A 57,671-nucleotide genomic window follows, 5' to 3' on the forward strand; every position below is an offset into this window, starting at 1 on the left:
GCAACTATTGGAAAATGTGTTTTTTTTACAATTAATTCTAGTAAAGCTGATGCGGGTAGCATTACCCCTGTTTGGTCTAAATTTGGTGCAATTATATCAACTGCAATACTCACCTTTTTTTTGTTTTTAACAATTACAATAGGCGCTACTTTAGATAACAGGGTTTCTTCTTCAAAACTATTTATAAAAAAATCTCTTTTAATAGCTTTTATTGAAGAGTATAGTACTGCAAATGGCTTACGGGGTCTTTTTTTTCTTTTTCGTAACTCGTTTATAGTGTCTTTGTTGGTAGCGTTGCAACATAATAAATATCCGTTGGTATTTTTAATTGCTACAATATGCCCTTGTGAAAGAAGTGTTGTAATTTTTAAAACAGCACTTTCTTGATTTTCGGTTATTATTTTTCCTGAATTATCAACGAGTTGTAATTGCACTCCGCAAGTTGGGCAAGAATTGGTTTGTGAATGAAACCGTTTATTTTTAGGGTTTGTATATTCGGTATTACATGCTTTACACATCGTAAATTTTGATAGCGAAGTATGCATTCGTTCAAAAGGATATTGTTTTGTAATCGCATATCTTGGTCCGCAATGTGTACAAGTAGTAAAACCATAATTAAATCGTCTGTTTTTAGAATCTGACAACTCTGTTTTACAGATTTTACAAATAGCAAAATCAGGCGTTAAAGGGGTATTTATTTGTGCCTTTGTTTTAGAAGCGATAATACTAAAATTAGAAAAAGTATTAAAATCAACCTCTTGTATATCATGCTCAGTAATTACAGCTACCTCAGGCTTGTTTTTAAGAATATCGTTTAAAAATAATAAGGCTTTTTTTTCGGATGAATTAATATAAATAAGCACACCCTGTTCATTGTTTGTTACAACTCCGTTTAAGCTATGTTGCGTTGCTAAGTTAAAAATAAAAGGGCGAAATCCTACTCCTTGAACTAGCCCTTTAATTTGTATTTTAAACGTTTGCTTCATCAATTAGTTACCCAATACTTTGTTGCTTTTTTTGAGCCACTTTTTTCAACAACCAATCACACCAAGTATCTATTCCTTCATCTGTTAATGACGATATTTGAATTACTTCAATTTCATGGTTTACCTCACGGGCATCTTTAGTAACCGCTTCAACAGAAAAAGGTAAGTAAGGCAATAAATCGGCTTTAGATACTAACATTAAATCGCTTGTTAAAAACATACGAGGATATTTTTTAGGTTTGTCATCACCTTCGGTAGTAGCCATTAGGGTTACCCTGTAATCTTCACCCAAATCAAAAGAAGCAGGGCAGACTAAGTTGCCTACATTTTCTATAAATAATAAATCAATATTTGGCAAATCAAATTGATCTAAAACTTGATGAATCATTTGCGCTTCTAAGTGACAAATACCACCAGTTACAATTTGTAGCGCCTGAATACCCGTTTGTCTAATGCGATCGGCATCGCGTTCGGTTTCTAAATCGCCAACCATAACCGCCATTTTAATTTTGCCTTTTAATTTTTCGGCTGTTTTTTGCAGTAATGTTGTTTTACCGCTTCCTGCAGACGAAGTAATATTAACTAAAAGCGTATGGGTTTTAGCCATTTCTTTTTTTATGCTGTCGGCAACAAAATCATTTGCCTTTAATAGGTTAAGGTTTGTGTTTTCACATTGCACCGTTCCACGAGCAGCTTTAGTTGATTTTTCTATACTCATGAGTATTTATAAATTTTAAAGTTTTTATTTCTATTTTTTGTGTTATTATTTAATCGTCAAATGCTACTTTATGAATTAACATTTCTTCGCCCTGAATAATATTTTTACTAGGTTTTTGACAGTTTTCGCATAAAAAACGATATTGTTTCACATCGGTTATATGATTACAGTTTGTGCATTTTATTTTAATTTCGGTAGATTCGATATGTAAATCTATTTTTTGATATTGTAAATAACTAGAACAATAAGCGCTAAAAGCATTGTGTAACAATCTAGGTTCGATATTTGATAAAATTCCCACCTTTAAGTAAATTTCCTTTATTTTAGAAAATTTTTCTTGTTCAAACTCCATTTCTAAAGTTTTAAATACACTATTTATAATAGAGGTTTCGTGCATAGTTAATTAAGTATTGTTTTTAATTTTTTTAAGGCGTTTAAGTGTTCGTTTGCTTTTTCTATTAAAGCGGCATCGGTTACTAATTGTTTTATTTCATTGGCTTTATTTAGCATAATAGCATATTTTTTTTCTTCTTCTATGTTGTTTTGATTATGCATAAGCCAATATAGCTCTAATTGATTAAGTAAGCTCATTGATCGTTCAAAAGGGTATTGCTCGGGAGTTCTAATAGCCAAAGCTTCTTCAAACATATCATGAGATTTATTTAAATTATTATGCAATTTTGCCTCTGGAAAATGAATTAATGCAGTAGCATAATTATGGTTTATCATTGCATATTGATATGGATATTTTTCTTTAGTATAAAACTGCAAGGCTTCATTAAATGATGAGGCACAAAAAGCAGCCCAAATAGCTTTTTCTTTTTCAGATACAGGAATTTCTGAATAAATAATAGCTAAAGTATGATGAATATCGGCAAATTTTTGTGGATGTGTGTCGCGTTTAACTATTTTTAAGGTGTCTTGAAAAGCATTAATAGCGGGTTTATAATATTGCGGATTACCGTTTTTAGACCAAGTGTATAATAACGTAGCTTTTCGCAAACTAGCTTCAGCTAAAAATGCTGGAATTTCTGCATCTTTAAAATAGGCTATAGCTTTATTTATTAGGTCTTTAGAGGAAATGTAATTGTTTTGATAATTAGCAATTTCTGAGGCATCTATTAATAATAAGCCTGCTTGTATCGTTAATTTTTTTTCTTCGAAAAATTGAATACCTTGTGCAAATAAAGCGGCAATTTTTTCTAGCTTTTTAATATCATATGGCAATTCTAACTCTGCCATAAGTGCATAGGCTAATTGAATTAATAAAGCATTTTTAGCCTCTAATGATATGGGTTGGTTTTCAAGTAAATGCACCTCATCTTTTACCTGTTTGAACAAATTGTTATCTAAAAGAAAATCGTTATAACACTTTACCGTATAAGCTTTTAACTCATCGTTTTTTAATTGGTTAATTGTCGTTTTATAACGTTTTTTTAATTCTTCAACAGATGTATTGCCTATGTAATTTCCGTAATGTTGAATAATACATTGATTATGCGGTCGTTTTTCGTTAACAAAGTCTGCTTCTGAAATCGGATACGCTAATTGTAAATTAATAGCAATTTGTAATTGATGATGTAAATAATTTTGTTTTTCTACATACGTAAGTGCTTTATCATAGTTGCCTAATTTATAAAAAACAATTGCTAATAAGTTTTTTTGATTTAGAGGTATTTCAGAAAAAATATACGGAGGTGCTGTGTCAAACCAATCTAAAGAAAGTAAAATACTATTGTTTTCAATTTTAATTAATTCAGTATTGGGGTCTATTTGGTTTAAATTGGAAGTAACCGTAACCAGTTCTGAAAGGCGATAAACAGTTTCAATATCTTTTTTTACTTCAGGTATTTGATTAGTTTGGGTTAAAATGGTAAGCATATGTATTTAGTCTTTTCGAGCCTGTATAGTTTTTTGCTGCTGTTTTTTGCATGTATAAAGCAGCTATTTCTGCTAATTTCTTTGTTCGATACGAATTAATTTGATGCACTAATATACGATTAGGATCTTTAATATCAATAAATATTAAAAAAACAATCCAACGACTATTTTGTTCTTCAATTTTATATTGAACATCTGCATTTAATAGCCAATTGTCGTCATCCTTTTCAGTGTTTTTTATATTCATTCTATCGATATCTTAATTAGTCTTGTTTTTTCTATTATTTCATATTCTAATATTCTATCAGTTCCGTCTAAGTCATTATCAATTAAAATTTCTCTAATTGCCAATGTTTTATCGCCTTTTATATTTTTAGTTTTTAGTAAAAACTGAGTAGGTTTATATAATTTTACAAACCACTGACTACTAACAGGGGTAATTAATATTTTTTTTTGTTCTTTTAAATACGTTACATATGCATAATGGATATTTTTAAAAATAATATCAGCTATTGTATTATCAATATAAATGTGAGAGGCTTGTAACGCAATCATATTTACGCCGTAATTTGTAATTCGTTTACAATAAGTTCAATTACCTTATCACCACTTTGTTGCACTTCTAAACTTAGTTCTACTTCTAATTTTGTGTTTTCGATTGCAATTAAATAAACAGCTATATCTTTAGGATATGCATCGCCAAGAATTTTTTTAGCATACGATAGTGCTTGATTCCATTTTAAACTATGTAAAAACACCAAGGGGTTATCTTGAGGGGCTTGTAATACTTCTTCTGCAGGAACTTTAAATAATGTACCTACGGGCTCGTTAGTGTTTACCACCGCATCAACTAAAATTAACTTATCATGTCCTTTTAAGCCAAATAATACCTCAAAGGCTGATGTACCCATATCAAAAATACTAATTTTAGGGTTTGTTCCTATTTTTTCTTTTAATTTTTCAATGACATATATACCTATTGCATCGTCACTTCTAACGGGGTTACCAAACCCCATAATGGCTGTTTTCATAAATAAAAATAAAGAGTAAAAAAAGAAGCTTTCTAATCAGTGTTTTATTTTATCTATACAAGATACCAACTCTAAAAAGTCTCTATAAACGTATAAATAAAAACATTTAATGGTAATAAAGAGATATTCTACTTTTTAGAGTAACACTTTTTAGTAAGCTTCTTTAATGTGTTATTTATTTAGCGAATTTAAAGTTTAAATTTCGATAATTCCGTTCCGTCAACTTCATCAAGAGCATGTACTGTACAAACCAAACACGAATCAAAAGAACGAGCAACAATACCTACTTCTACAGGATCTGATGGGTCTTCAATATCAATACCTGTTAACGCACTTTCAATAGGTCCTGGATTACCCTCAGCATCATTAGGCCCCACGTTCCATGTTGTTGGCGCCATTACTTGATAGTTTTTAATAATACCATCTTTTATTTCTATCCAATGTGCTAAAGCACCTCTAGCAGCTTCGGTTGCCCCAAATCCTTTACCGTCTTTTTCAACAGGTTTTATATAAAATTCACCATCTAAATCAATTTCAGAAAGCCATTGTTCTATTAAGGTGTATAGTCTTGGAGCTTCGTGTACACGCGCCAATACACGAGTAAACACACTTGCTCCACCTAACTTTTTATAGGCATCAATAAAAAACGGATCTCGAATTTGATGTTCTTTATTTTTAGGGTTTCCGTTCATTATACAACGAGCCATTGGCCCTGCTTCTACTACATGACCATCATAACGAGGGGCTTTTGCCCAACTGTATTGTTTGTCAAAATCAGTTTCTTCAAGTGTGTGTGATTTAGCAGGAGTTGGCAACGGTTCGTTCCAAGGGTGTAAACCACTTTCTTGATTATCGTACCAAGAATGTTTTACGTGTTCACTAACTTTTAAATGGTCAAATTCGTGCCAGTTTTCGCCATCAAAAAATCCGCTTGAACTAATTAAAGCATCATTTCTACCTTCAATGGTTGGGTTGTTATACTTATCTTTATGTAAATAGGTTCCGTAGGCTAAAAACTTACCGACTCCTTTACCAAAGGTATCTAATCCAAATTCTAATCCTGCTCTAATAAGAAGTCCTAAATCACTATTTTTATGTGATTCGTTCTCATCTAACCAAGCAAGCATATCGTCCCACGATTTAATTTTTAAATAGCGTTCTATTGAGCAACCTAACCAAACAGGTTCTAACCAATCATCTTTAAATTGGGTCATAATCGAGTAAGCTCGGGTAATATCTTTTAAAGTAGGCGCACACATTACTCCTCCTGGCACCATATAGCTAGAATGTGGCCATTGCCCACCAAATAGCGCATAAACTTGAACGGGTAATGCACTTGCTGTTAATCCTATTTGAAAGGTTTCACCTACATAAGCCGACCAACGTTTTACGACTTCTTTATATAGTGGTTTTTCTGCAAATTTTTTATTGGCTAAATCGGTTGCAAAAATTGCATAAAACCACCTTGGAATACTTTGTATGGTTTCAGTAGCTTGCCCAATGGCTCGTAATAAAAGAGCATTGGGAGATAATTTTGTGCCCCAAGCAGTATCTAATGCTGATGAAGCACAATATAAATGAGAGCCACCACAAATACCACAAATACGAGGAGTGACAATTAAACCCGACTGTGGGTCTTTACCTGCCATAATTTTTTCAAATCCTCGAAACATAGCCGCTTGGGTATGAGCTCGTGTAACTTTACCATTATCAATGTATACTTTTACATCTAAATCGCCTTCTACTCGACCTACGGGTGATATATTTAATTCTTTTACTGACATTTTTAAAAAGTTTTGATTAGGTTTTACTTAGAGGTTTCCATTCTTTTTTTATTCTTAGGTATTATTTTATGAAAACCAGCTTCAAAATAGTATCCAAGTTTTGTTTTACCTGTAGGAACTTCTTTAGGAAACACCCCCATATATTTCATGGTTTTAAACATACTCCCTTTTTGTAAATCATGGTGTGGAAAACCAGGTTCTGTACATCCTAAACAAGGATGATTAGTTCGTGTTTTACTCGACTGTCTATTCCATAAAATATTATTACAACTAGCGCGTGTTAAAGGACCTCTACAACCAACTTCATAAAACAAACATCCGCCTCGTTTACCAAAATGCCCAGCTACTTTTTGATTAAAATTGGTTACGTTAGTACAACCATCTTGTGCAAAACTGGTGAAAAATGTTTTAGGTCTATGATATTCATCTACTAGAACATCACCTATTCTACCTACAGATATAGCTACAAGTATTTGTGTAATCCAATCTGGGTGTGCGGGGCATCCCGGAATATTAATAACGGGTAAGCCTCCTTTAGATACATAGTCTGCTCCTAAAAATCCCCCTTTTTGCTTTTTTAAAAATTGCAGTCCAGTAGATTCACTGGGGTTTGGTGGTACTGCAGGAATACCTCCCCATGTGGCACAATCACCAATAGCAACAACATACCCTGCTACTTCTGATAGTTCTTTAACCCAATCTTTCATCGGTCGATCTGCAAAATAGTTCATTGAACCTGTTCCATTTGGTCCTTGAATAAGTGAACCTTCGTACACTAAAATATCCATTTGCACTTTGCCTGCAATAATATCTTTCAATAAATCTTGTACTTGATCACCAATTTGTAGCCCTGTTGTTGGATGCCAAAGAATGTTTAGTCCAAAATCAGTAATAAGCTCCACTACGGTTGGTTCTTCTGCATTTAGAAACGACATAGTGTTACCACTACATGCACCTCCCTGCAGCCATAAAACGTTTGCCATAACAGTAAGTATTTAAATTAACTTTAATATTTCCTAAATATATTGATATTATTTTATTTTTACCACTCTATAATTGTTAAATTGATAAAATAAAAGGTTATTTTTTTTTATTCTAAATAAAAAAAATAGATTATACCAACTAAAATGCTACTTTTGCCGCATGCAAAAACAGCAACAATCGCAATTAGAATTTATAGCATTAATGGCATCGTTAATGTCGTTGGTAGCTTTATCAATAGATGCTTTATTACCTGCTTTAGAACAAATAGGATTAAGTGTAGGCATACAAAACTCTAACGATAATCAATTACTGGTTACGATGATATTTTTAGGTCTTGGTTTTGGGCAATTAATTTCAGGTTCTTTATCGGATAGTCTTGGTCGAAAACCTGTAATATACTACGGTTTTGCTCTTTTTGTTATTGCTAGTTTTATTTGTGTTACAACCCAAAGTTTAGAACTTATGATTGTTGGTCGAATACTTCAAGGTATTGGTCTTTCGGCTCCAAGAACCATAAGTGTTGCTATAATTAGAGATAGTTTTAGCGGTGATTATATGGCAAAAATAATGTCGTTTATTGTAGTGGTATTTATTTTGGTGCCTATTGTTGCTCCAGCAATTGGTAAAATAATTTTAGATGCTTACGGTTGGCGGTTTATTTTTTATAGTCAACTAATTTATGGTGCAGTAATAATTACTTGGTTTTGGAAACGTCAAAAAGAAACGTTAAAAGCTGAAGATAAAAAGAAATTATCCACTAGGCTATTTATAGATGGAACAAAAGAGTTTATAAAGCATAAGCAGGCTGTTATTTTTACCTTAATAGGAGGTTTTATTATGGGAGCGTTTATGGTGTATTTATCGGCTTCACAAAAAATATTTGAAGAGCAGTATCTTTTAAAAGAAGAGTTTCCGTACATCTTTGCTGGTTTAGCCATTTCAGTTGGGTTGGCTACTTTTTTAAACGGAACTTTAGTAATGAAATACGGAATGTTAAAATTGGTACAGGTTTTTACAGTTTTATTTACACTAGTACCTCTGGTATACATTGTTTTTTTTTCAGGCAAAGAAAATCCGTCTATTTATATACTATTAGTTTTTTGTGCTTTGCAATTTTTTTCGATAGGTTTTTTGTTTGGTAATCTACGAGCCCTAGCTATGGAACCTATTGGGCATATTGCGGGTATTGGTTCGGCAATTAATGGCTTTATATCTACCATTATGGCTGTACCAATAGCTATTTTTATAGGTCGCTATATCACAACTACCGCTCTTCCACTTTTTATTGGTTTTTTTATATGTGGATTGGTATCCTTATTTTTGCTTTTTATTTTGAAACGTAAATGAAAAATTATTACATCGTAAAACAAGCATTCTTTTTTAGCTTGTTGTTCGTATTTGTAGCTTGTAACTTAACCGAAACAAACAAGCAAAATACCATTGACACCCATCAAGGGTATACTATAAAAGGCTATACTAATCAATCCTATGATAGTATCTTTTTATTAGATAAAGATTCTTTAGTTATAAACAAGTCAAAAATTACCAATGGTGCGTTTTTATTAAAAGGAACAACTAGCCCTCAAGCGTCATTTGCCTTTGTTACTTTTGATGCTAAAATGCCACTACATTCTTTCATTATTGAAAACGAAGCATATAACGCACTATTTTCTAAGAATAATTGGATGATTTTAGGAGGCGACTTAAATTCAAAGCTGGCTTATTTTGAAGCAAATAAAACTAATTTACTTGCTCAAAAAGCAAAATATTATGCGCAATATAAAGCTGACCATATACTTGCTCCAAAATATTATAAACTTCGAGATAGTATTGATAATATTGCCACCAATAACCTTTTTAAGTTTATAGAAGATAACAACACAAATATATTATCGCTATACGCTGTTAAGCAAACGACTTGGCCTATTGGCAATTTAAATACTTTACAAACAGCATTAAACGACTCACCTAATAATGAGTTAAAACAGTATATTTCGAGTTTAAAAAAGAAAATCAAAAAAATTGAAAAGAAAGAAAAAATTAATAGACGAGAGGTAGCTCCTGATTTTTCTGGAACTAATTTAAACGGAAGAATTACCTCTTTAGATGATGTAAAAAAGAATAAAAAAGCGGTATTAATTGATTTTTGGGCGAGTTGGTGTGGCCCTTGTAGAAGACTTACGCCTACTGTGCGAAGTCTTTATAATCAATACAAAGACAAAGGGTTTGATATTTTAACCGTTTCAGAAGATCGTTCTATTGACGCATGGCAAAATGGTGTTCGTGAAGACAAAATGGATAGCTGGAATCATATTTACGACGAAAATGGCTATGTAGCAGCCTCATATGGTGTTCGAGGAATACCTCACATGGTTTTACTTGATGATAAAGGGCGTATTATAAAAAATAAAATATCGATTACCGAACTAAAAGCGCAATTAAAAGATATTTTTAAGTAATTTTTATTACTTAAAAATATCTTTTTCGGTGATATTAAATTAACTAATCCTGTTTTAAATTATTTCTTCTACGTCTACCTGATTCTTTCATCTTTAAGTGCTTTATTCCAAATTTTTATTTCATCGTCTGCGGTAACACCAGAAACAACTTCAATGTTTACCCCATCTGAAGTACCTAATTTTAATTCTCTTTTTTCAAATTTATCATCCCCTGTTTTAACTTCTACGTAGGGTTTTTCAGTTTTTTTATCAAATCGTAAAAGGGCTTCTTTTATAGCTAAAACACTATCCTTTTTTTCTAAAATAATATCAGCATTGGCACTATATCCTGCTCTAACAAAATAGTTTTTATCTAAACGAACATCGGCTTTAATTTTAAATTGTACAGCGCCTCCCTCTTCGGTTCCTTTTGGAGCAATAAAATTTAATACGGCAGGAAATTTTTTGTTTTCAATTGCGCCAAGAGATACTTCTATGGTAGCTCCTTTAACTAATTTACCTACTTCTGATTCATCTACTTTTCCTTCAAAAATCATTTTGTTCATATCGGCAATTGTTGCAATGGTTGTACCTGAATTAAAACTATTACTTTGAATAACTTGGTAGCCTTTTTTGATTGGAATTTCTACAATCATACCTGATGATGTAGCACGTATATTGGTGTTAGCTACATTACCTAAACCTGATGTTGTTCCCTTTTTTACAATGTCTCTGTTAGAACGCGCGTTACTTAAACGTTGTTCGGCATTATTGTAAGACAATTCAATATTTTCAAAATCTTGACGAGAAATAACACCTTGCTCGTATAATTTTTGGTTGCGTTCAAATTGTTTTTTGGCATTAGCATACGATATCTGGGCGTTTTTAATTTCGTTATCGGCTGAATTTAATGCTTCTACACTTGGTACTACTCGTATTGTTGCTATTAGGTCACCTGCTTTTACAATTTGCCCTTCTTCGGCTACCACTTTATCTACAATTCCTGAAATTTGTGGTTTAAGCTCTACTTCTTCTAACGGAACAACTTTACCCGTGGCTACTGTTTTTTTTATAATCGTTGTTTTAAATGGTTTTTCAGTATCGAATGACACGGTACTTTTTTTATTTTTCTTTCCAAACCAGATTAACACGGCAATAAATAATATTGCAACAATTCCTAAAATTATTTTGGCTCTTTTACTCATTTTGATTGTTTAATTCGTTTGATTATTCTTCTCGTAATGCTTCTATAGGTTTTATTTTTGTTGCCATATAGGCAGGTATCATTCCTATTAAGGTTCCTAGGGTAATTAATATTAAAAACGCTATTAAAATAATAGGTATATTTACTGTAGGATTAAGTAGTTTGGCATCGGGGCCTTGTCCAAAAAAAGTATCAATTAGATACAAAACAACACCGCCGAAAATAATTCCTAACATACCAGCAATTGTAGTTAAAAATACCGATTCTAATACTACTTGTTGCTTAATTTCAATTGGGGTAGCTCCTAATGCTCTACGAATCCCTATTTCTTTTGTTCGTTCTTTTACTGTAATTAACAAAATATTACCAATAGCAAAAACGCCCGCTATTAAAGTAGCAACACCTACAAACCAAGTTAAAAATTGCATACCTGTTAAAAAGCCTGTAAACTTATCAATGCGTTCAGCCATATTAAAACTACCGAAGGCTCTAATATCTTCTGGGTCAACTTTATGTAAGTTTTTAAGGGTTAATTTAACGTCTGCTTCTAGTTGCTTTATATCTACTTCATTTTTGCCAGTTACCATCATCCAATCAATACTGTTTCCTCGATTATACACCTGTTGAAAGGTGGTAAAAGGTATATAAGCCGCATCGCCATCAAAATTTATATTTCCAGGTTTATAAACCCCTATTATTTTGTAATTTATATTATTAATAATAACATATTGCCCAATAGGATACTCATTTTTTTCGAAAAGCTGTTTATAAACATTTTCAGAAATTACGGCAACTTTACTTAGATTTTTAATGTCATTTTCATTTAAAAATCGACCGTATAGAAGTTCTTTTTTTTGAACTAAATTTAATACCGGATAATCGCCACAGATATTAAAACTACCCGATTTTAATCCTTTAATAATAGTACTATTTGTTTGACATCTTGGTGCCAAGTATTTTATGTTTTTATATTCGTTTTTTAGTATAGTAATATCGTTAATTGTTAGCTGAACTTTTCTTCCTTTTTGAAAGCCTTTAAAGGGTTTTTCGGTTTGCTGTGCCCACATAAAAAAACTATTAGTGGCAAAATCGCCAAAAATATTTTTAAAGCTATTTTCCATTCCTCTCGCCGAACCTAACAATACAACTAAAATAAAGATACCCCACAACACACCTATAATGGTAATTATTGTTCGTGTTTTATTTTTACGAACACCCCCATAAATTTCTTGCCAAGTATCAGAATCAAATAAAAATTTAAACATAATTAATCTGCTCTAAGTGCTTCTATAGGTTTAATTTGTGATGCTTTTTTTGCTGGAAAATAACCTGCCAATAACCCCGATAAAATTAATACTACAGTGGCAGACAATAACAAACCAGTGCCTACACTGGGGTCTTTAATAAAATATTTTTCTAACCGACTACCGATTTGACTAAGAATAAATATACCAACAAATAATCCTGTTACACCTGCAATAGAGGTTATAAGTAACGATTCGTACATAACCATGCCAACAATTACACTTGGTTTGGCTCCTAGGGCTTTTCTAATTCCAAATTCTTTAGTTCGTTCTTTTATAGAAAATATCATAATATTACTAATACCAATTATTCCCGCTATTAAAGTCCCAGATCCTACTAATAGTACAATAAAATAGAGTACCAAAACAAAAGTATTAATGCCTTTATTGGCTTCTGCCATGTTTTGAATAAATAAAGCCCCTTGATCATCAGGGTGAATATCTAATCGTTTTTTTAAATCGCGCTCTAAACGATTACCAAAAGCAATAGCTTGTTCTAAGGTTAAGTTAGGGTTATAGCCAATAACAATTTGATCTATATAATCATTATTACCATATATTTTTTGTGTGGTTGTAATGGGTATATAGGCTTTTCGTTCTTCTCTATCACCCCCATCATCAGAAAAAATACCAATAATTTTATACGAAAGCCCACCTACGTTTATAAATTTACCCAAGGCAGGTTTTTCACCAAATAAATCTTTTTTAATTAAACGCCCAATAACAATAGACTTCGCTCGTTTTTTTAAATCTAAATCGTTTATATATCTACCTTCATCTATAATTGTTTTTTCTAAAAATTGGTGGTCAGGGTGTACACCAACTACACTATAATTGTCTTGCTTTTTTTTATACGATAAATTTAAAGTTTTATATATTCTGGCGGTTAAATATTCGATGTCGTTTTTATAGGTTTGAGCAATGTAGTTAAAATCTTTGTTTTTTAATTGAATTTCTCTACCCGATTGCAATCCTTTATAAGGTTTTGTGGTTTTATAAACACGAACAAACATAGCGTTGGTTGCATCGTCAACAAAAAAGGAATTAAATTGATTTTGTAAACCCGTAACAATACCAAAAAGTAACGTAAATAACAAAATAGCAAAAGCAACCGTAAAACCAGATAACAGAGAGCGTAATTTGTTTTTACTAATACTTTGAAATATTTCTCGCCAACGATCGATATCAAACATACTTATACGGGCTGAGTGTTTTTTGTTAATTCATCACTTGTTATAATACCATCTTTTAGCCGAACAATTCTTTTTGTTTGAGCGGCTACTTCTTCTTCATGGGTAATTACAAAAACGGTCATACCTTCGTCGTTAATTTCTTTTAACAGGCTCATTACAGAGTCGGTAGTTGTAGAGTCTAACGCCCCAGTAGGTTCGTCTGCTAATACTACTTTTGGTTGCGTTACTAAGGCTCGGGCAATAGCTACCCGTTGTTTTTGCCCTCCAGAAAGTTCGTTAGGCAGGTGATTGGCCCAAGGTTTTAGCCCTACTTTATCAAGATACTCCATAGCAATTTCTAACCGTTTTTTTCTGTTTAAGCCTTTGTAATAAAGTGGTAATGCCACATTTTCTAAAGCGGTTTTATACGAAATTAAATTAAACGATTGAAATACGAAGCCTAAAAATTTATTACGTAAAACAGCCGCTTTTTTTTCGTTTAAATTTTCTATTAGTTGTCCATTTAAATAATATTCGCCTTCATCATAACTATCTAGCAAACCAACAATATTAAGTAAGGTAGACTTACCAGATCCCGAAGACCCCATAATAGAAACAAACTCTCCTTCTTTAATATGCAGATTTAAACCTTTTAAAACATGTAGTGATTCTTTTCCTATAGGGTATGATTTGTGTAAGTTTTTTATCAGAATCATTTAGCTAGTTAATTTTTTACTAAGGTAATCAATGTTAAAAATGTAATTATTAATTTTTTGTTAAAAGCTTTTAACAATAAGATTACTAAGATAAGACGGTGGTATTTATTTTTTGTTACATAAATTTGGTAAAAATATTTTCAATGTTTTCTTTACCAAAAAATAAAAAAATTATTTTGTTTGATGGAGGATGTGCTTTGTGTAATAAAAGTGTTTTAAAAATAATTAAAAACGACCGAAAAGAGCATTTTATTTTTACCGCTATACAATCGAATGCTGGGAAAAAAATAGTTGCTTATTTAGGAGTAAATGATTCTAAAATAGACACCATTATTTTATATGAACCTGGCGTTGCTTATTATGTTAAGTCTACAGCAGTTTTAAAAATTATGGCTGATTTTGGCGGTATATGGCAACTGACTCAAATATGCTTTATTTTTCCTAAAGGCATTAGAGATTTACTATATACCATTATTGCTAAAAACCGCTATAAATGGTTTGGTAAAAACGAAAGTTGTATGTTGTTGTCAACTAAAATTAAAAATAGGTTTTTTAGTTAAAACTAAGATAACACAAATAAAACCTATAAATTTTAGTAAATAATATCGGTGTTATTTTTTTTCGATTTTTTACTGCCTTCATACAATTCATATTTTACAAAGCGACAGTCTAAATCACCGTTTTTTAAAGGTATTCTTTTAGAAGTGCGTAACCCTACATACTTTAACGCGTCCATGTCTGAAGTGATTATCCAAGCAGTAGAATTGGGGTAATTATGTTTTAAAGTATCCCCTATTTTTGTATAAAACTCTTTAACATCAATAGATAATCGTTCACCATATGGTGGATTAAATAAAATAGTGGTATCACCAAAAACTTCTTTTTTTGAATTGAAAAAGTTTACATGATGTATACCGATAAACTCATCTAAATTAGCATTAATTACATTTTGTTGTGCTTTACGAACAGCAGACGGAGCTTTATCGAACCCCATAATTTTAAAATGCGAATTTTTAATTTTTTTTAATAACGAATCTTGAATAGTAAAGTATAAATCTTCATCGTAATCTTTCCAATTTTCAAAGCCAAAATGCTTGCGGTTAATATTAGCAGGAATACGATTGGCAATCATGGCAGCTTCAATTAAAATAGTACCCGAACCACACATAGGGTCAATAAAATTTTGATCACCAGTATATCCAGAAAGCAATACCAATCCAGCAGCTAAAACCTCATTTATGGGTGCTATATTAGTGGCGCTTCTATACCCTCTTTTATGAAGTGAATTTCCTGAAGAATCTAACGAAATAGTTAGCCAATCTTTTTGTATGTGAATATGTATTTTAACGTCAGGATATTGAAGGTCTACATTAGGACGCTTATCGTATTTATATCTAAAATAATCGGCAATAGCATCTTTTGATTTTAGGGTAATATAATGCGAATTAGAGGTGAAGTTTTTCGAATTAACTACCGCACTAACGGCAAAGGTTTCTTCTGTATTGAAATATTTTTCCCATTTTATTTTTTGAATCGACTCGTACAAATCTTCTTCATCATATATTTTGCAGGTTTTAATTGGTTTTAAAATTCGTATCGCTGTACGCAAAGCAATATTAGCCTTGTACATAAACCCTTTGTCGCCTCTAAAAGAAACGCTACGAACACTTTCTTTTACACCCTTAGCTCCCAATTGTTTTAATTCGTCAGCCAATACACTTTCTAAACCAAAAATTGTAGTAGCAACCATTTTAAAATCCTTGTCCATACAGAATAAATTAGAGCGCAAAAATACAGTTAAAAATGCCTACATTTTAAAATTTATTTATTTCATTTTTAGAAAACTAATAAATAGTTACTTTTGTTTGCTTATTATTTATAGCTTAATTACGCAAATTAAGGTAATCGATTTCTACAAAAGTATATGAAAACAAATTGGTTTACATCGTGGTTTAACACCCCTTACTATCATATTTTATATAAAGATAGAAATGATGCAGATGCTCAATTGTTTATGCAAAATTTAACCCGTTTTTTAAATTTAGATAAACAAGCTCATATTTTAGATATGCCTTGTGGTAAAGGGCGGCATTCCATTTTTTTAAACTCATTAGGGTTTAAAGTAACGGGAGGTGATTTAAGTGAAAATAGTATTGCTTATGCTAAGCAATTTGAAAATAATCGATTGCATTTTGAGGTGTACGATATGCGCAAACCCTTTGTAAATAGCTATGATGTTATTTTTAATTTATTTACTAGTTTTGGCTATTTTGATGATGATAATGATGATATTTTGGTGTTACAAAATTTTAAAAATAGTCTAGCTAAAAACGGAACAATTGTTTTAGATTTTTTAAATGTTGAAAAACTTAAAAAGTCGCTTGTTACTAAAGAAACCAAAACAATTGATAATATTGATTTTTATATTGAACGAGAAATAACAAACGGATTTATTGTAAAACATATTTCTTTTTTTGCCGACAATCAACAACATTTTTATACAGAGCGCGTAAAATATTTAACATTGGAAAAGTTTGAAAGTTATTTTAAAAAAGTTGGGTTACAACTACAACATGTTTTTGGTGATTACACATTATCTAATTTTGATTCTGCTTCTTCAAATCGTTTGATTTTAGTATTAAAATGAGTTTCTTTTTGTTAATATTATCGGTTTTATTAGGGGCTTCCATTGTTTTTTTTCTGAAGCCTAAAGATGCTACGGTTCGTTTATTTTTAGCTTTTAGTGGGGCTTATTTGCTAGCCATAACTATTTTACATTTGTTACCCGAGACCTACCAAAATACAAGTAGTTATACTAAAACAGGAATCTTAATTTTGGTCGGGGTTTTAGTACAATCAATATTAGAATCGTTTTCTGGAGGTGCTGAACACGGGCATATACATACACATACGTCACAAAACAATTTTCCATGGCTTTTATATATAAGCCTCTGTTTACATGCGTTTACTGAAGGGTTGCCGATACACCATGACACAAATAATTTATTATGGGCAATTGTAGTACACAAAGTTCCAATAGCTATTGTATTAACCACATTTTTAATACAGGCAAACTATAGTAAAAAAAATATTTTTAGTGCATTAATTGTATTTTCATTAATGAGCCCAATAGGAATTTTAGTTTCAAATAAACTGCCCTTTTTTATTAAATATAAAACCGAAATTACTGCATTAATTATAGGTGCTTTTTTACATATTTCGACAATAATACTTTTTGAAAGCTCTAAAAATCACGCATTCAATCACAAAAAATTTATTGCGATTTTATTAGGTATGCTACTTTCTATTTTAACGGTATTATAATTTTTAAAAAGTATGTTCGCTAAATAAAAATTAGCGTTCTCTACTTTGTAATACTTTTACTACATCATTAAGCGTATAGCCTTTTGCTTGTAGTAGAACTAAATAATGAAAAAGTAAATCAGCACTTTCATTTAAAAATAAATTATCATCACTATCTTTAGCTTCAATAACTACCTCTACAGCTTCTTCACCTACTTTTTGAGCAATTTTGTTGATGCCTTTTTTAAATAAAAAAGACACATACGACGCTTCTAAAAAATTATTTTTTCTATCTAAAATGGTTTCTTCTAGTTTCGATAAAAAACCATAGGTTTGCTTATTTTCTTCGTTCCAACAAGTATCAGAACCTTTGTGACAAGTAGGGCCTTGAGGATTTGCATAAATTAACAAGGTATCATTATCACAATCAACTTTTATAGAAACAAGATTTAAAAAGTTACCACTCTCCTCTCCTTTGGTCCATAGACGTTGTTTACTTCGGCTATAAAAAGTTACTTTTTTTGTTTGTTGTGTTTTTTCTAACGCCTCCTTATTCATATAGCCTAACATTAACACATTTTTAGTTACTGCATCTTGAATAATGGCTGGAACCAAACCATCGCTATTTTTTATAAAATTTATATTCATAATCTAACAGGAATATCTTGTTTTTGTAATGTTTGTTTTAAATCATTAATTGTTATTTCACCAAAGTGAAAAACACTTGCTGCTAAAGCAGCATCGGCTTTTCCTTGTATAAAAGTATCTGTAAAGTGTTGTTTGGTACCCGCTCCTCCAGATGCAATAATGGGTATATTTACTAATTCTGACAGTTTTGCTAAAGCTTTATTAGCAAAACCATTTTTAGTACCATCGTTATTCATAGAGGTAAATAAAATTTCACCTGCTCCCAATTTTTCAACTTCTACAGCCCAATCGTATAGTTTTATTTCGGTAGGTATTTTACCTCCCGACAAATGCACAAACCATTCGTTGTCAATTTTTTTAGCATCAATTGCTACAACGACACATTGACTACCAAATTGTTGTGAAACTTGGTATATTAAATCAGGATTTTTAACGGCTGATGAATTTATAGAAACTTTATCAGCTCCTGATTTTAATAATATTTCTACATCATTAATCGAAGTAATTCCACCTCCTACCGTAAACGGAATATTAACTTGTTCGGCAACCTTTAATACTAAATCTATTAGGGTTTTTCTACGTTCTTCAGTAGCAGAAATATCTAAAAAAACCAACTCATCGGCACCGTTTTTAGCGTAGGCCTTTGCTAATTCTACAGGATCACCAGCATCGCGTAAATTTACAAAATTTACCCCTTTTACCGTGCGTCCGTTTTTAATATCTAAACAAGGTATTATTCTTTTAGTTAGCATATTCGTTTTTGTTGTTTAGTATATAATTTGCTAGCTGTTTTAAACTTATTTTATTTTCATAAATGGCTTTGCCAATAATAACTCCTTCGCAACCTATTTTTGCTAGTTTTGGTAATTCTTCAAAGGTTGAAATACCGCCAGAGGCTATTAATTGTAAATCTTTAGTATTTTCTATGATGTCTTTGTACAAATCAAATGAAGGCCCTTGTAACATACCATCTTTTGCAATATCAGTTGAAATTACGTAGTTAATTCCTTTTTTTTGATAGCTCTGAATAAAGGGGATAATGGTTTGGTTACTTTCTTCTAACCAACCAGAAATAGCTATTTTACCGTTATTAGCATCGGCACCTAAAATAATTTTATTACTGCCATAAGTCTCAATCCATTGTGTAAATAATTCAGGGTTTTTAACAGCAATACTACCTCCTGTAATTTGATTTGCACCTGAATTAAAAGCTATTTTTACATCGTTGTCAGATTTTAATCCTCCCCCAAAATCAATCTTTAAATTTGTTTTGTTTGCTAATAATTCTAATACTTTATAGTTAATAATTTGGCTAGCTTTAGCGCCATCTAAATCAACCAAATGCAAATATGATATTCCGTTATCTTCAAAAGCTTTAGCTACTTCTAACGGATTTTGATTGTATATTTTTTTAGTATTGTAATCGCCTTTTGATAAACGCACACATTTACCGTCAATAATATCTATAGCTGGAATAATTCTCATAATTCGATAAAGTTTTTTAAAATTTTTTCACCTTCTACTCCACTTTTTTCTGGATGAAATTGTACACCAAAAAAATTATCTTTTTGAAGAGCCGAAGCATAATTTAATTCGTAATTGGTAGTGGCTATTTCTTCAGCACATTGTTCAGCATAATAGCTATGCACTAAATATACATACTCATTTTCTTGAATACCTTTAAACAAATTTGACTGCAAGTTAGTAATGGTATTCCACCCCATTTGAGGTACCTTTACGTTGTTTGAAAATCGTTTAACATGGGTATTAAAAATTCCGAGCCCTTTTGTTGAATTTTCTTCGGTTGCCACACACATCAATTGCATACCCAAACAAATACCCAAAACAGGTTGTTTTAAGGTAGGTATAAGTTTATCTAAGCCACTATTTATCAAGTTTTTCATAGCAAAACTAGCTTCACCAACACCTGGAAATATAACTTTATCGGCACTTACAATGTCTTCTATTTTATTTGATAGTGTAGCCGTAAAACCTAGTCTGTTAATAGCAAACTGAATGCTTTTTATGTTTCCTGCCCCGTAATCAATAATTACAATTTTCATAATTTATGTATAACCTTTAATACTAAAATACGTTTAAAGAACTCCTTTTGTCGAAGGTAAAATCATTTTTTCAACATCTCTTTTTACGGCTGCTTTTATAGCTTTAGCAAAAGCCTTAAAAATGGCTTCAATTTTATGGTGCTCGTTAATACCTTCAGCTTTAATATTTAAGTTACATTTTGCACCATCGGTGAATGATTTAAAAAAGTGATAAAACATTTCAGTAGGCATTTTACCAATGGTTTCACGTTTAAATTCAGCTTCCCAAACAAGCCAATTTCGCCCACCAAAATCAATAGCTACTTGAGCTAAGCAATCATCCATAGGTAACAAAAAGCCGTAGCGTTCGATACCTAATTTATTACCAAGAGCTTTTGTAAATACTTCGCCTAAGGCAATAGCCGTATCTTCAATAGTATGGTGTTCATCAACCTCTAAATCGCCTTTTACATCAATGGTTAAATCTATTTGACCATGACGCGCTATTTGATCGAGCATATGGTCAAAAAAAGCAATACCTGTATCAATACTACTTTTACCTGTTCCGTCTAAATTTATAGAAATATTAATGTTTGTTTCATGAGTATTTCTAATTATAGATGCGGTTCTGTCTTGTAATTTTAAAAACTGATAAATAGCATTCCAATCGTTAGTTTCTAAAGCAATGTATGGCGCTAATTCTTCTTTTTGTACCGTAATTTCGTTTGCACCTAAATAAGTTTGATCATTTATATAAATGCCTTTTGCGCCTAAATTTTTAGCCAATTCAACATCGGTTAACCGATCGCCAATGACATATGAATTTGCCAGGTCGTATTGGTCAGAAAAATAATGCGTTAATAAACCCGTATTTGGTTTTCGAGTAGGTTGATTATCTTTAGCAAAGGTTTTGTCTATAATTTCTTCAGTAAAGGTAATTCCTTCTTGAGCCAGTGTTTTAATTACAAAATTGTGTACGGGCCAAAAGGTTTCTTCTGGATATATATCGGTACCCAAGCCATCTTGATTTGTAACCATAACCAATTCAAAATCAAGCTCTTTGGCTATTTTACTTAACCCTTGAAAAACTTTAGGGTAAAATTCTAATTTTTCAAAGCTATCTATTTGCTCGTCAGCTGGTTCTTTAATTAATGTACCGTCTCTATCTATAAATAATACTTTTTTCATCTATTGTATGGCTTTTAATGACCGTATTAATTTTAAATTTTCTTCTAAAATTCCTACACTTATTCTTAAGCAATTTTCGCATTTAGGCTGATTGGTTCGGTTTCTAACCACAACCCCTAATTCGATGAGTTGATTGTAGCGTTTAGTGGCATCATCAACTTTAATAAGTAAAAAATTTCCATCAGAAGGATATACTTTTTCAATATAATTTACACAGCATTCTAACTCTTTTTTTAATCGTTTGCGTTCACTAACTAACTGTGCAATTTCGTTGTTTACTTCGTCTAATTTTTTTAATCTATTAATGGCTTTTTGTTGCGAGAGCTCATTTACATTATAAGGGGGTTTTATTTTGTTTAAAAGATTAATTATTTCTTTAGAGGCATAACAACTACCCATTCTAATACCAGCTACACCATAAGCTTTAGATAGTGTTTGTGCAATAATTAAGTTAGGAAACTCTGACAAGTGTTTTAACCAACTTTCTTGTTCAGAAAAATCAATATATGCTTCATCGATTACAACTAAACCTTTAAATTTTTTAAGCAGCTCTTTAATGCTTTTTTGCGAAAAACTATTACCCGTAGGGTTATTAGGCGAACACAAAAACAATAGTTTTGTATGTTGGTCTGCCGTTTTTAAAATTGCTTTTACATCGGGTTGAAAATCGTCAGTTAATAGCACTTTTCTGTTTTCAACGGCATTAATATTAGCTAACACCCCATACATTCCGTAAGTGGGAGGCAAAGTGATAATATTATCTTTATTAGGCTCGCAAAATACTCTAAAAATTAAATCTAAAACTTCATCACTACCATTACCTAATAAGATGTTTTTTTTAGGAATATTTTTAATTTCTGACAACATATCTTTTACGGTATTTTGATACGGATCAGGATAACGATTAACCCCATTTTCAAAAGGGTTTTCGTTAGCGTCTAAAAAAATCATTTCATCGGTAGTAGCATCTTTATATTCGTCTCTTGCCGAAGAATATGGCTCTAATTGTTTAATATTTTCTCTAATTAAACTTGTAATGTCAAAATTTGTTTTCATAGTAAAAATGACTTTTTAAAGTTTATAGGTCTTTTAAACGAAGTGATACTGCATTTTTATGTGCTTGTAAACCTTCGGCATCAGCCATTAACTCAATAGTCTTTCCAATATTTTTAATTCCTTCTTTTGATATTTTTTGAAACGTAATACTTTTTGTAAAACTAGCTAAATTAACCCCTGAGTACGCTTTTGCAAACCCATTTGTAGGTAAGGTGTGATTTGTTCCAGAAGCATAATCACCAGCACTTTCGGGGGTGTAGCTACCAATAAATACAGAGCCCGCATTAATAATGGCATCTATGTAAAAATCGTTATTTTCAGTGGTAATAATTAAGTGTTCGGGGGCATAATCGTTTACAAAATCAATTGTTTTTTGTTTGTCGTCAATCAAAATTAGTTTGGCATTTTTCAACGATTTTTTTACAATTTCTTTTCGAGACAATACGCTACTTTGTTTTTCTATTTCTTCACAAACTTTACTTATTACAGCTGCTGAGTCTGAAACTAAAATTACTTGGCTATCTACCCCATGTTCTGCTTGACTTAATAAATCTGAAGCCACGTAAGCTGGATTTGCAGAATCATCAGCTATTACTAATAACTCACTAGGCCCAGCAGGCATATCAATAGCAATTCCATATTTAGTAGCCAATTGCTTTGCTACGGTTACAAATTGGTTTCCAGGACCAAAAATTTTAGAAATTTTAGGTATACTTTCTGTACCAAAAGTTAAACCCGCAATGGCTTGAATACCACCAACTTTATATATTTTAGTTACACCGCAAAGGTTAGCGGTGTATAAAATAGCAGGGTTAATTTTACCCTCTTTATTAGGTGGTGAACACAAAACTATTTCTTTACAACCTGCAATTTTTGCAGGAACAGCCAACATTAAAACCGTAGAAAACAATGGTGCAGTACCTCCTGGAATGTATAATCCTACTTTTTCTATTGGGCGTTTTTCTTGCCAACACAAAACCCCTTGACTAGTTTCTAACTCAACCTTAGCTGTTTTTTGGGCAGCATGAAAAACTTCTATATTTTTTTTTGCTTGTTGTATTGCTTCCTTTAAATTATCAGCAACCAAATTATCGGCTTCACTAATTTCTGTTTGATTAACTTCAAGGCTTTCGAGTGCTACACCATCAAAAAAAGAAGTGTATTTTTTTAAGGTTACATCTCCTTTTTCAGCTACTTCATTAAAAATTTGAATAACCGTATTTTCAATATCTTCAACTGATTTTGTAGGGCGTTGTAATAGCGATTGCCAGTTTTTAGATGTTAGTTCTATTGTTTTCATTTTACATTACCATTTTTTCTATGGGGCACACTAGTATTCCTTCGGCACCATTCTTTTTTAATTCATTTATTACTTCCCAAAATTGATTTTTGTGTAATACCGAATGTACAGAGCTCCAACCTTTTTCGGCTAATGGTAATACTGTTGGGCTACGCATCCCAGGTAAAATACTAATAATTTTTTCTAGTTTATCGTTTGGGGCATTTAATAGCACATATCTTGAATTTCTACCCTTTAAAACCGATTGAATTCTAAATTGTAATTCATCAAGAATAGCTTGTAAAGTACCAGATATTTTAGGCGATACAGCTAAAACGGCTTCTGATTTTAATAACACTTCAACTTCTTTTAAATTGTTTTTAAATAAAGTTGAACCGCTAGAAACAATATCACAAATACCATCTGCTAAACCGATATTGGGTGCAATTTCAACAGAGCCATTAATAATATGGATTTGCGAATTAATATTTTTACTTTTTAAAAAATTAGTAACGGTATTCGGATATGAAGTCGCTATTTTTTTATTTTGAAAGTAGTCTAACCCCGTATATTTGTCGGTATTGGGTATAGCTAGTGAAACGCTACATTTAGAAAATCCTAATTTTTCTATAATAGCAATTCCTTCACCCTTTTCAATTAAAACATTTTCGCCTATAATAGCAATGTCAACCACGCCATCTTTTAAATATTGAGGAATATCACCATTGCGTAAATAAAAAATTTCTAACGGAAAATTGCTAGCCGATGCTTTTAATTGGTCTTTACCATTATCAATCGAAATACCACAATCTTTTAAAATTTGTAAAGAATCTTGATTAAGTCGCCCTGATTTTTGAATGGCTATTTTTAGTTTACTCATTTTGTTTGTGTTTTGTTTAAGTAAATCTTTAGAGCCTTTTTCATAAAATAAAAAACCCATTCGATTTACTCAAACGGGTTTTTACTATATTTTTAAATTAGTCAATACAATTCCACCACGCTTAAGCGAACATATAGAAATGGTGATGATGTAATTGTATAAAATTCATTTTCTTATTTTGATGATGCAAATATCATAATTTAATTTTTAATTACCCAAATAAAAAATATTTTTTTATTGATCACTTAATCGATTTATGAAATTTTTAATATTGAAGTGTTATTTTAGTAATGTTTCTAAATAATGTTCTTCAATAAGATAGGTATTTTTTAATTCGGTAATTTTTGAATCTATTGTTGTTTCATCTACTTTTTTAGAAGATTTGTTGGCGACTAACATTATATTTTTACGGGTGTGTTCATTACTAATAAACTCAAAAATTTTAGTATTATAATGGTATTTCTCTAAAATTAACGCTCGTATAGCATCGGTAACCATTTCAAATTGGCGTTCTTTAAAAATTCCATATTTTAATAACGGACTTTTTTGTGTTTTCCCTTTTACTTGTTTACGTATTTGTTTATGGCAACAAGGGGCACAAATAATTAGTGTGGCTTTTGCCGACAACCCTTTAAAAATAGCATCGTCTGTAGCGGTATCGCATGCATGTAATGCAATTAAAATATCTATTTTTTTATCATCAAAACTTTGAATAGGCTGGGCTACAAAATGTAATTTTTTGAATTCACATTTTGTGACAATAGCATTACAGTAATTTACCAGATTTTCTCGTAATTCAATTCCGGTAACTACTACTTCATATTTTTTTTGGTTTACCAAATAATCATATAGTGCAAAGGTTAAATAACCTTTGCCTGAACCCATATCAACAATATTTATTTCTTTGGGTAGGTTGGCTGATTGTAGCTGACTTTCTATAATTTCTAAATACCGACTTATTTGGCGGTATTTATCTGCCATCTTAGGTATAATATTTCCTTCTTTATCGGTAATTCCTAAGTGTTGTAGGTATGCACTTTTTTGAGCTTTTTTTTGTTTGGGTTTGTCGTGTAGCTCAGGTAGTTTATTTTTAAAACTTGGTGCAGTGGTTTTGTAGGTTACTTTTTTCTTTTTAGATACAAACACTAATAAATCATCAGCTAATGTAAATAAAGTAGCTGTTTTAAATTGATTTGTTAGTAATTCTTCTAATTCAGCAATCGCTTTATCAAGCGAATAATTCTTTACAAAATCATTTGTTTTATTTCGATATAAAAACTGGTATTGTTTTTCGTTTTTTAAATCAATTTGCCGAACGTATACATTTTGTAAAGCCTCCCTTTTTTTTAAGGGTTTACTCAATGTTAATTTTACAAAATTATGTTGCTGAATACTTTTTTGAAAAGCGTTAAAAAGTTGTTGTAGCTCACTATTCAAAATTGTAGAATAATTTAAATTGTCTTATTGTTTATACTCAGTAATTGTTTTTTTAATAATAGAAATACAATCCATTAATTGCGCTTTAGTCATTATTAAAGGAGGTGCAAAACGAATAATATTGCCATGAGTTGGTTTTGCTAATAAACCATTGTCGCGCAAACTTAAACAAATATTCCAAGCGGTATCGCTATCTTCGGTATCGTTAATAACAATAGCGTTTAACAAACCTTTACCGCGTACAAGTTTTACTAAATCATTGTTTTTGGCAAATTCAGTTAATTCATTTCTAAACAATTCACCTAAATATGCTGCGTTTTCAGCTAATTTTTCATCTTTAACCACTTCTAAAGCTGCAATAGCTACTGCAGCAGCAATAGGGTTACCACCAAATGTAGAACCGTGATTTCCAGGTTTAATTACATTCATAATAGTGTTATCTGCTAATACTGCCGAAACAGGATATGCTCCACCGCTTAGCGCTTTACCAAGAATTAAAATATCAGGACGCACATTTTCATGGTTTACAGCCAACAATTTACCCGTTCTCGCAATTCCAGTTTGCACTTCATCGGCTATAAATAACACATTATATTGTTCACATAAAGCTTTTGCTGCCGACAAATAACCTTCAGAAGGCACATATACCCCTGCCTCTCCCTGAATAGGCTCTACTAAAAAACCAGCTATATTTCTATTGCTTTCTAATGTTTTTTCTAATGCCTGTATATTATCGTATTCAATTTTTATAAATCCGTCAGTATAAGGACCAAAATTTTTACGAGCAACAGGGTCGTTTGAAAAAGAAATAATTGTAGTTGTTCTTCCGTGAAAATTATTTTTGCACACAACAATTTGCGCCTCATTTTCGTCAATGTTTTTAACCTCGTATGCCCATTTTCGACAAATTTTTAATGCCGTTTCTACTGCTTCTGCTCCTGTATTCATGGGTAACAATTTGTCAAATCCAAAATATTGAGCTGCATACGCTTCATATTTACCTAATACATCATTATAAAAAGCTCGAGAAGTAAGAGTTAAGGTTTTTGCTTGCTCTATTAAAGCCGCTATAATTTTTGGATGACAATGCCCTTGATTTACTGCTGAATAAGCCGATAAAAAATCGTAATATCTTTTGCCTTCAACGTCCCACACATATACTCCTTCCCCTCTGTTTAAAACTACAGGAAGCGGATGGTAGTTATGGGCTCCGTACGTGTTTTCTAAATCAATTGCTTGCTGTGAGGTTATTGGGTTTAAAACAGCCATTTTATTTAATACTTATTGTTAGATTGTGTAAATAACTATTCCTTATCTACCTTTATCCTTTCGAAGAACTCGAAAATTCAGCGTGGGAAAGAAATCATCCCTAAACCGACAAACATAATAAATTAAATTGACAAACAAAAGTAAAAAACACTACTACATCTACCCATCCAAAGAATTCAAAAACTTCTCAGTATAAACAAATTGAGTTTAACTGACAAACGTAATAAATTAATTTGATTATTTAAAGTAAAAAATACTACTACATATAAATTGTTAATTTTTCTTAAAATTTATGTAATATATTTTGTTTATTATGCCTTTTTTTTAGACTATTGCCTCTTAATTAAAACTTTATACTCAATGAAAAAAAATGGCAATTTTTTAAGACTTTTACTACTACAACTATTTTTAGTTTTAGTTGTGCAAGTTTCTTTTGCACAGCAAAAAGCAATTTCTGGTATTATATCAGATAAAGAAGGTCCCCTTCCAGGGGTAAGTGTCGTTATTAAAGGCACTTCAACTGGTGTTGCAACAGATTTTGACGGAAAGTATTCTATAAAAGCTAAACCAGGCGATGTTTTGCAATTTAGTTATGTAGGATATACTACAAAAGAAAAAAAAGTGGGTAACTCAAACACAATTAACGTAACAATGTCTGAAGATGACACCGTTCTTAATGAAATTGTTGTAACCGCTTTAGGTATTAAAAGAGAAAAACAAAGTATTGGTTTTGCTCAACAAACCGTAAATGCTGAAAACTTGGTTAGAAGTAGAGAAACCGATATTAGTAATGCACTTGCAGGTAAAGTTGCAGGGGTACAGTTTCAAGGAGCTCCAAGTTCTGGTTTTGGCGACTCTTCTATTCGTTTAAGAGGTGATGACAATGTTCTTTACATCGTAGATAATGTAAAAGTAACATCTACTTCTGATATTAATACAGATAACATTCAAGATATTTCTGTTCTTAAAGGAGCCGCTGCAACAGCACTTTATGGACCAGAAGGTATTAATGGTGTTGTAATTATTACTTCTAAAGGAGCTAAAAAAGGAGAAGCGGTAATAACTTTAAACCATAGTACTTCTATTGAAAAACTTGGTTTATTACCAGAGTATCAAAACGAATATGGTGGGGGTGGTAGTCAAGAATTTGATATTTTTAAATACGATTCTTCTAAAGACCCTGCTTCTTGGGCGGCTTTTGATGGTCAAAAAATGATACATTATGCTACTGATGAGTCTTGGGGGCCAAAAATGGATGGTCAAATGGTACGTCATTGGGACTCTTGGATTCCTGGTGGACCAGAATTTGGAAAATTAAGAGCTTTTGTGCCTCACCCAGAAAATATTCGTAGTTTTTATGATGTAGGAACAAAAAACAACACCTCAGTATCTTTTACTAAAGGAGGAGATGATTATTCTGTAAGAGCTACCATTGGAAATATTGATAGAACCTTAATTTCTCCAAACTCTCACAGAAAAACGATTAATATGAGTATTAATACTAGTATTAATCTTAACGATAAATTAAGAGCGTATACAATTGTTAACTATCAAAATAGAAAAACAAAAAATGCTCCAGATACAGGTTCTAAAAACCTTTCAGGAAACTTTAACCAATGGTTTCAACGTCAATTAGATTTTGATCGTTTAAGAAACTATAAATTTAACGGTAAAAAATACTCTTGGAATCTTGCTAGTGCTAGAGACCTTTCTGCTAAATATTGGGATTCTCCATTTTTTGAGCCATACGAAAACTTAAAGTTTGGAACAAAAGATGCTATGTACGGAAAAGTTGGTTTAGAATATACTTTAAACGATGCTATCAGCGCCTCTTTAGAGGTTAGAAAAAACTTTAGTGCTAAAGAAACAAATGACAGACAAGGTTTTGGAGGAGAGAAAAAAGCTGAATATTCAGAAAAGAACAGCTATAAAACAACTAATGAATTGTTTGGTATTGTAAATTACGATAAAAATCTTAGTGAAGATTTAGATTTAAAAGCAAATGCTGGTTTTGAATTAAGTTCATACCATTCTCAATCACTTAAAGCGTCTACCGAAGGAGGGCTATCTACAGAAAATTTCTTTAGCTTAAACACCTCTATTGACAGACCATCGGTTAGTAATGATGAAACCAATAGTAAAACAAAATCGGTATTTGCAAAAGCATCATTAGGCTATAAGAAAATGTTATATTTAGATGGTACAGCTCGCTTAGACTGGTCTTCCACAGCAGACCCCACAGCTAATAGAGTAGGAACCTATGGTGGATCTGCTTCATTTATTTTTAGCCGATTACTTTCTAATAACGATATTTTATCTTTTGGTAAATTGAGAGTTTCACTAGCGCAAGCTCCAAAATTTCCAAGCACCTATGCTTTATTAGAAACTTACGACATTGGTACTCCATATGGGGCTTATGGTACCCTATCTGTTAATTCAACATATGCTAACCCACATTTAAAAGGTGGTGTTCGAGAAGAATTTGAAGTGGGGACCGAACTAAAATTATACGGTAACAGACTTGGTTTAGATGTAACTTATTTTAACAAAAAAGATAAAGAGTTACCATCTAAAATTTCATTAGCTCCAGCAACTGGGTATGATGAAACCTATAGTAACGAGGGTAGACAAACCTATAAAGGTATAGAAGTAGGCCTTAGTGCTACACCTATTAAAACAAATAAATTTTCTTGGGATACTTATTTAAACTATGCAACCTTAAACAGAACGGTAGACTTTATTGCCGATGGTGTTGCTAGAAATATAATTTCTAGCAACAAGGGCATACACAGAGAAGAAAGACCTGGTGAAGAATGGGGTGCTCTTTATGGTGCGGCATATAAAAGAAATGCTGATGGTAAATTGGTGTTATCAAGTAAGGGGCTTCCTAAGTATGAATCCGATCAATATTTAGGAAGTTCATTACCCGATTTTACAGGTGGTTTTATCAATAACTTTAAGTATAAAAACTTTAGTTTAGGCTTTGATATTGATTTTCAATTTGGAGGAAAAATATTCTCAAGATCTAATCGCTATAACAATTCTTCAGGTATCGGAATTGAAACCGTAGGAAACAATAATTTAGGTAATCCTGTAAGAAACGCTATTAGCGGAGGTAGTTCATCAAAATATGTAAACGCATCGGATGCAAATTCTGATACAGGAGGTGTTTACGTAGAAGGAGTAGACGATAGTGGAAATGATGTAGCCTATTATGTAGATGCTAAAACCTATTGGAAAGGTGTAGCAAAAATTACTGAACAATGGTTATATGGTGCTGATTATGTAAAACTAAGAACTATTCGTTTTGATTATACTTTTGATAAAGATATTATTAAACACACCCCTTTTTCTGATATTAACATCGGGTTAATTGCTAACAATGTTTGGTTAATTCATTCTGAAATCCCAGGGTTCGACCCATCTGAATTAGAATCTACTTGGGCAGAATCTGGGCAAACACCTAATGTAAGAACATTTGGAATCAACCTCAAATTAACATTCTAATAAATTCGGCATAAAATGAAAAAATATAAAAACAAATTAATTTTATTACTAGCTGTTGCCTTATCATTTTCAGCTTGTAATACCGTAGATTTTGGCGATACAAACGTAGACCCAAGTGAACCAGGTACTGGTAATGCTTCAACCGCATTAATACTAACAGATGTTCAAAGATCAGTAAGTAATATACTTGCTGACCCAAATCCCGTTTTGTATGTGCAATACCTTTCAAAGTCAGATTATCCAGAAGCAACTCAATATTCAGTTTTTAACTTTTCACCTAAATTTGATTATATTACAAATCTTGATAGAATTATTAAGTTGAATCAAGATGCAGCTACCAAAGTAGCTGCACAAGCAAATGGTTCTAATGCCAATCAAATTGCTGTTGCAAAATTATTAAAAGGTTATTTTTACTTTATTATGACAGATAGATGGGGAATGTTACCTTTTTCTGAAGCAAATAAAGGTTTAGAAATTCCTTTTCCTAAATATGATACACAACAAGAAATTTACAATGGTGTTTTTGAGCTTATTGATCAAGCACTTGGTTCAATGACCGCTACTGATGGCCCTACTGGAGATATTCTTTTTGGTGGTGATATGGCTACTTGGGCTAAATTTGGAAATACGCTTAAAATGATTATGGGATTAAGATTAGCAAAAGCAGATCCAGCTACGGGTAAAGAAAAGTTTTTAGAAGCCTATACCAAAGGGATTTCTTCTGTTTCTGAAAACTTAAAATATACCTATTTGTTAGACGACAGTAATGATAACCCTTGGCAAGATCGTTTTGAAACTAGAGCTGATTATTTAATGAGTAACACATTTGTTAATAAGTTAATCGGTTCAGGCACAAGTACCCTTCCACAAGACCCTAGACTTCCTAAAATGGCACAATTGTCTTCTAGCGGCTCAGAATATGCTGGAGCGATTTATGGAAAAGCCAATCCTCACATAGAAAACTATTCTTTTATAACCAGTGATATTATTGATAAAGGAGATGCTCCTTTAATGATTTTTACCTATGCCGAAGTATGCTTTGCAAGAGCAGAAGCTGGTAATGGAGGGTTAAAATGGACAACCGAAGACACCGCTACATGGTACAATAATGGTATACAAGCCTCTATGGATCAATGGGGAGTAGATGCTACGGATGCTGCTGCGTACATTGCCTTAAAACCTTATGCTGATATTTCAGATATTGCTTATGAAAGATGGGTGTCACAATTTTTACAAGGCTACAATAGCTGGGCAGAATGGAGAAGAGCTAAAGCAATGAATACTGAGAGTAAAATTGCATTAGCACCACCATCATTTATGTATGATGATACAACAGATATTCCTCAAAGACAGGCATACTCTACTGACGCACGACCTTTAAACCAGGCAAATTATGATGCCGCTATTGCTGAGCAAGGCAAAGATAATTTAAATACTATTCTTTGGATTAACAAATAATTGTAGTATTTTTTTTGTGTTAAAATACTAAGCCTGCTTAAATTAAGCAGGCTTTTTTATTTATATACTATTCTTGTAAATTTTTTAAATTAATTCATACTCATAATAGTGACTTTCATTAAATTAGAGGGTCAAAAAAATATATAATTTTAACAAAAAAAATCAACAATGGATCAAATTTTACAAACGTACAATCAAATTACAGGTTCTTTTGGAAAACCAATTAGTGCATTAATTATTATCATTTTAGGATGGTTTGTTGCAGGGATACTAAAAAGACTAACTAAAAATATGTTAAAAAGGGTTGGCTTAGGCAAATCTTTAAAAAACAACAAAGTAAATATTGGCGATTTAATTTCTAAGCTTGTTTACTTTTTAGTTACGATTTTTGTGTTTATGGTAGCCCTAGAAAAATTAGAACTAACCAGTGTTTTAGACCCTGTTAAAAATTTACTTAACGGATTTACGGGATACATACCCAAATTAGTTGGCGCAGGATTAGTAGGCTATATTGGCTATATGTTAGCTAACATTGTGGCTGAATTAGTTGAGCTATCGGGTGATACCATTCAAAAAATTGCTCCTAAATTACGATTGCCTGAAAACATTAATTTGGTAACTGTTTTAAAGAAGGTTGTATTTATTTTTATATTTATTCCTTTTTTAATTGCAGCTTTAAACATTTCAGGTATCAATTCAATATCTGAACCAGCTACCGATATGTTGCAAAGCTTCTTTGATGCAATTCCTCGTATACTTGTAGCTTCGTTAATTTTATTAATTTTTGTAGTAGGTGGTAAATTTTTAAGTGGTCTTATTAAAGATTTATTAGACAGTATAAACTTAAATGAAATTATGCAACACGCAGGTTTAAACGCTATAGCTGGTAAAGCAAATTTTGAAAAGTTAATTGCTAATATTGTTTTTGCTTTTATTATTCTATTTGGTTTAATGACCGCTATAGATAAATTAGAGTTTAGTAAACTTTCTGAAATTATGAATACCATAGTTAATTTGGGCGGTAATATTTTATTAGGATTAGTAATTTTAGCTGTTGGTAATTGGGTAGCAAATATTGCTTCTAATAATTTCTTAAAAAGTGATAATAATCCCTTTGTAGCTAGCATTATTAAAGTTGCTATTTTAGCCATATTTTTAGCTATTGGTTTACGTAGAATGGGCATTGCCGATGATATTATAAACTTAGCTTTCGGTATTACACTTGGTGCTGTTGCCTTAACAGTAGTATTGTCATTTGGTTTAGGTGGTCGTGAAGCGGCAGGTAAACAAATGCAAAAAATATTAGATAAGTTTAATAAAAAATAAACTTAAAACAAACTTATAAAAAAAGCGGCTTATTAACTAAGTCGCTTTTTTTTATTGTAAAAACAGAAAATGGTGTTTATGTTAACCAAAGTTACAAAACTTACACTCCTATTTCATCGTAAATTTTTTAATATAAAATCAATTGTTTTATTATTGTTGTTATTTTGATGATATGAATCGGTATAATATTTAGGTGGCACAGCGTAATTTTTATCAATCAAGTAACCAATATCGTCTACAAAATCTAACGATACTTTACCAACTAATAATAATCCTAAATCTTGTTTAGCATGGTAATAATCGTATACTTTTTTAAGCCCTGTTAAATACAGGTAATCTTTTGTAAAGCCCCCTCCCCGATGAGCTCTAAGGGTAATGCCAAAAGCTTGATGTTTTTCTAAATCATAGGCGTTATGTAAAAGTCTAAAGGTTTTTGAAAAAGAATACCCTTTAGATAAGCTATTTACCGCTAGTACTCTATATGCTAACTCTTTTAATCTTTTAACGGTTAAGTTTCCTGACATATATTCGCTAAAAACAGCCAACCCCTCTTGAGTTTCAATATTATTAGGAAAACCATGCGAAAATATTTTTAGTGGTTGTAATAAACCATTCATAGTTGTAACCATATGTACCCCAATTTCGTGATTGGTTAAAATAGCCATTTCATTTTCTGAAAATATGTGATGGCTATTAATTGCTAAAGTTTGAATATTGTTTAAAACCATAGCAATGGCACTCATTGTTTTAGAATGTTTAATTTGATAAGTAAAATTGTATTTTTTAGAGTATGTTCTAAAAATTTCTTCGGCTTGTTGCGGGGTATATTTGGGTTTAAAAATAGCCGAATTTTCATTTTCATCATTGAAATGTAAAATAAACTTAGCATTTTCTACATCTGTTTCGGTTGGTGTACCGAACGAACGAAGGTTGTTGTAGTAAAATTTTTTAGTTTCGCCAACAGTTTCAATACACTGTATAATACCCGAATAAAAATAAATAACCTCTTCGTACAAATTTCGTAGGTGCTGATCTTGTATTAATTCAATGGGTTGTGTAAAAAATTCGCGATGTAGTTTAAACTTGTCAAAATTGCGTGTTGGGTATATAAATTTAGGCTCTATTAAATATTTTGAAGCAAAAAATCGCTGTTTTTCCTCTTCTATATTTAAAGGATTTACGTAGTTTAACAGCTCAATTTTTTTAACTAAGCTATCTAAGTAGTTATCTATTTTAAAAAGGGTTTGACAAGCTACCGAAGTATTTTTCACACAAATAAATTTAAGTTATTGTTTAATTTTTACAGGTTAATATACTAAAAACAATCAAATAATGTTTGTTTTAGCAAACAACTCAATAAAATTGAGCTAAAAAAAGGCAAAGCTAAGACTTATGCTTTTGATAAAAAATAGCTGCATGGTTTTTTAATTCGGTATGCAAATATTTTTCTATTGCAACAACTACTTCAGGATACATTATTTGTGTTGATTCATTGCAATATATCTTAGCAATTTCTGTTGCTAAAACTAAGGTGTTTTTAAATTTTTGAGTAATAAACTTTAAAAAGTACCCGTTTCCTTTAAAGGTGTCGTTAATTTTTGAAGTTGATTTTATACTGTTAGATAGTGGCGTTTTTTCTAGTATGCTTCTCCATAGTTCAATATCATTTTTAAACCGATTGGTGTCTACATTAGCTGTTCCTATATTCCATGTAGGCACTTCTCTATCCCAGCGTTTCCAGTTATACGAATGCATATCGTATACTACACATACTCCAAATAGCGTTTCTAATTTGGTTAATAAGGCTTCTACTACTTTATAAAAATTTGAATGTTTATGTAAGCTTTTTTCACGCATGGTTTGGGGTAACGTATTATACCATAATTTTTTGCCCCAAGCATCATTATAAATAGCCGTTTCAGGTGCTCTGTTTAAGTCGTATTCAAAACGAGAATCACAGCCTGCAATAACAATAGAATGATTTTTTATCATTTCTTTTGTAGCAGGGTCTTCCTCGTACCATCGTTCGTATTCGGTATGAGTACAATTTTTCCAAAGTTCTTTTCTAAATTGATGCCCATCGTGTACCGCACCACAAACATAAGGCACATACTTTTCTATTTTAATAGTAAACGAATAGTCGTTACTTACGGCCTCAAAAACTTCTTCGTTTTTAATTTTTGCTATTATTTCATCGACAGCTAATTTTTTCATAACTATAGATTTACGGCACAAGTTAATTCAAAATTTTTTTTAGGTATAAAAAAAGATTTTTCTCTAAAATATCTACAGAGCCATCAGCAAAAAAAACTTCTTTAATTTCGGTAATTAAATTCTCTTTATCTGCCTGAGAATAGCTGTTTTCTAGCAAATATTGTTGTATTTTTTCTGCTGATTGAAAATCATTATCTCGGGCTATTTCTTCATGCATTTTTTCAACAGCTTTTTCATTTACTTTTGATAAAATATAAGCACTTTCTTCTTCGGTTTCTACATAATTACTTTGAGCCGCATATATTAAAACATAGGCGGTAAATTCATCTTTTGTCCAATTATTATTTATCATCATTATTATTTTTCAATTGGTAATTCTTTTCTACTTCCCCATTCGGTCCATGAACCGTCGTAAACCGCATAATTAGTATATCCGGCAAGCGATGTGCCTAAGGCTAAAATACATGCTGTAATACCTGAACCACATGAAAATATCATTTCTTTTTTATCGGGATTTATTTTTTTTACGATTTCTTTTAATTCTTTTATCGATTTCATTTGCCCGTTTATTTGTAAATTTTGATAAGGTAGATTTATCGAGTTAGGGATATGCCCACTTCTAATGTCTTTTCTAGGTTCGGGTTCACTCGCATTAAATCGACCTGCTGAACGGGCATCTACAATTACTATTTGCTCGTCATTAATAGCTGATAGAACTTGTTGGGTTGTTTTTATCTTATTTTGATGGTAAGTAACTTTAAAATTTCCTTTTTTAATAGTTTTTTTTGTTGGTAACATTTCTTCTAAAGGAAATCCATTTTTTTTCCACTCGGGTAATCCCCCATCTAAAACAGCAATGTTAGTAAACCCCATAAGCGTAAACATCCACCAAACTCTGGGAGAAGAATATACTCCTAAATTATCATACACTACAATACAGCTATTGGTGTTTATACCAATAGCTTGTGCCGCTTTTTCAAAAGCTGCTGCAGACAAAATGGTATTTGGGTAAGGGGCATTTTGTTGTGAAAAAACAGTTTTTAAATCGAAAAAAATAGCTTTTTCTATTTTTAAAGTATTTGTGTTTTCTGTTGCGTTTTTTGAAGTTACTTTAGAAATGGTTGCGTCGAGAATAATTAGGTTTTCGGCATCAATATTTTGATGCAACCATTTAGCTGATACTATAGGACTGGTAATTTTTAGCATTTTTTAATTAAGCTTTGTTTACTAATCGTTTTAAGTCTGACTTTCGTATAAAAGCCGCATTTCTTTCTAAGTGTTTACTTTCTATAAAATCAATTACTTTTTCTTGAACGCGAGTTTTATAAACTTTATTCATGTAAGTAATACCTCCAGGGCTCATAACATTTACCTCTACTAATTTACCGCCAATAACATCGATACCAACAAAGTATAATCCATCTTTTACCAATTTTGGTCCAATTTTTTTACACAGTGTTTTTTCTTGAGTTGTAAGTTTATGTTTTGCTACAGACCCTCCTGCCGAAACATTTGATCGGTGATCTTTTTCACTCGGAATTCTTCGCATTGCACCAATGGGGATACCATTTAAAAGAAGAATTCGAACGTCTCCTTTTTCGGCACCTTCAATATATTCTTGTAAAATAACATAATCTGAACCACCTTCTCCTTTATTAATATAAAAATCTAAAAGCGAATTAATATTACCCATCGCCGATTTTTCTATCAAAATAACTCCTGAGCCACCAAACCCATTTAGGGGTTTTAAAATCATTTTATCGGATGGCGATTCTTCAATCATTTGCACTAAATAATCTTTATTTTTAGATACGTGTGTAACGGGAATTATTTCGTTATTAGGGTCTTCAAAAACGGCGGTATATAATTTATTATTTGCTTCTCGCATGCCACGAACAGAATTAATAATAAATACATCGTCTTTAACAGAATCTAAAAAATTGAGCATTAATGGATCTAAAGGAGGTTCGGCTCGCATAAAAACCACATCAAAACCAGCTAAAGGAAGCATTTCTTCTCGAGTAGAGGCTTTTTTATAAAACGATTTTATATTCGAGGGTACTTTTTCCATTCTATTAATAATAGTACAAAAGACATTTGTTATACTATTTCTAATCGTTAAATTCGAAGGAGAACAAATAGCTACCCCATGCCCTCTTTTTACACACTCATGAATGAGCGTTAAAGAGGTGTCATTTTCTGGTTGTTTAATACTATCCCACGGATACATTAAAAAACAAACATTCATATTCATAACTAAATTTTTACAAGGTTTATTTTACACTATCGTAATTATCATCCCAATTTTTAGGTTTGGGTTTTCGCAATTTTCCTATCGATTTTGCTACCAATGTAGAAACCGTTGCATCACCCGTTACATTAACTACAGTTCTACACATATCTAACGGCCTATCTACTGCAAAAATTAATGCCAACCCAATGGCTAATTTATCTGCAGGAAAACTTATTGATTCTAAAACAATTACCAACATAACCATACCTGCTCCTGGTACAGCTGCAGAGCCTATTGAAGCTAATAAAGCGGTTAAAATTATAAATAATTGATTGGTAAAAGTTAAATCGAAACCTAAGGCTTGTGCAATAAAAACAGCTGCAACAGCTTGGTATAAACTTGTTCCGTCCATATTAATAGTAGCGCCAACAGGTAATACAAAACTCGAAACTTCTTTATCAACCCCAATGTGTTCTTCTACACGTTCCATTGTTACGGGCAAAGTGGCAGCACTAGAACTGGTAGAAAAAGCTAATAACTGAGCAGGACTTAATTGTTTTAAAAACCATAGTGGATTTTTTTTGGTGAAAATACTTATTAAAACCATGTAAAAAACAATCATTAATAAAAGTCCAAAAACAACCGTTAGGCTATATTTTAAAAGTGCTACAAGTAAATCAGGGTCATTAGAAGATACAACCACATTAGCCAATAAAGCAAAAACTGCATACGGAGCAAATAACATTATTAAATCAACCATTTTAAGTACGACTTCGTTTAAAGAGTCAAAAAACTTTTTCAAAGGTTTTGCTCTTTTTTCGCCAATTAATAACATAGAAATACCAAAAAAAATGGTAAAGAAAATTACCTGAAGCATTGATGCATTATTACCCATCGCTTTTATGGCATTATCAGGTACCATATCTACCAAAAATTGTAGTGGACCACTGCTTTTTTGTTTACTCGCTTCAATAATTTTACCTTGTACACTACTACTATTTGCATAGGTATTTGTTAGTTTAGAAATGGTTTCTTCTGAAATTCCTTTTCCAGGTTGTACAATATTTACCAGTAGTAAGCCTATTGTAATAGCAACTATAGTTGTAGCTATGTATAAAAAAATGGTTCGCACACCAATATTTCTAAATTTAGAAATATCTTTTAAATCGGAAATACCTTTAATAAGTGAGGCAATAATTAATGGTACAGCAATTAACTTTAAAAGCTTAACAAAAATAGTTCCGAAAGGATTAATCCAATTGCTAACAAAGTTTTTCCAACCAAATTGAATGGCAATGAAACCAAAAATAATTCCAACCACCATACCTAATAATATTTGCCAATGTAGTGCGAGTTTTTTCATTCGTTTTTAATCGTGTTTTTTTGTTAATGGGTAAATATAAAAAATACTATTAGGATATGTTTTCTTTATTTAGAAAATAATTTTAACTATGTGACTTTAATTTTGTACATTGGGTCATATATATAGTATGTAACAAATACAAAATAATTAATAAAATAAATAACAAAAAAATGGCAGGAATTTTAGACTTATTAAACAGCGACATAGGTAAATCGATTATCTCAGGCATAGCTGGTTCTACAGGGCAAGACGCTCAAAAAACAGGAAGCGTTTTAACAATGGCTTTACCTGTTTTAATGAAAGCAATGGAGCGCAATGCTTCAACTCAAGAAGGAGCAGAAGGATTAATGGGAGCATTAAAAAAGCATGATGGAGGAATTTTAGATAATCTTGGAGATTTATTTAATGGAGGTGTTGGTGAAGACGTAATGAATGATGGAAGTAAAATATTAGGACATATTTTAGGTGAAAAGGAAACGGGTGTTGAACAAGTAATTAGCCAAAAAACAAATCTAGACTCTGGCGCTGTAGGTAGTATTTTAAAAACTGCTGCACCTATTTTAATGGGGGTTTTAGGTAAACAATCTCAACAACAAAACGTACAACAACCTAGCGATTTAATGGGGGTTTTAGGAGGTTTGCTAGGTGGTTCTAAAACCAAAACCGAACAAGGGTTTTTAGAAAAAATATTAGATGCTGATGGTGATGGTAGCATAATTGATGATGTTGCAGGCATGGTATTAGGCGGAAGTAGTAGCGGGCAAAAAAGCGGTGGCTTATTAGGCGGTTTATTAGGCGGCCTTTTTGGTAAGAAATAATAAAACTCAAATAAATAATTTAAAGGTTACTTATATAAGTAACCTTTTTTTATTGTACTATTTTAAATCGCACTAATTATATCATATTTAGTAATAATATAATATTCTCCGTTTTCTAAATCAACTAAAACAGCTTCATTATTTTTAGTTATCAGTTTAGATACTTTTTCAATAGGCATATATTTTTTAATTATTGGGTAGGGTTTTTCCATTACTTCTTTAATGGGTTTTTCAGTAATATTTTTATCATTTAAAAAACTATGCAGCAACGTTGTTTCATCCACCGACCCCACAAACCCATCGACATCTTTTACCGGAATTTGCGATATTTTATATTTTCGCATTCGTTCTATAGCATGCGAAACTAACTCTTCTGTTTGAACTGTTATTAGGGGTTTATCGAGGTGATTTTTAATTAAATCTGCTGCTGTCGTAATTTTTTCGTCTAAAAATCCTCGATCTCGCATCCAATCATCATTAAACATTTTTGCTACATATCTGCTGCCATGATCATGAAAAAGTACCACTACCACATCGTTTTTAGTAAAATGTTTTTTTAATTGTAATACTCCTTTTACTGCAGCACCAGCAGAATTACCTACAAATATACCTTCTTCTTTAACCAATTTACGCGTAAAAACAGCAGCATCTTTATCCGTTACTTTGGTAAACCCATCTATTAATGAAAAATCAACATTTTTAGGCAGTATATCTTCTCCAATACCTTCAGTTATATAGGGATAAATTTCATTTTGATCAAAAATACCCGTTTCGTGGTATTTTTTAAATACTGAGCCATAAGTGTCAATACCCCACACCTTAATATTTGGATTTTTTTCTTTTAAGTATTTTGCTACTCCAGAAATAGTTCCACCAGTACCTACACCTACAATAAAATGGGTTATTTTACCTTCTGTTTGTTGCCATATTTCAGGACCTGTTTGTTCGTAATGTGCTATAGTATTTGACGGATTATCGTATTGGTTTACATACCAAGAATTAGGGGTTTGTTCTGCTAAACGTTTAGAAACAGAGTAATACGATTTTGGATCATTTGGTTCTACATTTGTTGGGCAAACAACGACTTCTGCCCCAACAGCCCGTAAAATGTCTATTTTTTCTTTTGATTGTTTGTCGGATATTACAAAAACACACTTATACCCTTTTATAATTGCAGCTAAGGCTAATCCCATTCCTGTATTACCCGAAGTTCCTTCAATAATTGTTCCTCCTTGTTTTAATCTTCCGTCCGCCTCGGCATCTTCAATCATTTTTAATGCCATTCTATCTTTTGCTGAGTTTCCAGGATTAAAGGTTTCTACTTTAGCAAGTACTAAAGCATCTATTTCTTTGGTTACCGAGTTTAATTTTACCAAAGGTGTATTTCCTATAGTTTCTAATATGTTTTTTGCGTATTTCATTTTTTGAACTGTAAACAAAGCGCTAAACGTAGTTCTGTTTTGAGAAAGTAAATATAATAAATTTGAATAATCAATGCTAGTGATATATACTAGGGTGTTGATAGTTAATCACTAGTATTGATTCGGCAACAGGTTGCCTTTGGCAACCGTTATTTGTCAAATTTATTATATTGGGAGTTTGAAAAGCAGTGCCAAATTACGTTCAGCATACGTTGTGAATAGTTTAGGCTCGATGCCCGCCAAAGGGGGATGTTTTTTTATATAAAAGGATGTCGTAATTTGGTTTAGCCCTTATTAGCTATGTTTTATATACTTTGTTATGGGATTTTTTAATTAATATCTCTATATCTATCATTTTCGTCCAAGATGAAATAACCTGTGTAATCAGTTTCTATAATTGCATTATTAAAGTTTGATTGGTCAATTTCAAATCCATATTTAATTATTTGTCGAAATTCCTTTTCTGTTGTAAAAAAATTAGGATTTATAATTAACTCATTCCTTTCGGGTCTAATATAACCTAAGATATATTGAGGTAACAAACCTCCTTTTATTGAAATTTCGTTTTGTTTAGGGAAAAATGATTTAGAATAACTTGGTAAACCGATATCATCGAGATTTTTTTTAAAGTTGTTCAAATAGTTCAAGTTTACACCAATTCGATTGATAGGATAATTAACCCAACTAATAAATATTATTTTTTCAGAGTTATTGTTGTTAGATGCAAATTTTTCAGCAATCTTTATATCCTTAGATGTTGATAAAAAGAATGAATTGTTATAAAATCCTATTCCACCTATTTGATGTAATAAACTCAAATAATAATCTCTTATTTTGATTTTATCATCTTTCGTTTTTAGTATTGAAATTTTATTCGTAAAATCTTTAACATTTTCTTTATTCGAAAAGTACTGATTAAGTTTTTTGTTAGTTTGTATAAAATGGGATATTTCTTTTCTATCCTTATTCTTGATTAGAATAGAATTTGTTTTTTTGAAAATATATTTAAAAAGAGCAATTTCGACACTATCAATGGAATGTATTTTTTTCTTGTTTAGAATTTTATTTTTATATTCTTTTCTATAGACTCTTCCTTTTTCACCTATTAAGAATATTAAACTATTTAGTTTGTTAAAATCATTGTCTCCGGATAGAGATAGTTTTTCTTTAAGGCTTTGATAATTTTCGCCTCTAAATATCATTCTCGTTCTTATTCCACTTTTTTTCAATGCCAAGCAAAATGAAGTGAATTTTTTCAATTCCTCCATAGTAAGGTCATATCCGTTTTTTTTATATTCTAAATTTTCAAACATTCTGATTAATTGCCCATAACTATACAAATATAAATTCTTTTTAAGCCATACCCAATTTTTAGGTGGCTTGTAGTTTTTTAATTTGTAAATAAAGACTTACTGCAAAATAAGCTAAGCAAATTTTATTGATGTTGACGGGCATATTTTTGTAATAATATACGACGGAATTATCAGCATTAAAAAGCATAACACCAAAGTACCAACATTTAAAAACAAAATGTAATCAAAACTTATATAAATGGGTACCGTACTTACATAATAAGTCTGAGGATTTAAACTGATTATTTTAAAGTATTTTTGAGTAAAAAGTAACGAAAGTCCTATTAAATTACCCCAGAAAAGCCCCCATAAAACAAGGTATAACGCATTGTATAAAAATATTTTTCTAATACTCCAATTCGAACACCCTAATGCTTTAAGAACTCCAACCATTTGTACTCGTTCAATAACCAATACCAATAAAGCTGTTATAATATTTATACCTGCAACAAATATCATAATAACAATAATAATATATACATTGTTATAAAATACCTTTATCCATTCAAATATAGCTGGATAACTATCTTTAATCGTTGTAGAATTTAAAGTAGAACCAATATGTTTATAAATAGCATCGCCTTTTTCTTTAAGTTGATTAAAGTCGTTTAATAGTACTTCAAATCCTCCTACTTGATTTTCATTCCAACCATTTAAACGCTGTACCTCTCTAATATCGCCAATTACTATGTTTTTATCAAACTCTTCAAAGCCGCTTTTATATACCCCAACGATAACTGATTTTCGTGTTTTAGGCAACTTGCTTTCTGCATTTTTTATATAAAAAACAGTAATTGTATCGTTAAGTTTTAGTTGTAATCTATCAAAAATATACTGAGATAAAAGTACTTCTCTATTTCGAGTTTGATTAAAATTTGGCAACCTGCCCTTTACTAAGTATTCTTTAAAAAACGACCAGTCATAATCGGTAGAAACCCCTTTAAAAACAATGCCTTCAAAGCTTTTTCCCGTACGTATTAAACCTGTTTTATTGGCAAAAACTTGTACATTTTTTATGCCGTCAATGGTTTTAAATTTAGGATAAAAATCTTGCTTTTTATCAATAGGTATTAAAGAAACATCAGAGTTATTATTATCGTAATTTGTAATTTGAATATGCCCTTTAAACCCAGAAAGTTTATCTTGAATTTTATATTGTAACCCCGCACCCGTTGCTATTGAAATAAGCATAATAATAATACTCAAAGCAATTGCTATAATGGCTATTTTTATGATGGGCGACGAAATCGTATTTTTATACTCTTTGCCAGCAATAATTCGTTTTGCAATAAATAATTCGTAATTCAATTTTTATGGTGATAGATATAACTTCGTTGTTGGTTTCTAAATATTCTAGAAACTAATAATTTAAACCTTTTTATTTATGTTATTATACATAGCTTTACTAGACTTTCAAAAGTACATATTTATTCTTGTTTATTGAATAGCTCTTTTAATGTATCTCTCTTTTTTTGAAATGATTTAAAAATTGCTTGATAAAATTGGATATGTTGTATATAAACACAAACCAAAAATTACTAAAAATAATTTTTGGTTTGTGTTTGGGGGTTTTAAACTGTTTAAAAAATCTATTTTTTTTTTATCGTAATTATTCTAGAACAGAGAATTCTGCTCCTGAAGCAAAGTCTCGTCCATTTTGCTCACTTAACCCCGTAAAACGGATATATCTAGCTTTAACAGGTTTATCAAACAGTACTTTTTTTATTGTAGTTCCTCTTTTAAAGCTGGCTTTTTCTATTACATATTTCCAGTCTTTACCATTATCGCTAACCTGAATACTATAGTCTTTTATCATACCTTTTGAATTATTTTGACGAGGTAAATACGTAAACCCTTTAATGGTTTTATACTCACTCATATCAAAATCAATCCAATGTGGATACTTGGCTACAGTTACAGAGTACATCGTATGCCAAAAGGTGGTTGGGTTGCCATCTATTAATTTATCAGCTTCTTTTCCTATTTCTTGGCTACTGGCATTTACTACGGTTAAAGGTACGGTCTCCATTTTAGCAAAAGTATAATTTACCTTATTACTAGAGTCGTTTGTAAACCATGCCTCAACAAATCCTCCTTTACGAAACGGAATGGGTGCATTATATTCTTTTACAATTCCATTATTTATACGATAGCTAATAGCATCATTTTTTGCCGATTTTAATTCTAAATTTCCATCGAAACCTCGTACAATAGCTAAAGGCATTTTACCCGCAGCACTTACGTTTGCTTGCGCTGCTAAATCTTTTTTGGCAGGCCGTATTATAAAACCAAAATTAGTTTGAACTGCTTTAACGCGATCGTTTTCTAATGGTGCGCCTTGTCCGCAACTATTACCGCCTAATCCAGTAACCGCCTCATTTAATTCTAAATAAGTATCTCCTGCTTTTGGTAATTGATAAGGATGAGGTGCTAAAACAAAATCTAATGCAGAATACTGTAATGCCGAAGTAGCCATATGGTTTTGTGTAGAAACAAATACGGCTCCCTCTCCTGCTTTATTGGTTAAGGCTACCCAGCGTACATCTTCGCGGTTACCCATATCTTGAGGCTTCGGAAAGTTTACAAATTGATCTGCTACAGTTGATTTATATTGCCCCATTAATGAACCTACTTTACGATCGGCATAATTATCATAAGGACCACGACCGTAATAGGTGTAGTTAGAGAATTGCTCAGGCACATTCATTACATAACCTAATTTTGCTAATACCAGATTAGGTTTATTAGAAGTAATACTCGATTGTAATTCAACCGATCCGTCAGGATATACCGTATATATCTGGTTGGTTATAAATTTAAAATCAGATGATTCAAATTTTTGATTAGTTAATTCTTCAATTTTATTTCTACCAGAGCTAGTTCCGCCTAAAATTTTTGCAGCATTAGGAGCCTGTGAAATTACACTAAAAGCAACCGTAACCGTACCATCATCGTTTTGTTTAAAGTTACTACTTACAGCTTTGTGCACTAAATTATGTAAACCATTAGCAAACCAAGCGGCGTATGCCCAGTTATCATTATTTACAAAGGCTCTAAATGCATTTAAACGTGGACCTTTAGCGTCGGTAATAATTTTGTTTTCACCATATTGAAGACTATAAATACTACCTGTTTGTTTATCAAATTTCACTACAAAATTATCACCAGAAACAGTTTGAATATTTCCAACAGCAGGTGTGTATATAGCTTTACCTGAGTTTCCTGTTTTTGAAATTACGGCAATCGAGGGTTTTTCTGAAGCCGATTTTACTAAAAATTGCTCTTCAGCTTGAACATACCCTTTTTCTGCCCAAGGTTGTTTATTTTTTTGTGAAAATTTAATTGTAATAAAATACTCTGATTCAGGTTTTAAATCATTGTAATTATAAGGAATGGTAATTTCTTTTTTACTACGTGGATTTACGGTATCAATATTAATTTTTACAGAAGTAAAAGGCTTGCCATCTTCCGTTAAAACCCAACTAACCTCATAATCACTTAAATCTTTAAAGTAAAATTTATTAAAAATACTAAAACTACCTTTTTTAACATCTACATCTTTAACGACTACATTTTGATATACTTTTTTAACCTCGTAATACTGAGGTTTGAGCTCTCTATCTCCAAAAATAATACCATTCATTACAAATTGTCCGTTATTAGGTTTATCACCAAAATCACCACCGTATGCAAGGTATTTTGTTCCTGTTTTTTTGTCGTAATTATACATCGATTGGTCAACCCAATCCCAAATAGCTCCTCCCATAAAGTAGTTAGTAGACTCCATGGCATCCCAATAATCTACAAGATTACCACAAGCGTTACCCATTGAATGAGCATATTCTGACACGTGAAAAGGATATTTAATTTTATAAGTACCTTTTACTGCCCCTCTTATCCATGCAATCGATGGATATTGGTTAGAGCCAATATCTACAATACTATTATTACGTTCGTATTGTACTGGACGAGATTGATCAACCTTTTTTAATGCATCGTAAGCGGCAACAAAGTTTTTTCCAGGACCCGCTTCATTACCCAACGACCAAATTACAATAGAAGGATGATTATAATTAGCATGTACCATTTCCATTACTCTTGCTACGTGGGCAGGTTTCCATTCAGGTGGATGAGAAAGTGAAGCATCACCATAATAATACTCGTGAGATTCTATATTAGCTTCATCTTCAAGATAAATACCATATTTATCGCAAAGAAAGTACCAATATGGGTCATCGGGGTAGTGTGAATTTCGCACATGATTGATGTTTGCCCGTTTCATTAACATAATATCATCTTCCATCATTTTACGTGTAAGTGCATGACCTACAGCTGGATGACTTTCATGACGGTTTACTCCTCTTAGTTTTACGGTTTTGCCATTTACATAAAAATACCGTCCTGCTAAACCAAATTCATCATCTTTTGCTAGTGTATTTTTAAGTTCTACTTTACGAAAACCAACAATGGTAGAAATTGTTTCAACCGTTTTTCCTTTATTATCTTTAAGTTCAGCAATTAGTGTATATCGATAAGGTTTTTCGGCAGACCATTTATTAGGATTATTAACTTTTAATATTGCCTCTTTTGCTTTTACTTCTGATTGAGTAGTAACCGTACCAATTTTTGCACTAATTGTAGCGCCTTCTACACGAGTATTTTCATCAGAATAAAGTTTATTAGCATACAAAGAATAGGTTAATTTATGTCTTCTAGCTGTTTTGTTATCAAGGTTTCGTATGTCGGCATTTATAATTAAAGAGCCATCTTTATAATTAGCATCTAAATCAGGAATAACATTTAAATCTCGGATATGTACTTTTGGAATAGCTTGTAAGGCTACGGTTCTAAAAATACCTGGTAAACGGTACATATCTTGCGATTCTAAGAAAGAACCATCAGAGTTACGGTATACTTCAACAGCAACGGTATTTTTTCCTTTTTTTAAATACTTTGTAATATTAAAGCTAGCCAAGTTTCTAGAGTTTTTTGAAAAACCTACATATTTGCCATTTATCCATAAATAAAAGAAAGAATCAACCCCATCGAAATTTAGAAGAATTTCACGATCTTTCCAATCGGCAGGAATATCAAAATCTTTACGGAATGAACCAACTTCATTTCTATATTCATAAGTCGTCCAATCTTTAGGTGGAGTTCGCATTACCCCTTTTCTCCAATCATCTACAGCAACTTTATGATAAAATATTACGGGTTGATTTACATAAACAGGTACACCATACTTTAAATCGCCATTTTTTTGTATACCATAAATATTCCAAGAAAGCGGAACAGGCACCTTATCCCAATCAGTGGTGTTATAATCTGTTTGATAAAAATCTTTAGGACGCTCATCTGGATTTTTTGAAAAATGAAATTGCCAATTACCGTCTAGAGATTTCCAATAGGTTGAATTCTCTGGTAATACTTTTCGAGCGCTCGTTACATCTTGAAAAGGGAAAAAATAAGCTTTAGGCTGTTCTTTATTTAAAGCCAGTCGTTGTGGAGATTGCCATTCGTTGCCCGATGGAGCAGTAACATCTCCATATTCAAATCCCTTTAAAACAGCTTGTCCGTAAGTTAAAGTAATTGAAAAAAAAGAAAATGCTATAATGGCTAAAGTAGTGCGTTTTTTTGTTTGTACCATTTGTATAACCGTTTTGTTTTTATTGTGAAAAGGCGAATTTACGTTAAAAATAAAGGCTACAAAAAATTTAAACTTTTTTTTAACATATCAAAAAGCATCAAATTATTTAGTTAGTCGGTATTTGGTGTTAATACTAAATTTAGAGTAATGCCTATAATAATGAAAAACACCTTATATCATATACGCACTATTTTTAATCTGTTTTTTTTTTGTTTATTAAAAAATAAACAGCTTATCTACAATTTTACTATCTTGTAAACGCTAACTATTAATTTACAAACTTATGTTTTCAAAATCTAATTTAGTTCCGTTTATAGGAGCTGCTTTATGGGCTTATTTTGGTGGTTTTTTTCTTTGGAGTGTGATTGGAGGGGTATTATTAAGTGATAATTTAGGCTCTGCTACCGGAGTTATGCGAAGTAATCCTCTTCACTTTATGCTAATTTTAGGATGTGTTATTTTGGCACTTTTATTTACCGTACTTTATTCTAAATGGTCTAGAGGATACTACAGTATTTCTCAAGGGGTTCAATTTGGAATGTTACTGGGTATTTTTCAAGGCTTTGGCTCGGGCATGATTGATTATGCCACTAGCAATATGCTTTCTTTGACAGGCTTTTTAATAAATGCGTTGTTATATGTGGTGTATTATGTAATTATGGGAGTTATTACCAGTATATTGTTTTCTAAATTTTCAAAATAAAAAGTTGAAAAATTGAAACAAACAAAAGCTGAAATTTTAAATAATATTTGTTATACCGAACTTGTTTATAGCCGAATAAATAAAAAATTGAAAAGTAATTTATCTAACGTAGAAATTGAAAATTTTATTTTTGAAGTAATCAAAAACGCACACGTCGATAACTTTATAAAAACAGGTAAAAACTTTTACGTTTCAAATTTGAGTAAAAATATTAGAATTACGGTAAATTCAAATACCTATAGAATAATAACTGTTGATAAAATACAAAATTAAGCACAAAAAAATAAGGGTATATTTTAATGCTTAAACATATTTTTCGTCACGTAATGCTTTAATTTTTTCATCTGCTAAATAGTCATCAAACGTGCTATAGCGATCAATAACGCCTTTAGGTGTTATTTCTATAATTCTATTGGCTACGGTTTGTGCAAATTCGTGGTCGTGAGTTGAAAATAAAACCGTACCCTTAAAATTAATTAACGAGTTGTTAAGTGCTTGGATAGACTCTAAATCTAAGTGGTTTGTTGGTTCGTCTAACAATAATATATTTGCTCTAGTCATCATCATTCTAGATAACATACAGCGTACTTTTTCTCCTCCTGATAAAACATTGCTCTTCTTTAAAGCTTCTTCGCCCGAAAAAATCATTTTTCCTAAAAACCCTCTTAAATAAACTTCTTCACGTTCTTCTTCGGTTGTAGCATACTGGCGTAACCAATCTACTAAATTTAAGTCTTTATTTTTAAAAAATTTGGTGTTATCTAAAGGCAAATATGATTGAGTGGTAGTAACCCCCCATGTATATTTTCCTTTATCGGGTGTTTCGTTACCTGTTATAATTTGATAAAAAGCAGTAACCGCTCTTGAATTTTTAGAAATGATAGCGACTTTATCGCCTTTATTTAAATTGATGTCAATATTGTCAAATAGTATTTCGCCTTCAAAAGATTTAGACAATCCTTCAATATTTAAAATTTGATCACCAGCTTCTCGTTCGCTTTCAAAAATAATAGCTGGATACCGTCGAGAAGAAGGTTTAATTTCATCTACATTTAATTTTTCAATCATTTTTTTACGAGAAGTTGCTTGTTTTGATTTAGCAACGTTTGCAGAAAAACGACGAATAAATTCTTCTAATTCTTTCTTTTTATCTTCAGCCTTTTTATTTTGTTGAGCTCTTTGTTTGGCTGCTAACTGACTTGATTCGTACCAAAAAGTATAATTACCCGAATAGTTGTTGATTTTACCAAAATCAATATCAGAAATATGAGTACAAACAGCATCTAAAAAATGACGGTCGTGTGATACTACAATTACAGTATTATCATAATTAGCTAAAAAGTTTTCTAACCAACTAATCGTTTCAAAATCTAAATCGTTAGTAGGCTCATCCATAATTAATACATCAGGATTACCAAATAAAGCTTGTGCCAATAATACCCTAACTTTTTGTTTACCATCTAAGTCTTTTACTAGAGCATAATGTAAATCTTCTTTTATTCCAAGATTTGATAATAATGCGGCTGCTTCAGCATCGGCATTCCAGCCATTCATTTCTTCAAATTGTACTTGTAGCTCTCCTATTTTTTCAGCATTTTCATCGGTATAATCAGCATATAAACAGTCTATCTCTTTTTTTAAGTTATATAGCTCCTTATTACCCATAACCACCGTTTCTAGTACTGAAAATTCATCAAAAGCAAAGTGGTTTTGCGATAATACCGACATTCTTTTTCCAGGTTCTAAGTGTACTTGACCAGAAGTAGGTTCTATTTCGCCTGATAAAATTTTTAAAAAAGTAGATTTTCCTGCACCATTAGCCCCAATAATTCCATAACAATTACCTTCAACAAATTTAATATTTACCTCATCAAATAATACGCGTTTACCAAACTGTACTGATAAATTAGAAACTGTTAACATACTACGTTTTTTAAATTTGATGCAAAAGTAGTCTTTTCATGTTAAAAACCAAGAGAAAATAGTATTGCTAATTATAACAAATAAAGCTGAGGTTTTAACAACGTATTAACAACTAAATGCTTATTTGATAATTATATTTGCTCTTGAATAATAGTTTGTTTTTAAAGAAAAACGTTAATAAATACTACAAATTTAAAAAGCTCACAAGTTTTAGTTTACTAAGTACCAACGTTAAAAAAATATGTTAATGAAATATATAATTTCATTTATAATGTTTAGCCTTGTTTTTGCTTGTTCAAAAGGTAAGCAACATACAATTACTTATTTTGGAGGAAAAATTATTAACCCTAAATCAAGGGTTATACTCGTTTCTAACAATAAAGGCGTAATTGACACCATAAATTTAAAAAAAGACAATACCTTTTTAGGTAAGTTTACAGATATACCTGAAGGTTTATATTATTTTTCACATGGTCCTGAGCATCAATATGTTTACCTAACACCAAAAGACAGCCTGTTACTTCGTTTAAATACTTGGAATTTTGACGAATCGTTAGTATTTAGCGGAAAAAATGCTACTAAAAATAACATGCTAATTGATGTTTTTCTGCAAAATGAAAAAGACGAAAGATTTTTTTACAGGTTATTTAAACTAGATCCAGATACTTTTAAGGCAAAAGTAGATTCATTAAAAAAAATAAAGATTAAAAAATATAAGGTTTTTAAAGCAAATAATCCGAATACATCAAAAAAGTTTTTAAGTCTATTAAAAATTGCTATGATATACCCACTATATAGTGAGTTAGAAAATTATCCTATAAATCATAAAAACCAAAATAAATTAGATAGTTTACCAATTACAAAGGCTTCTTTTTACAAGCATCGTGAACAAGCTGTTATGAATTTGGACTCTATTATGTTTTATTATCCTTACTCTCACTACGTATTAAGTAAAATTTATAATGATACCTATAAAGAGGGGCACAAAAAAAATTCAGACGATTTTACGATAGCATTATTAAAAAATATCGATAAAAACATAAAAACGGAAGATTTAAAAAATACTTATTTACGTCATGTTGTTGTTCGTGATTTTTATGGAAAATCAACTTGTTCTGTAAATAAAGAGGTGTTTTATACTTTTTTTAAATTAAACACAAGCATAAAAGATAAAAAGGAAGTACAATGTTTGTTAAATGATGCTAAACGGTTACATGACAATAAAAAAATACCTAATTTTTCGTTAGTAGACTATAACGGTGAAAGCAAAAATATATTACCCCTTATTAAAAATAAAAAAAGCGTAATTTACTTTAGAAATGCTAATGTTTTTAATGATGATTGGGTTGCTTCTCGCATCAAATTTTTAGCTAAAAAAAATCTTGACACTCAGTTTATTGTTATCAATTTAGAAGACAATAGTCGTATTAAAAAATTAGACATAAAAAATCAATATTACCTTACCGATAAAAGTAGTGCTAATGCATTTTTAACCAGTAAATACCCTCGAGCTATTTTAGTAAATAAAAAAGGAATTATAAAAAATAGTTTTGGTTCATTAGCTTCACAAAAAATAAATAGACAAATTGCTGATTTATAAAATAATAAACCCTCTTATTTTCATTCATTTTATTTAACGTACCTTTGCACGATTTTATTTTTTAAAATTACGATTACCAATTTACCAGAAAAATTGAACCCGTAATCGATTGTCCGAAATATAAATATAGGTTTGCAGGTACTGGCGTCTGTGAATCAAAACAAGAAAACACAGACAAAAGTTATGTCAACAACATTTTTAAGTTTGGGCTTACAAGACCCAATTAATAAAGCTTTATTAGATTTAGGCTATGAAAAACCTACTGTAATTCAACAAAAAGCTATTCCGCAAATTATAAGTTCTACCGATGATTTAAAAGCTTTTGCTCAAACAGGTACAGGAAAAACAGCAGCATTTAGCTTACCAATAATTGAATTAGCCGACCAAAACAACAGTAATATACAAGCTATTATTTTATCGCCCACACGTGAATTAGCGGTTCAAATAGGTAAAAACATAGAAGACTTTTCCAAGTATTTACCTCAGTTAAAAGTAGTAACGGTTTACGGTGGTGCAAACATAGAAGAGCAGATAAAAAAACTAAAGCGTGGAGCTCATATAGTAGTAGGTACTCCAGGAAGAACAGTCGATTTAATAAAACGTCGTGTATTAAAGTTACAAAATGTGCAATGGTTGGTTTTAGATGAAGCTGATGAAATGCTTAATATGGGGTTTAAAGATGAATTAGATAAAATCTTAGTGGCAACTCCAGAAACTAAACAAACCTTATTATTTTCAGCAACGTTTCCTAAAGAAGTAGAGGCTATTGCTAAAAATTATATGACAAAGCCTATTGAAATTACTTCTGGCGAAAAAAATACAGGTTCTGATAATGTAAATCATGAATATTATTTGGTTACTGAAAAAACGCGTTATGCAGCGTTAAAGCGAATAACCGATTTACACCCTAATATATATGGAATTGTATTTTGTAGAACTCGAAGAGAAACCCAACAAGTTGCCAATAATTTAATAAAAGATGGTTATAATGCTGATGCGTTACATGGTGATTTGTCGCAATTACAACGCGATAGCATTATGGAAAAATTTCACGAAAAAAATATTCAAATTTTAGTTGCTACTGATGTGGCTGCTCGAGGTTTAGATGTAACTAATTTAACGCATGTTATTAATTATAAATTACCCGATCAAATAGAAAACTACACGCACCGTAGTGGGCGTACTGGTAGAGCTGGAAATAAAGGGGTTTCGATTGTTTTGGTAAGTAAAAAAGAACAATCAAGATTAAACGCTATTGAACGGATTATAAAAAAGAAATTTATACATCAACAAGTTCCGTCAGGAAAAGAAATTTGTCAAAATCAACTATTTTATTTAATAGATAAGGTAAAAAACATCGATGTTAACAATGAAGAAATTGTAACGTTTTTACCTAGTATTTACGAAAAATTAGAAGGTTTATCAAGAGAAGAACTAATACAAAAATTTGTATCGTTAGAGTTTAATACGTTTTTATCGTACTATACCAATGCACCTGATTTAAATAACTTATCTTCTTTTGGTAATTCGAGAGGTACTGCTTCGAGCGAAAATATGACTCGCTTTTTTATTAATATTGGTAGAAAAGACCGTTTAAACCCAGCTAAACTAATTGGGTTAATAAACGACCAAAATATTGGCGATAAAATCAATATTGGATCAATTGATATTTTAGATACGTTTTCTTTTTTCGAAATTGACAAAAACTTTGAAAAAGAAACACTAGCTGCTTTTAAAGCGAATGAACCTGATTTTAACGGTCGCTCTATTAATGTTGAAATTACTAAAACTGACCGATCTTCAGGAGGTAAAAAACGTAAAGGCGGAGTTAATACTGAAGGTTTTGGGCGTCGTAAGAACACTAAAACTACGACTAGTAGTAAAAGAAAATCAAAACTGTCTGAAAAGCCTAGCCGTAGTTTTAAAGACAAAAAAACAGGTGGATTTGGAAGAAGACGTAGAGCGAGATAACCTTTACTCTTTATAAGTAAATAACAGTATAAAAAATGCTTAATCATACAGATTAAGCATTTTTATATCTATCACTATTTTCAAGTAATAGAAAATCTAAAAACTAAATACTTTTTATTTTACGTAGTACTCTAAACTATCTAACTTTGCTCTCTTATTTTTTCGTAAAGAAGCACTAAAGATTTTAACAAGGCTACAGGCGTTGTTAAAATTTGATAATGATTTTGCCCAAACATTTGTGGTAAATAATACTTAGCTTGTGCTTCTATTGCTAAGGCATAAGAGTTAATATTTTTTGCATTTAACTCTCTTAAAGCTTGTTTTACATCGTTAATACCATAGCTGCCTTCATACTTATCATAATCGTTAGGTTTTCCGTCAGAAATTAAAAGTACCCACTTGTTTTTTGTATCTCTAGTTTCTAACAACGCTCCCGAATGACGTAAAGCAGCCCCTATTCTAGTATAACCGCATGGCTCTATCGCTCCTACTTTATTTTTTGCCGTATTCCAATCTTCATCAAAAGCTTTAATCGTGGTATAAGTACTGTGATTTCTTGTTTTAGAGTAAAAACAATTGATAGAAAAATCAATAGCATACTCGTTTAAAATTTCACCAAAAAGTATAGACACTTGTTTTTCTACATCAATAATTCTATTGCCATTAGCATAACCATCAGTAGATAAGCTAATATCTAATAAAAGTAATATAGAAATGTCTTTTTCTTTTTTACGTTTAGATAAATAGACTTTTTCTGAAGGTGTTTTTTTTGAATGTATATCAACAAATAAATCCGTTAAAGCATCTAAATCAAATTCTTCTCCTTGGGTTTGTTTTCTTATACGCTGATATTTATTATTTACATTACTTAACATTTTACGTAAACCTAATAAAATGGCTTTATTTTCTTTAATGGTTGTTTTGTAATACTGCGCATTAGATTTTAAAAGGTTAGTTGGGTATACTTTGCAAAAGTTTTCTTTATAGCTTTTTTTAGAAGCATTCCATTCGTCATATTCTAAATAATAGCCTTTGTTTTCTATAGCACTACTTTCTGATACGGTAGTGTTTTCGATAAAATCTGCTTGATATACAGAATGAGCCGTATCATCTACCCTAACGGTATACTTCATGGTTAAATCTTCAAGCGCATTGGCATGGTCGTCTAACGCATCATCTCCGTCAAAATCTTTAAAATTACCTCCAAACTCTTCTGCTGTTTCTACTTTTTCAAATTGATGTTGAATCACAGCATCTTCTTGTTGCTTTTTATCTACTTCTACAGATACAATTTCTTCTACAGCTGTTGCTTTTAAAATTGTTTTTACCTGTTCAGTTGCTGTTTTTACTTTATCTGTAAAATGCTGTAGTTGGTTTGTTGTGTTTTCTTCTGGTAAATTTTTCATCCATTTTCCATAAATAAAAGAAAAATCGGCAGGGTTTTTAGTGTCAGCTACATTGTTAAAATAGGTTATAAATTGATTGTAATATGTTTTTGTTATAGGAAATTCTTGAAATAATACCGTTAATACTTTTTGAGAAGTTTCTTGCGATTTTTGCTGTGATGTTTCTAAATTGTGTTCTATAGCATCGTTCCAATTTAAATTCATTTTTTTTTGCACAGCTAAGTATAAAACTCTAAATAAATAAAATGAACTGTTTTTTTCTAAAGTGTTAAAAAAAGTTATTGTTTTAGGTAAAAAAAAGTTATTGTTTTTATATCCTCCTTCTCGTTCAGCTTCATAAATAATAATAGGGTTACCAGTAATAGCTCTTGCTAAAATGGTAAGTCGAGGAGCCAACTCTGCTAACCTAGCTGCATGTGTTAAATTGTTTTCTTGCTGCTTTTTTTTGCGTTTAAAATAGTTAGCAAACTTGGTAAAAATATATTCATCTGGCTCAAACTCGAACATCCCATTAGGTTTTGTAATTATTTATAATACTTATAGTTAATTATATAGCCCTTTAAATCATTAAATCGCATAAATCTTTTAACGCAGTAGTTATTTCTATTTCATCAGACAAAGGCTCTACAATGGCAACATGTGTAGCAAGTCTTTTAGGTAAACCCGAAACAATAAGCTTAGCCGCATCTACTAACAATCGAGTAGATACGGTTTCTGTTAAACCTAATTCGGTTAAATTTCTAATTTTTGTAGCAATTTGAACCAATTTTTTAGCATCTGCCGTTAAAATACTGGTTTCGTTGGTTAAAATTTCTACTTCTGTTTTTTCTGTAGGATATTCAAAAGAAATGGCAACAAAGCGTTGTCTTGTAGATGGTTTTAGCTCTTTAAATCCTTTCTGATAACCTGGGTTAAATGAAGCTACTAACATAAAGTCTGGGTGTGCTTTTATGGTTATGCCCAACTTATCAATAAACAATTCTCTTCTGTGGTCTGTTAAAGAGTGAATAGCTACAATAACATCTGGACGGGCTTCAGCTACTTCATCTAAATATAAAATGGCACCTGTTTTTACCGCTAATGTTAATGGCCCATCTAGCCATACTGTTTCTGCCCCTTTAATAATATACCTGCCAATTAAATCGGTAGAAGAGGTTTCTTCATGGCAGCTTATCGTATTTAAATTTTTATCTAATTTATTTGCCATAAACTCTACAAAACGAGACTTTCCTGTTCCTGTCGGCCCTTTTAACAGTATGGGTAATTTTTGGCTATATGCGTGCTCAAAAACTTCTATTTCTCTGTAAATAGGTTTGTAATATGGTATACAAACAGTTTCTTTTATATCTTTTGTTACTTGCATGTTGTTGTAGGGTTTTTAATATTTCACTAATAAATTTTTTTATTAC

At 31.3% G+C, this 57,671-nt stretch carries 50 protein-coding genes (1 of these 50 cut by a window edge); 13 read left to right on the forward strand and 37 right to left on the reverse strand.

Annotated features, from left to right (window positions below; translation table 11 throughout):
• The 9 genes from hypF to AB2B44_RS08230 form a co-directional block, all read right to left on the reverse strand.
• Nucleotides 1-986, reverse strand: the 5' portion of a protein-coding gene (gene hypF / locus AB2B44_RS08190) for a carbamoyltransferase HypF (protein WP_369049088.1). It extends 1,273 nt beyond the left edge of the window; 986 of the gene's 2,259 nt are visible here — the first part of the coding sequence; its start codon is at nucleotides 984-986; its stop codon lies beyond the left edge, outside the window.
• A 7-nt stretch (nucleotides 987-993) separates the two neighbouring features.
• Nucleotides 994-1,704, reverse strand: a complete 711-nt coding sequence (gene hypB / locus AB2B44_RS08195; protein WP_369049089.1) for a hydrogenase nickel incorporation protein HypB — start codon at nucleotides 1,702-1,704, stop codon at nucleotides 994-996.
• A gap of 49 nt (nucleotides 1,705-1,753) precedes the next feature.
• Complete coding sequence (locus AB2B44_RS08200) at nucleotides 1,754-2,101, reverse strand: hydrogenase maturation nickel metallochaperone HypA (RefSeq protein WP_369049090.1); 348 nt, start codon at nucleotides 2,099-2,101, stop codon at nucleotides 1,754-1,756.
• A gap of 2 nt (nucleotides 2,102-2,103) precedes the next feature.
• Nucleotides 2,104-3,585, reverse strand: a complete 1,482-nt coding sequence (locus tag AB2B44_RS08205; RefSeq protein WP_369049091.1) for a hypothetical protein — start codon at nucleotides 3,583-3,585, stop codon at nucleotides 2,104-2,106.
• Nucleotides 3,560-3,832 carry a hypothetical protein gene (locus tag AB2B44_RS08210; protein WP_369049092.1) on the reverse strand — a complete coding sequence of 91 codons (273 nt, stop codon included), beginning with the start codon at nucleotides 3,830-3,832 and terminating at the stop codon, nucleotides 3,560-3,562. The genes AB2B44_RS08205 and AB2B44_RS08210 overlap by 26 nt, the downstream gene beginning before the upstream one ends.
• A complete protein-coding gene (locus AB2B44_RS08215) occupies nucleotides 3,829-4,140 on the reverse strand; it encodes a hypothetical protein (protein ID WP_369049093.1) in 312 nt (103 codons plus the stop codon). The genes AB2B44_RS08210 and AB2B44_RS08215 overlap by 4 nt, the downstream gene beginning before the upstream one ends.
• 2 nt (nucleotides 4,141-4,142) lie before the next feature.
• The gene (locus AB2B44_RS08220; RefSeq protein ID WP_369049094.1) at nucleotides 4,143-4,616 is read right to left on the reverse strand and encodes a hydrogenase maturation protease; all 474 of its coding nucleotides are present in this window, start codon (nucleotides 4,614-4,616) and stop codon (nucleotides 4,143-4,145) included.
• A gap of 188 nt (nucleotides 4,617-4,804) precedes the next feature.
• Nucleotides 4,805-6,400, reverse strand: a complete 1,596-nt coding sequence (locus tag AB2B44_RS08225; RefSeq protein WP_369049095.1) for a nickel-dependent hydrogenase large subunit — start codon at nucleotides 6,398-6,400, stop codon at nucleotides 4,805-4,807.
• A 23-nt stretch (nucleotides 6,401-6,423) separates the two neighbouring features.
• Entirely contained in the window at nucleotides 6,424-7,383 is a 960-nt protein-coding gene (locus AB2B44_RS08230) for a hypothetical protein (protein WP_369049096.1), read from the reverse strand.
• A gap of 160 nt (nucleotides 7,384-7,543) precedes the next feature.
• On the opposite strand from AB2B44_RS08230, the gene AB2B44_RS08235 reads away from it, so the two are divergent.
• Together AB2B44_RS08235 and AB2B44_RS08240 are read left to right on the forward strand one after the other, a co-directional pair.
• Entirely contained in the window at nucleotides 7,544-8,731 is a 1,188-nt protein-coding gene (locus tag AB2B44_RS08235; protein ID WP_369049097.1) for a multidrug effflux MFS transporter, read from the forward strand.
• Complete coding sequence (locus AB2B44_RS08240) at nucleotides 8,728-9,843, forward strand: TlpA family protein disulfide reductase (RefSeq protein ID WP_369049098.1); 1,116 nt, start codon at nucleotides 8,728-8,730, stop codon at nucleotides 9,841-9,843. The genes AB2B44_RS08235 and AB2B44_RS08240 overlap by 4 nt, the downstream gene beginning before the upstream one ends.
• 74 nt (nucleotides 9,844-9,917) lie before the next feature.
• On the opposite strand, the gene AB2B44_RS08245 is transcribed toward AB2B44_RS08240, so the two are convergent.
• Genes AB2B44_RS08245 through AB2B44_RS08260 form a run of 4 tightly spaced genes read right to left on the reverse strand, consistent with a single transcriptional unit; the run spans nucleotide 9,918 to nucleotide 14,218 of the window.
• Nucleotides 9,918-11,027, reverse strand: coding sequence for an efflux RND transporter periplasmic adaptor subunit (locus AB2B44_RS08245; RefSeq protein WP_369049099.1), 1,110 nt, complete (start codon nucleotides 11,025-11,027; stop codon nucleotides 9,918-9,920).
• 22 nt (nucleotides 11,028-11,049) lie between these two features.
• Entirely contained in the window at nucleotides 11,050-12,291 is a 1,242-nt protein-coding gene (locus AB2B44_RS08250) for an ABC transporter permease (protein WP_369049100.1), read from the reverse strand.
• A 2-nt stretch (nucleotides 12,292-12,293) separates the two neighbouring features.
• Nucleotides 12,294-13,523 carry an ABC transporter permease gene (locus AB2B44_RS08255; RefSeq protein ID WP_369049101.1) on the reverse strand — a complete coding sequence of 410 codons (1,230 nt, stop codon included), beginning with the start codon at nucleotides 13,521-13,523 and terminating at the stop codon, nucleotides 12,294-12,296.
• A 2-nt stretch (nucleotides 13,524-13,525) separates the two neighbouring features.
• Nucleotides 13,526-14,218 (reverse strand): ABC transporter ATP-binding protein, encoded by a 693-nt coding sequence (locus AB2B44_RS08260; RefSeq protein WP_369049102.1) that lies wholly within the window; start codon nucleotides 14,216-14,218, stop codon nucleotides 13,526-13,528.
• Between the two features lie 143 nt (nucleotides 14,219-14,361).
• On the opposite strand from AB2B44_RS08260, the gene AB2B44_RS08265 reads away from it, so the two are divergent.
• Nucleotides 14,362-14,778, forward strand: coding sequence for a thiol-disulfide oxidoreductase DCC family protein (locus AB2B44_RS08265; protein ID WP_369049103.1), 417 nt, complete (start codon nucleotides 14,362-14,364; stop codon nucleotides 14,776-14,778).
• 32 nt (nucleotides 14,779-14,810) lie between these two features.
• On the opposite strand, the gene AB2B44_RS08270 is transcribed toward AB2B44_RS08265, so the two are convergent.
• Entirely contained in the window at nucleotides 14,811-15,986 is a 1,176-nt protein-coding gene (locus tag AB2B44_RS08270; protein WP_369049104.1) for a class I SAM-dependent RNA methyltransferase, read from the reverse strand.
• 156 nt (nucleotides 15,987-16,142) lie between these two features.
• On the opposite strand from AB2B44_RS08270, the gene AB2B44_RS08275 reads away from it, so the two are divergent.
• Both AB2B44_RS08275 and AB2B44_RS08280 read left to right on the forward strand, forming a co-directional pair.
• Complete coding sequence (locus AB2B44_RS08275) at nucleotides 16,143-16,865, forward strand: class I SAM-dependent methyltransferase (RefSeq protein ID WP_369049105.1); 723 nt, start codon at nucleotides 16,143-16,145, stop codon at nucleotides 16,863-16,865.
• Nucleotides 16,862-17,542, forward strand: coding sequence for a ZIP family metal transporter (locus tag AB2B44_RS08280; RefSeq protein ID WP_369049106.1), 681 nt, complete (start codon nucleotides 16,862-16,864; stop codon nucleotides 17,540-17,542). The genes AB2B44_RS08275 and AB2B44_RS08280 overlap by 4 nt, the downstream gene beginning before the upstream one ends.
• Nucleotides 17,543-17,572: 30 nt before the next feature.
• Here AB2B44_RS08280 and hisIE read toward each other — a convergent pair whose 3' ends face one another.
• The 10 genes from hisIE to rocD all read right to left on the reverse strand — a co-directional run bounded on the left by hisIE (nucleotide 17,573) and on the right by rocD (nucleotide 27,320).
• Complete coding sequence (hisIE, locus tag AB2B44_RS08285) at nucleotides 17,573-18,169, reverse strand: bifunctional phosphoribosyl-AMP cyclohydrolase/phosphoribosyl-ATP diphosphatase HisIE (RefSeq protein WP_369049107.1); 597 nt, start codon at nucleotides 18,167-18,169, stop codon at nucleotides 17,573-17,575.
• On the reverse strand, nucleotides 18,166-18,921 hold the full coding sequence (gene hisF, locus AB2B44_RS08290; RefSeq protein WP_369049108.1) for an imidazole glycerol phosphate synthase subunit HisF: 756 nt from the start codon (nucleotides 18,919-18,921) through the stop codon (nucleotides 18,166-18,168). Before hisF ends, hisIE begins: the two co-directional genes overlap by 4 nt.
• Entirely contained in the window at nucleotides 18,911-19,654 is a 744-nt protein-coding gene (gene hisA / locus AB2B44_RS08295) for a 1-(5-phosphoribosyl)-5-[(5-phosphoribosylamino)methylideneamino]imidazole-4-carboxamide isomerase (RefSeq protein ID WP_369049109.1), read from the reverse strand. The genes hisF and hisA overlap by 11 nt, the downstream gene beginning before the upstream one ends.
• Entirely contained in the window at nucleotides 19,651-20,232 is a 582-nt protein-coding gene (gene hisH, locus AB2B44_RS08300) for an imidazole glycerol phosphate synthase subunit HisH (protein ID WP_369049110.1), read from the reverse strand. The genes hisA and hisH overlap by 4 nt, the downstream gene beginning before the upstream one ends.
• Nucleotides 20,233-20,265: 33 nt before the next feature.
• Nucleotides 20,266-21,399: a bifunctional histidinol-phosphatase/imidazoleglycerol-phosphate dehydratase HisB gene (gene hisB, locus AB2B44_RS08305; protein ID WP_369049111.1), complete on the reverse strand. Its 1,134-nt coding sequence runs from the start codon at nucleotides 21,397-21,399 to the stop codon at nucleotides 20,266-20,268.
• The gene (gene hisC / locus AB2B44_RS08310; protein ID WP_369049112.1) at nucleotides 21,400-22,455 is read right to left on the reverse strand and encodes a histidinol-phosphate transaminase; all 1,056 of its coding nucleotides are present in this window, start codon (nucleotides 22,453-22,455) and stop codon (nucleotides 21,400-21,402) included.
• A gap of 22 nt (nucleotides 22,456-22,477) precedes the next feature.
• Complete coding sequence (gene hisD, locus AB2B44_RS08315) at nucleotides 22,478-23,755, reverse strand: histidinol dehydrogenase (protein ID WP_369049113.1); 1,278 nt, start codon at nucleotides 23,753-23,755, stop codon at nucleotides 22,478-22,480.
• Nucleotide 23,756: 1 nt separating this feature from the next.
• Complete coding sequence (gene hisG, locus AB2B44_RS08320; protein ID WP_369049114.1) at nucleotides 23,757-24,614, reverse strand: ATP phosphoribosyltransferase; 858 nt, start codon at nucleotides 24,612-24,614, stop codon at nucleotides 23,757-23,759.
• A 279-nt stretch (nucleotides 24,615-24,893) separates the two neighbouring features.
• Nucleotides 24,894-25,976: an SAM-dependent methyltransferase gene (locus tag AB2B44_RS08325; protein ID WP_369049115.1), complete on the reverse strand. Its 1,083-nt coding sequence runs from the start codon at nucleotides 25,974-25,976 to the stop codon at nucleotides 24,894-24,896.
• A 99-nt stretch (nucleotides 25,977-26,075) separates the two neighbouring features.
• On the reverse strand, nucleotides 26,076-27,320 hold the full coding sequence (rocD, locus tag AB2B44_RS08330) for an ornithine--oxo-acid transaminase (protein ID WP_369049116.1): 1,245 nt from the start codon (nucleotides 27,318-27,320) through the stop codon (nucleotides 26,076-26,078).
• 360 nt (nucleotides 27,321-27,680) lie between these two features.
• On the opposite strand from rocD, the gene AB2B44_RS08335 reads away from it, so the two are divergent.
• The 3 genes from AB2B44_RS08335 to AB2B44_RS08345 all read left to right on the forward strand — a co-directional run bounded on the left by AB2B44_RS08335 (nucleotide 27,681) and on the right by AB2B44_RS08345 (nucleotide 33,611).
• Nucleotides 27,681-30,827 carry a SusC/RagA family TonB-linked outer membrane protein gene (locus AB2B44_RS08335; protein WP_369049117.1) on the forward strand — a complete coding sequence of 1,049 codons (3,147 nt, stop codon included), beginning with the start codon at nucleotides 27,681-27,683 and terminating at the stop codon, nucleotides 30,825-30,827.
• A gap of 15 nt (nucleotides 30,828-30,842) precedes the next feature.
• Nucleotides 30,843-32,285, forward strand: coding sequence for a SusD/RagB family nutrient-binding outer membrane lipoprotein (locus tag AB2B44_RS08340; protein WP_369049118.1), 1,443 nt, complete (start codon nucleotides 30,843-30,845; stop codon nucleotides 32,283-32,285).
• A gap of 168 nt (nucleotides 32,286-32,453) precedes the next feature.
• Nucleotides 32,454-33,611, forward strand: coding sequence for a mechanosensitive ion channel (locus AB2B44_RS08345; RefSeq protein WP_369049119.1), 1,158 nt, complete (start codon nucleotides 32,454-32,456; stop codon nucleotides 33,609-33,611).
• A gap of 113 nt (nucleotides 33,612-33,724) precedes the next feature.
• Here the strand turns inward: AB2B44_RS08345 and AB2B44_RS08350 are convergent, their stop codons facing one another.
• The 6 genes from AB2B44_RS08350 to AB2B44_RS08375 all read right to left on the reverse strand — a co-directional run bounded on the left by AB2B44_RS08350 (nucleotide 33,725) and on the right by AB2B44_RS08375 (nucleotide 39,421).
• The gene (locus tag AB2B44_RS08350; RefSeq protein ID WP_369049120.1) at nucleotides 33,725-34,882 is read right to left on the reverse strand and encodes a flavohemoglobin expression-modulating QEGLA motif protein; all 1,158 of its coding nucleotides are present in this window, start codon (nucleotides 34,880-34,882) and stop codon (nucleotides 33,725-33,727) included.
• A gap of 112 nt (nucleotides 34,883-34,994) precedes the next feature.
• On the reverse strand, nucleotides 34,995-35,825 hold the full coding sequence (locus AB2B44_RS08355) for an N-formylglutamate amidohydrolase (RefSeq protein ID WP_369049121.1): 831 nt from the start codon (nucleotides 35,823-35,825) through the stop codon (nucleotides 34,995-34,997).
• Between the two features lie 22 nt (nucleotides 35,826-35,847).
• On the reverse strand, nucleotides 35,848-36,180 hold the full coding sequence (locus AB2B44_RS08360; protein ID WP_369049122.1) for a hypothetical protein: 333 nt from the start codon (nucleotides 36,178-36,180) through the stop codon (nucleotides 35,848-35,850).
• Nucleotides 36,181-36,182: 2 nt separating this feature from the next.
• Nucleotides 36,183-37,031 carry a sulfurtransferase gene (locus AB2B44_RS08365; RefSeq protein WP_369049123.1) on the reverse strand — a complete coding sequence of 283 codons (849 nt, stop codon included), beginning with the start codon at nucleotides 37,029-37,031 and terminating at the stop codon, nucleotides 36,183-36,185.
• Nucleotides 37,032-37,038: 7 nt separating this feature from the next.
• Nucleotides 37,039-38,073, reverse strand: coding sequence for a glutathione synthase (gshB, locus tag AB2B44_RS08370; RefSeq protein WP_369049124.1), 1,035 nt, complete (start codon nucleotides 38,071-38,073; stop codon nucleotides 37,039-37,041).
• A 25-nt stretch (nucleotides 38,074-38,098) separates the two neighbouring features.
• Complete coding sequence (locus AB2B44_RS08375; protein ID WP_369049125.1) at nucleotides 38,099-39,421, reverse strand: dicarboxylate/amino acid:cation symporter; 1,323 nt, start codon at nucleotides 39,419-39,421, stop codon at nucleotides 38,099-38,101.
• Between the two features lie 170 nt (nucleotides 39,422-39,591).
• Here AB2B44_RS08375 and AB2B44_RS08380 point away from each other — a divergent pair, with 170 nt between their 5' ends.
• A complete protein-coding gene (locus AB2B44_RS08380) occupies nucleotides 39,592-40,239 on the forward strand; it encodes a DUF937 domain-containing protein (protein WP_369049126.1) in 648 nt (215 codons plus the stop codon).
• A gap of 62 nt (nucleotides 40,240-40,301) precedes the next feature.
• Here AB2B44_RS08380 and AB2B44_RS08385 read toward each other — a convergent pair whose 3' ends face one another.
• The 4 genes from AB2B44_RS08385 to AB2B44_RS08400 all read right to left on the reverse strand — a co-directional run bounded on the left by AB2B44_RS08385 (nucleotide 40,302) and on the right by AB2B44_RS08400 (nucleotide 48,659).
• Nucleotides 40,302-41,660, reverse strand: a complete 1,359-nt coding sequence (locus tag AB2B44_RS08385; RefSeq protein WP_369049127.1) for a pyridoxal-phosphate dependent enzyme — start codon at nucleotides 41,658-41,660, stop codon at nucleotides 40,302-40,304.
• A gap of 329 nt (nucleotides 41,661-41,989) precedes the next feature.
• The gene (locus tag AB2B44_RS08390; protein ID WP_369049128.1) at nucleotides 41,990-42,973 is read right to left on the reverse strand and encodes a hypothetical protein; all 984 of its coding nucleotides are present in this window, start codon (nucleotides 42,971-42,973) and stop codon (nucleotides 41,990-41,992) included.
• A 111-nt stretch (nucleotides 42,974-43,084) separates the two neighbouring features.
• Nucleotides 43,085-44,320 (reverse strand): ABC transporter permease, encoded by a 1,236-nt coding sequence (locus tag AB2B44_RS08395; RefSeq protein WP_369049129.1) that lies wholly within the window; start codon nucleotides 44,318-44,320, stop codon nucleotides 43,085-43,087.
• 301 nt (nucleotides 44,321-44,621) lie between these two features.
• Complete coding sequence (locus AB2B44_RS08400; protein ID WP_369049130.1) at nucleotides 44,622-48,659, reverse strand: glycoside hydrolase family 2 TIM barrel-domain containing protein; 4,038 nt, start codon at nucleotides 48,657-48,659, stop codon at nucleotides 44,622-44,624.
• A 283-nt stretch (nucleotides 48,660-48,942) separates the two neighbouring features.
• Here AB2B44_RS08400 and AB2B44_RS08405 point away from each other — a divergent pair, with 283 nt between their 5' ends.
• Both AB2B44_RS08405 and AB2B44_RS08410 read left to right on the forward strand, forming a co-directional pair.
• Complete coding sequence (locus AB2B44_RS08405; RefSeq protein ID WP_369049131.1) at nucleotides 48,943-49,362, forward strand: hypothetical protein; 420 nt, start codon at nucleotides 48,943-48,945, stop codon at nucleotides 49,360-49,362.
• A 12-nt stretch (nucleotides 49,363-49,374) separates the two neighbouring features.
• Nucleotides 49,375-49,635, forward strand: coding sequence for a DUF3781 domain-containing protein (locus AB2B44_RS08410; protein ID WP_369049132.1), 261 nt, complete (start codon nucleotides 49,375-49,377; stop codon nucleotides 49,633-49,635).
• Nucleotides 49,636-49,665: 30 nt separating this feature from the next.
• Here AB2B44_RS08410 and AB2B44_RS08415 read toward each other — a convergent pair whose 3' ends face one another.
• Nucleotides 49,666-51,285 (reverse strand): ABC-F family ATP-binding cassette domain-containing protein, encoded by a 1,620-nt coding sequence (locus AB2B44_RS08415; protein WP_369049133.1) that lies wholly within the window; start codon nucleotides 51,283-51,285, stop codon nucleotides 49,666-49,668.
• Between the two features lie 247 nt (nucleotides 51,286-51,532).
• Between AB2B44_RS08415 and AB2B44_RS08420 the strand changes: the two genes are divergently transcribed.
• On the forward strand, nucleotides 51,533-52,885 hold the full coding sequence (locus AB2B44_RS08420; protein WP_369049134.1) for a hypothetical protein: 1,353 nt from the start codon (nucleotides 51,533-51,535) through the stop codon (nucleotides 52,883-52,885).
• Between the two features lie 183 nt (nucleotides 52,886-53,068).
• Entirely contained in the window at nucleotides 53,069-54,856 is a 1,788-nt protein-coding gene (locus AB2B44_RS08425; protein ID WP_369049135.1) for a DEAD/DEAH box helicase, read from the forward strand.
• A 140-nt stretch (nucleotides 54,857-54,996) separates the two neighbouring features.
• Here AB2B44_RS08425 and AB2B44_RS08430 read toward each other — a convergent pair whose 3' ends face one another.
• A complete protein-coding gene (locus AB2B44_RS08430; RefSeq protein WP_369049136.1) occupies nucleotides 54,997-56,769 on the reverse strand; it encodes a nitric oxide reductase activation protein NorD in 1,773 nt (590 codons plus the stop codon).
• Nucleotides 56,770-56,821: 52 nt separating this feature from the next.
• On the reverse strand, nucleotides 56,822-57,625 hold the full coding sequence (locus AB2B44_RS08435; RefSeq protein WP_369049137.1) for a CbbQ/NirQ/NorQ/GpvN family protein: 804 nt from the start codon (nucleotides 57,623-57,625) through the stop codon (nucleotides 56,822-56,824).
• Nucleotides 57,626-57,671 lie beyond the last annotated feature (46 nt).

Source organism: Tenacibaculum sp. UWU-22 (assembly GCF_041021355.1).
GTDB lineage: Bacteria > Bacteroidota > Bacteroidia > Flavobacteriales > Flavobacteriaceae > Polaribacter.

What these genes read in the sequence shown, in the direction of transcription:
- hypB (WP_369049089.1), bottom strand. Translation starts at nt 1,704, where the DNA reads ATGAGTATAGAAAAATCAACTAAAGCTGCTCGTGGAACGGTGCAATGT.
- AB2B44_RS08200 (WP_369049090.1), bottom strand. Translation starts at nt 2,101, where the DNA reads ATGCACGAAACCTCTATTATAAATAGTGTATTTAAAACTTTAGAAATG.
- AB2B44_RS08205 (WP_369049091.1), bottom strand. Translation starts at nt 3,585, where the DNA reads ATGCTTACCATTTTAACCCAAACTAATCAAATACCTGAAGTAAAAAAA.
- AB2B44_RS08210 (WP_369049092.1), bottom strand. Translation starts at nt 3,832, where the DNA reads ATGAATATAAAAAACACTGAAAAGGATGACGACAATTGGCTATTAAAT.
- AB2B44_RS08215 (WP_369049093.1), bottom strand. Translation starts at nt 4,140, where the DNA reads ATGATTGCGTTACAAGCCTCTCACATTTATATTGATAATACAATAGCT.
- AB2B44_RS08220 (WP_369049094.1), bottom strand. Translation starts at nt 4,616, where the DNA reads ATGAAAACAGCCATTATGGGGTTTGGTAACCCCGTTAGAAGTGACGAT.
- AB2B44_RS08225 (WP_369049095.1), bottom strand. Translation starts at nt 6,400, where the DNA reads ATGTCAGTAAAAGAATTAAATATATCACCCGTAGGTCGAGTAGAAGGC.
- AB2B44_RS08230 (WP_369049096.1), bottom strand. Translation starts at nt 7,383, where the DNA reads ATGGCAAACGTTTTATGGCTGCAGGGAGGTGCATGTAGTGGTAACACT.
- AB2B44_RS08235 (WP_369049097.1), top strand. Translation starts at nt 7,544, where the DNA reads ATGCAAAAACAGCAACAATCGCAATTAGAATTTATAGCATTAATGGCA.
- AB2B44_RS08240 (WP_369049098.1), top strand. Translation starts at nt 8,728, where the DNA reads ATGAAAAATTATTACATCGTAAAACAAGCATTCTTTTTTAGCTTGTTG.
- AB2B44_RS08245 (WP_369049099.1), bottom strand. Translation starts at nt 11,027, where the DNA reads ATGAGTAAAAGAGCCAAAATAATTTTAGGAATTGTTGCAATATTATTT.
- AB2B44_RS08250 (WP_369049100.1), bottom strand. Translation starts at nt 12,291, where the DNA reads ATGTTTAAATTTTTATTTGATTCTGATACTTGGCAAGAAATTTATGGG.
- AB2B44_RS08255 (WP_369049101.1), bottom strand. Translation starts at nt 13,523, where the DNA reads ATGTTTGATATCGATCGTTGGCGAGAAATATTTCAAAGTATTAGTAAA.
- AB2B44_RS08260 (WP_369049102.1), bottom strand. Translation starts at nt 14,218, where the DNA reads ATGATTCTGATAAAAAACTTACACAAATCATACCCTATAGGAAAAGAA.
- AB2B44_RS08265 (WP_369049103.1), top strand. Translation starts at nt 14,362, where the DNA reads ATGTTTTCTTTACCAAAAAATAAAAAAATTATTTTGTTTGATGGAGGA.
- AB2B44_RS08270 (WP_369049104.1), bottom strand. Translation starts at nt 15,986, where the DNA reads ATGGACAAGGATTTTAAAATGGTTGCTACTACAATTTTTGGTTTAGAA.
- AB2B44_RS08275 (WP_369049105.1), top strand. Translation starts at nt 16,143, where the DNA reads ATGAAAACAAATTGGTTTACATCGTGGTTTAACACCCCTTACTATCAT.
- AB2B44_RS08280 (WP_369049106.1), top strand. Translation starts at nt 16,862, where the DNA reads ATGAGTTTCTTTTTGTTAATATTATCGGTTTTATTAGGGGCTTCCATT.
- hisIE (WP_369049107.1), bottom strand. Translation starts at nt 18,169, where the DNA reads ATGAATATAAATTTTATAAAAAATAGCGATGGTTTGGTTCCAGCCATT.
- hisF (WP_369049108.1), bottom strand. Translation starts at nt 18,921, where the DNA reads ATGCTAACTAAAAGAATAATACCTTGTTTAGATATTAAAAACGGACGC.
- hisA (WP_369049109.1), bottom strand. Translation starts at nt 19,654, where the DNA reads ATGAGAATTATTCCAGCTATAGATATTATTGACGGTAAATGTGTGCGT.
- hisH (WP_369049110.1), bottom strand. Translation starts at nt 20,232, where the DNA reads ATGAAAATTGTAATTATTGATTACGGGGCAGGAAACATAAAAAGCATT.
- hisB (WP_369049111.1), bottom strand. Translation starts at nt 21,399, where the DNA reads ATGAAAAAAGTATTATTTATAGATAGAGACGGTACATTAATTAAAGAA.
- hisC (WP_369049112.1), bottom strand. Translation starts at nt 22,455, where the DNA reads ATGAAAACAAATTTTGACATTACAAGTTTAATTAGAGAAAATATTAAA.
- hisD (WP_369049113.1), bottom strand. Translation starts at nt 23,755, where the DNA reads ATGAAAACAATAGAACTAACATCTAAAAACTGGCAATCGCTATTACAA.
- hisG (WP_369049114.1), bottom strand. Translation starts at nt 24,614, where the DNA reads ATGAGTAAACTAAAAATAGCCATTCAAAAATCAGGGCGACTTAATCAA.
- rocD (WP_369049116.1), bottom strand. Translation starts at nt 27,320, where the DNA reads ATGGCTGTTTTAAACCCAATAACCTCACAGCAAGCAATTGATTTAGAA.
- AB2B44_RS08335 (WP_369049117.1), top strand. Translation starts at nt 27,681, where the DNA reads ATGAAAAAAAATGGCAATTTTTTAAGACTTTTACTACTACAACTATTT.
- AB2B44_RS08340 (WP_369049118.1), top strand. Translation starts at nt 30,843, where the DNA reads ATGAAAAAATATAAAAACAAATTAATTTTATTACTAGCTGTTGCCTTA.
- AB2B44_RS08345 (WP_369049119.1), top strand. Translation starts at nt 32,454, where the DNA reads ATGGATCAAATTTTACAAACGTACAATCAAATTACAGGTTCTTTTGGA.
- AB2B44_RS08355 (WP_369049121.1), bottom strand. Translation starts at nt 35,825, where the DNA reads ATGAAAAAATTAGCTGTCGATGAAATAATAGCAAAAATTAAAAACGAA.
- AB2B44_RS08360 (WP_369049122.1), bottom strand. Translation starts at nt 36,180, where the DNA reads ATGATGATAAATAATAATTGGACAAAAGATGAATTTACCGCCTATGTT.
- AB2B44_RS08365 (WP_369049123.1), bottom strand. Translation starts at nt 37,031, where the DNA reads ATGCTAAAAATTACCAGTCCTATAGTATCAGCTAAATGGTTGCATCAA.
- gshB (WP_369049124.1), bottom strand. Translation starts at nt 38,073, where the DNA reads ATGAATGTTTGTTTTTTAATGTATCCGTGGGATAGTATTAAACAACCA.
- AB2B44_RS08375 (WP_369049125.1), bottom strand. Translation starts at nt 39,421, where the DNA reads ATGAAAAAACTCGCACTACATTGGCAAATATTATTAGGTATGGTGGTT.
- AB2B44_RS08380 (WP_369049126.1), top strand. Translation starts at nt 39,592, where the DNA reads ATGGCAGGAATTTTAGACTTATTAAACAGCGACATAGGTAAATCGATT.
- AB2B44_RS08385 (WP_369049127.1), bottom strand. Translation starts at nt 41,660, where the DNA reads ATGAAATACGCAAAAAACATATTAGAAACTATAGGAAATACACCTTTG.
- AB2B44_RS08390 (WP_369049128.1), bottom strand. Translation starts at nt 42,973, where the DNA reads ATGTTTGAAAATTTAGAATATAAAAAAAACGGATATGACCTTACTATG.
- AB2B44_RS08400 (WP_369049130.1), bottom strand. Translation starts at nt 48,659, where the DNA reads ATGGTACAAACAAAAAAACGCACTACTTTAGCCATTATAGCATTTTCT.
- AB2B44_RS08405 (WP_369049131.1), top strand. Translation starts at nt 48,943, where the DNA reads ATGTTTTCAAAATCTAATTTAGTTCCGTTTATAGGAGCTGCTTTATGG.
- AB2B44_RS08415 (WP_369049133.1), bottom strand. Translation starts at nt 51,285, where the DNA reads ATGTTAACAGTTTCTAATTTATCAGTACAGTTTGGTAAACGCGTATTA.
- AB2B44_RS08420 (WP_369049134.1), top strand. Translation starts at nt 51,533, where the DNA reads ATGAAATATATAATTTCATTTATAATGTTTAGCCTTGTTTTTGCTTGT.
- AB2B44_RS08425 (WP_369049135.1), top strand. Translation starts at nt 53,069, where the DNA reads ATGTCAACAACATTTTTAAGTTTGGGCTTACAAGACCCAATTAATAAA.
- AB2B44_RS08430 (WP_369049136.1), bottom strand. Translation starts at nt 56,769, where the DNA reads ATGTTCGAGTTTGAGCCAGATGAATATATTTTTACCAAGTTTGCTAAC.
- AB2B44_RS08435 (WP_369049137.1), bottom strand. Translation starts at nt 57,625, where the DNA reads ATGCAAGTAACAAAAGATATAAAAGAAACTGTTTGTATACCATATTAC.